General features: G+C 72.1%; 47 protein-coding genes. 18 read left to right on the forward strand and 29 right to left on the reverse strand.

Annotated elements, in window-relative coordinates:
* Positions 1-83: 83 nt before the first annotated feature.
* The 6 genes from ACWC21_RS04275 to ACWC21_RS04300 are packed head-to-tail and all read left to right on the forward strand — an operon-like array spanning position 84 to position 6693.
* Positions 84-1199: an ADP-ribosylglycohydrolase family protein gene (locus ACWC21_RS04275; protein WP_450878282.1), complete on the forward strand. Its 1116-nt coding sequence runs from the start codon at positions 84-86 to the stop codon at positions 1197-1199.
* Positions 1200-1207: 8 nt separating this feature from the next.
* Entirely contained in the window at positions 1208-2383 is a 1176-nt protein-coding gene (locus tag ACWC21_RS04280) for an ADP-ribosylglycohydrolase family protein (protein ID WP_450877963.1), read from the forward strand.
* A complete protein-coding gene (locus ACWC21_RS04285; protein WP_450877965.1) occupies positions 2371-3744 on the forward strand; it encodes an ADP-ribosylglycohydrolase family protein in 1374 nt (457 codons plus the stop codon). The genes ACWC21_RS04280 and ACWC21_RS04285 overlap by 13 nt, the downstream gene beginning before the upstream one ends.
* Entirely contained in the window at positions 3741-4634 is an 894-nt protein-coding gene (gene rbsK / locus ACWC21_RS04290; RefSeq protein WP_450877967.1) for a ribokinase, read from the forward strand. Before ACWC21_RS04285 ends, rbsK begins: the two co-directional genes overlap by 4 nt.
* Positions 4635-4690: 56 nt before the next feature.
* Complete coding sequence (locus ACWC21_RS04295; protein WP_450877969.1) at positions 4691-5884, forward strand: CaiB/BaiF CoA transferase family protein; 1194 nt, start codon at positions 4691-4693, stop codon at positions 5882-5884.
* The gene (locus ACWC21_RS04300) at positions 5881-6693 is read left to right on the forward strand and encodes an HpcH/HpaI aldolase/citrate lyase family protein (RefSeq protein ID WP_450877971.1); all 813 of its coding nucleotides are present in this window, start codon (positions 5881-5883) and stop codon (positions 6691-6693) included. The genes ACWC21_RS04295 and ACWC21_RS04300 overlap by 4 nt, the downstream gene beginning before the upstream one ends.
* Positions 6694-6746: 53 nt before the next feature.
* On the opposite strand, the gene lgt is transcribed toward ACWC21_RS04300, so the two are convergent.
* The 11 genes from lgt to hisI form a co-directional block, all read right to left on the reverse strand.
* Entirely contained in the window at positions 6747-7766 is a 1020-nt protein-coding gene (lgt, locus tag ACWC21_RS04305) for a prolipoprotein diacylglyceryl transferase (RefSeq protein ID WP_450877973.1), read from the reverse strand.
* A gap of 95 nt (positions 7767-7861) precedes the next feature.
* Entirely contained in the window at positions 7862-8641 is a 780-nt protein-coding gene (locus ACWC21_RS04310) for a DsbA family protein (RefSeq protein ID WP_450877975.1), read from the reverse strand.
* 118 nt (positions 8642-8759) lie between these two features.
* Positions 8760-9578, reverse strand: coding sequence for a tryptophan synthase subunit alpha (gene trpA / locus ACWC21_RS04315; RefSeq protein WP_450877977.1), 819 nt, complete (start codon positions 9576-9578; stop codon positions 8760-8762).
* The gene (gene trpB / locus ACWC21_RS04320) at positions 9575-10858 is read right to left on the reverse strand and encodes a tryptophan synthase subunit beta (RefSeq protein WP_450877979.1); all 1284 of its coding nucleotides are present in this window, start codon (positions 10856-10858) and stop codon (positions 9575-9577) included. Before trpB ends, trpA begins: the two co-directional genes overlap by 4 nt.
* A gap of 58 nt (positions 10859-10916) precedes the next feature.
* A complete protein-coding gene (gene trpM / locus ACWC21_RS04325; RefSeq protein ID WP_450877981.1) occupies positions 10917-11159 on the reverse strand; it encodes a tryptophan biosynthesis modulator TrpM in 243 nt (80 codons plus the stop codon).
* A 21-nt stretch (positions 11160-11180) separates the two neighbouring features.
* On the reverse strand, positions 11181-11990 hold the full coding sequence (gene trpC / locus ACWC21_RS04330) for an indole-3-glycerol phosphate synthase TrpC (protein WP_450877983.1): 810 nt from the start codon (positions 11988-11990) through the stop codon (positions 11181-11183).
* 133 nt (positions 11991-12123) lie between these two features.
* Positions 12124-12531: a DUF2752 domain-containing protein gene (locus ACWC21_RS04335; protein WP_450877985.1), complete on the reverse strand. Its 408-nt coding sequence runs from the start codon at positions 12529-12531 to the stop codon at positions 12124-12126.
* An 89-nt stretch (positions 12532-12620) separates the two neighbouring features.
* Positions 12621-12875, reverse strand: a complete 255-nt coding sequence (locus ACWC21_RS04340) for an HGxxPAAW family protein (protein WP_450877987.1) — start codon at positions 12873-12875, stop codon at positions 12621-12623.
* A gap of 163 nt (positions 12876-13038) precedes the next feature.
* Complete coding sequence (locus ACWC21_RS04345; protein ID WP_450877989.1) at positions 13039-13680, reverse strand: TIGR02234 family membrane protein; 642 nt, start codon at positions 13678-13680, stop codon at positions 13039-13041.
* 61 nt (positions 13681-13741) lie between these two features.
* Positions 13742-15232, reverse strand: a complete 1491-nt coding sequence (locus tag ACWC21_RS04350; protein WP_450877991.1) for an anthranilate synthase component I — start codon at positions 15230-15232, stop codon at positions 13742-13744.
* Between the two features lie 11 nt (positions 15233-15243).
* The gene (gene hisI, locus ACWC21_RS04355; protein ID WP_450877992.1) at positions 15244-15645 is read right to left on the reverse strand and encodes a phosphoribosyl-AMP cyclohydrolase; all 402 of its coding nucleotides are present in this window, start codon (positions 15643-15645) and stop codon (positions 15244-15246) included.
* A gap of 82 nt (positions 15646-15727) precedes the next feature.
* Between hisI and ACWC21_RS04360 the strand changes: the two genes are divergently transcribed.
* Both ACWC21_RS04360 and ACWC21_RS04365 read left to right on the forward strand, forming a co-directional pair.
* Positions 15728-16363 (forward strand): TIGR03085 family metal-binding protein, encoded by a 636-nt coding sequence (locus ACWC21_RS04360; protein ID WP_450877994.1) that lies wholly within the window; start codon positions 15728-15730, stop codon positions 16361-16363.
* A 29-nt stretch (positions 16364-16392) separates the two neighbouring features.
* Positions 16393-16791, forward strand: a complete 399-nt coding sequence (locus ACWC21_RS04365) for a VOC family protein (RefSeq protein ID WP_450877996.1) — start codon at positions 16393-16395, stop codon at positions 16789-16791.
* Positions 16792-16795: 4 nt separating this feature from the next.
* Here ACWC21_RS04365 and ACWC21_RS04370 read toward each other — a convergent pair whose 3' ends face one another.
* From ACWC21_RS04370 to hisD, 10 genes are all read right to left on the reverse strand, one after another.
* The gene (locus ACWC21_RS04370; protein WP_450877998.1) at positions 16796-18043 is read right to left on the reverse strand and encodes an MFS transporter; all 1248 of its coding nucleotides are present in this window, start codon (positions 18041-18043) and stop codon (positions 16796-16798) included.
* Positions 18044-18055: 12 nt separating this feature from the next.
* The gene (locus ACWC21_RS04375) at positions 18056-18643 is read right to left on the reverse strand and encodes an ArsR/SmtB family transcription factor (protein ID WP_450878000.1); all 588 of its coding nucleotides are present in this window, start codon (positions 18641-18643) and stop codon (positions 18056-18058) included.
* Positions 18644-18765: 122 nt separating this feature from the next.
* The gene (hisF, locus tag ACWC21_RS04380) at positions 18766-19521 is read right to left on the reverse strand and encodes an imidazole glycerol phosphate synthase subunit HisF (RefSeq protein WP_450878002.1); all 756 of its coding nucleotides are present in this window, start codon (positions 19519-19521) and stop codon (positions 18766-18768) included.
* A complete protein-coding gene (locus ACWC21_RS04385; protein WP_450878004.1) occupies positions 19518-19916 on the reverse strand; it encodes a RidA family protein in 399 nt (132 codons plus the stop codon). Before ACWC21_RS04385 ends, hisF begins: the two co-directional genes overlap by 4 nt.
* Positions 19913-20638 carry a bifunctional 1-(5-phosphoribosyl)-5-((5-phosphoribosylamino)methylideneamino)imidazole-4-carboxamide isomerase/phosphoribosylanthranilate isomerase PriA gene (gene priA, locus ACWC21_RS04390; RefSeq protein WP_388788672.1) on the reverse strand — a complete coding sequence of 242 codons (726 nt, stop codon included), beginning with the start codon at positions 20636-20638 and terminating at the stop codon, positions 19913-19915. Before priA ends, ACWC21_RS04385 begins: the two co-directional genes overlap by 4 nt.
* A gap of 4 nt (positions 20639-20642) precedes the next feature.
* Positions 20643-21284, reverse strand: a complete 642-nt coding sequence (gene hisH, locus ACWC21_RS04395; protein ID WP_450878006.1) for an imidazole glycerol phosphate synthase subunit HisH — start codon at positions 21282-21284, stop codon at positions 20643-20645.
* On the reverse strand, positions 21284-21448 hold the full coding sequence (locus ACWC21_RS04400) for a hypothetical protein (protein ID WP_361810975.1): 165 nt from the start codon (positions 21446-21448) through the stop codon (positions 21284-21286). Before ACWC21_RS04400 ends, hisH begins: the two co-directional genes overlap by 1 nt.
* 4 nt (positions 21449-21452) lie before the next feature.
* Positions 21453-22055: an imidazoleglycerol-phosphate dehydratase HisB gene (gene hisB / locus ACWC21_RS04405; protein WP_361437324.1), complete on the reverse strand. Its 603-nt coding sequence runs from the start codon at positions 22053-22055 to the stop codon at positions 21453-21455.
* A complete protein-coding gene (locus tag ACWC21_RS04410) occupies positions 22052-23164 on the reverse strand; it encodes a histidinol-phosphate transaminase (protein ID WP_450878009.1) in 1113 nt (370 codons plus the stop codon). Before ACWC21_RS04410 ends, hisB begins: the two co-directional genes overlap by 4 nt.
* The gene (gene hisD / locus ACWC21_RS04415; RefSeq protein ID WP_450878011.1) at positions 23161-24486 is read right to left on the reverse strand and encodes a histidinol dehydrogenase; all 1326 of its coding nucleotides are present in this window, start codon (positions 24484-24486) and stop codon (positions 23161-23163) included. Before hisD ends, ACWC21_RS04410 begins: the two co-directional genes overlap by 4 nt.
* Positions 24487-24664: 178 nt before the next feature.
* On the opposite strand from hisD, the gene ACWC21_RS04420 reads away from it, so the two are divergent.
* The 4 genes from ACWC21_RS04420 to ybaK all read left to right on the forward strand — a co-directional run bounded on the left by ACWC21_RS04420 (position 24665) and on the right by ybaK (position 28707).
* On the forward strand, positions 24665-26242 hold the full coding sequence (locus ACWC21_RS04420; protein ID WP_450878013.1) for an oxidoreductase: 1578 nt from the start codon (positions 24665-24667) through the stop codon (positions 26240-26242).
* A gap of 167 nt (positions 26243-26409) precedes the next feature.
* The gene (locus tag ACWC21_RS04425; RefSeq protein WP_450878015.1) at positions 26410-27435 is read left to right on the forward strand and encodes a hypothetical protein; all 1026 of its coding nucleotides are present in this window, start codon (positions 26410-26412) and stop codon (positions 27433-27435) included.
* Between the two features lie 11 nt (positions 27436-27446).
* The gene (locus ACWC21_RS04430) at positions 27447-28187 is read left to right on the forward strand and encodes an LON peptidase substrate-binding domain-containing protein (protein ID WP_450878017.1); all 741 of its coding nucleotides are present in this window, start codon (positions 27447-27449) and stop codon (positions 28185-28187) included.
* Positions 28188-28203: 16 nt separating this feature from the next.
* Entirely contained in the window at positions 28204-28707 is a 504-nt protein-coding gene (gene ybaK, locus ACWC21_RS04435; RefSeq protein WP_450878019.1) for a Cys-tRNA(Pro) deacylase, read from the forward strand.
* A gap of 244 nt (positions 28708-28951) precedes the next feature.
* On the opposite strand, the gene ACWC21_RS04440 is transcribed toward ybaK, so the two are convergent.
* The 4 genes from ACWC21_RS04440 to ACWC21_RS04455 all read right to left on the reverse strand — a co-directional run bounded on the left by ACWC21_RS04440 (position 28952) and on the right by ACWC21_RS04455 (position 32887).
* A complete protein-coding gene (locus tag ACWC21_RS04440; protein ID WP_450878021.1) occupies positions 28952-29629 on the reverse strand; it encodes an AAA family ATPase in 678 nt (225 codons plus the stop codon).
* 34 nt (positions 29630-29663) lie between these two features.
* Positions 29664-30485, reverse strand: a complete 822-nt coding sequence (locus ACWC21_RS04445; RefSeq protein ID WP_450878023.1) for an ABC transporter permease — start codon at positions 30483-30485, stop codon at positions 29664-29666.
* Between the two features lie 74 nt (positions 30486-30559).
* Complete coding sequence (locus tag ACWC21_RS04450; RefSeq protein ID WP_450878284.1) at positions 30560-31534, reverse strand: ABC transporter ATP-binding protein; 975 nt, start codon at positions 31532-31534, stop codon at positions 30560-30562.
* A 135-nt stretch (positions 31535-31669) separates the two neighbouring features.
* Positions 31670-32887, reverse strand: coding sequence for an NYN domain-containing protein (locus tag ACWC21_RS04455; RefSeq protein ID WP_450878025.1), 1218 nt, complete (start codon positions 32885-32887; stop codon positions 31670-31672).
* Positions 32888-33112: 225 nt separating this feature from the next.
* On the opposite strand from ACWC21_RS04455, the gene ACWC21_RS04460 reads away from it, so the two are divergent.
* A complete protein-coding gene (locus ACWC21_RS04460) occupies positions 33113-33286 on the forward strand; it encodes a hypothetical protein (RefSeq protein ID WP_450878027.1) in 174 nt (57 codons plus the stop codon).
* Positions 33287-33400: 114 nt separating this feature from the next.
* Here ACWC21_RS04460 and dnaE read toward each other — a convergent pair whose 3' ends face one another.
* Positions 33401-36940, reverse strand: coding sequence for a DNA polymerase III subunit alpha (gene dnaE, locus ACWC21_RS04465; RefSeq protein ID WP_450878029.1), 3540 nt, complete (start codon positions 36938-36940; stop codon positions 33401-33403).
* A gap of 244 nt (positions 36941-37184) precedes the next feature.
* On the opposite strand from dnaE, the gene ACWC21_RS04470 reads away from it, so the two are divergent.
* From ACWC21_RS04470 to ACWC21_RS04485, 4 genes are all read left to right on the forward strand, one after another.
* Positions 37185-38510 (forward strand): DUF2252 domain-containing protein, encoded by a 1326-nt coding sequence (locus ACWC21_RS04470; protein ID WP_450878031.1) that lies wholly within the window; start codon positions 37185-37187, stop codon positions 38508-38510.
* A 66-nt stretch (positions 38511-38576) separates the two neighbouring features.
* Positions 38577-39266, forward strand: coding sequence for a hypothetical protein (locus ACWC21_RS04475; protein WP_450878033.1), 690 nt, complete (start codon positions 38577-38579; stop codon positions 39264-39266).
* Between the two features lie 78 nt (positions 39267-39344).
* A complete protein-coding gene (locus ACWC21_RS04480; protein ID WP_450878035.1) occupies positions 39345-40169 on the forward strand; it encodes a thioredoxin domain-containing protein in 825 nt (274 codons plus the stop codon).
* Between the two features lie 75 nt (positions 40170-40244).
* The gene (locus tag ACWC21_RS04485) at positions 40245-41915 is read left to right on the forward strand and encodes an alkaline phosphatase D family protein (RefSeq protein WP_450878037.1); all 1671 of its coding nucleotides are present in this window, start codon (positions 40245-40247) and stop codon (positions 41913-41915) included.
* 7 nt (positions 41916-41922) lie between these two features.
* On the opposite strand, the gene ACWC21_RS04490 is transcribed toward ACWC21_RS04485, so the two are convergent.
* Positions 41923-42492, reverse strand: a complete 570-nt coding sequence (locus ACWC21_RS04490; protein WP_450878039.1) for a dienelactone hydrolase family protein — start codon at positions 42490-42492, stop codon at positions 41923-41925.
* A gap of 128 nt (positions 42493-42620) precedes the next feature.
* On the opposite strand from ACWC21_RS04490, the gene ACWC21_RS04495 reads away from it, so the two are divergent.
* A complete protein-coding gene (locus tag ACWC21_RS04495) occupies positions 42621-43730 on the forward strand; it encodes a mechanosensitive ion channel family protein (RefSeq protein ID WP_450878041.1) in 1110 nt (369 codons plus the stop codon).
* A gap of 56 nt (positions 43731-43786) precedes the next feature.
* Here the strand turns inward: ACWC21_RS04495 and ACWC21_RS04500 are convergent, their stop codons facing one another.
* Entirely contained in the window at positions 43787-45373 is a 1587-nt protein-coding gene (locus tag ACWC21_RS04500; protein ID WP_450878043.1) for a Na+/H+ antiporter, read from the reverse strand.
* A gap of 62 nt (positions 45374-45435) precedes the next feature.
* A partial coding sequence (locus ACWC21_RS04505) for an RluA family pseudouridine synthase (RefSeq protein ID WP_450878045.1) occupies positions 45436-45887 on the reverse strand: 452 nt, incomplete at its 5' end.

Here is a 45887-nt window from a genome sequence, read left to right on the forward strand (position 1 = left end):
CCGCCGAACGTGCCGCGCCCACCCGGCGGCAATCCCCCGCCGACCACCACGGATACCGGCGCCCCGGACAGCGAGGTACGGCCATGACCCGCCGCATCGAGGGACTGCTGCTCGGGCTCGCCGCCGGGGACGCCGCGGGGTGGCCTGCCGCTCGGCACCGGGCGGCGCGGATGCCCGAGTGGACCCGGCGGCTCACCCGGGAGCTGGACACCTTCGCCGAGGAGAACGCGACGACCACCCTCCCGGTGCCGATCGCGCTGAACCAGCCCCCGGAACCGCTGCGGCTCGGCCCCTCCGACGACGCCGAGTGGGCGGCGTTCGCGGCGGAGGCGGTGTTGCGCGCCGGGGACGACAGCGCGCTCGGGGACCTGAGCCGGGACCGCCGGATGCGCGCCGCCATCGACCTGACCTGGACCGCCGTCGCCTCCGAGGTGGCGGCCGCCGCCGAACGCGCCCCAGAGGTCGAGTCGGCGGTACTGCCCCTGCGCGCCCGCATCTCGGTCCGCGCCGGGCTCGGCAACCTCGCCACCGGGCTGCGCCCGCCCGCCACCGGCCACGACAACCCGCACTACTTCGACGACGCGGCCTGTGTACGGGCCTGCGTCCTCGCCGTGGCGCACCCGGGCGACCCCCGCCGCGCCGCCGACCTGGCCGAGTTCGACGCCCGCTACACCCAGGACGGCGACGGCGTGCACGGTGCGCGGGCGATGGCCGCCGCCGTGGCACTGGCGCTGTCCGGGGCCCGGGCCGGAGCCTGCGTGACCGCGGCCCTCGACCAGCTGCCCGCGGAGACGGAGATCGGCCGCAACGCCCGCCACGCGCTGGCCCTCGTCGAGGACACCGACACCGCCTTCGGGCTGGTCCCGCTCCTCGAGCACCAGATCGTCGACCACGTCTACAGCTACGGCATCGCCGCCGCCGAGACCGTCCCGGTCGCCCTGGCCCTGGCCATCGCCGCGGACGGCCGGATCGGCGAGGCGGTGCCCGCCGCGGCCTGTCTGTCCCGGGTGGCCGACTCCGCCCCCGCCCTGGCCGGGGCCCTGACCGGCGCGCTGGGCGGCGGCGGGGCGATCCCGCAGGCCTGGCGGGACGCCTGCCGCACGCTGTCCGGTTGTGCGCTCCCCCGTCTCAGCGGCACCGACCTGGTGGAACTCGCCGGACTCCTGGAAGCCGCACAACGGGGCCGACCAGGAGGATGATTCGGGGCATGACGCCCAAAGGAGAAGAATGCGGCGGTCCCGGGCTGGACGAGCGGATCACCGGGGCGCTGGTCGGAGCCGCCGTCGGTGACGCCCTCGGCGGCCCCGTCGAGGGCTACTCCCCCGACCGGATCGCCGAGCGGCACGGCGGCCGCGTCCAGGGCATCGTCGGCCCGTGGAACGGCGACGCCTGGCGCACCGCCCGCCCGATCGCGCCGTACCACAAGGGCGACGGGCACGTCACCGACGACACCCTGATGACCCACGCCCTGGTGCGGGTGTACACGCGGGTCCGCGACCACCTCGACGCGTACGCGATCGCCGACCACCTGGTCCCCGACCTGATGACGAACCCGCGCTGGATCCCGGAACTGGAGGCGGAGGCGCTTCCGCTGCAACGGATCTTCCTGGCGGAGAAGTGGCTGGTGGCCAGGCTGGCCTACGGTCATGTCGACCCGCGGGAGGCGGGCACGGGCAACATCGTCAACTGCGGCGCGGCGATGTACATGGCGCCCGTCGGCCTGGTCAACGCGGCCAACCCGGCGGGCGCTTACGCCGAGGCGCTGGACGTCGCCGGCGCCCACCAGTCGTCCTACGGCCGCGAGGCCGCCGGGGTCTTCGCGGCGGCGGTGGCGGCGGCGGCCACGCCGGACGCGACCCCGGAGTCGGTGGTCGCCGCGTGTCTGGGCCTGGCGAAGGACGGCACCCGGGAGGCGATCGACCGGGTCTGCGAAGTGGCGTCGCACCACCGCGACTTCGAGTCGGCCCTGACACCGCTCCGGGAGGCTGTCGCCCCCTACGACACGGTGGGCCCCGACTATCGTTCCCCCTCCCTCGCCGCCCGCCGCCCCTCCCGCCTGCACTCCATCGAGGAACTCCCCGTCGCGCTCGGCATGCTGGTCGTCTCCGGCGGCGACTGCCGGCAGGCGGTGCTGGGCTCGGTGAACTACGGCCGGGACTGCGACTCCATCGCCACGATGGCGGGCGCCCTCGCCGGCGCCCTCGGCTCACCGGTCCCGGAGGACTGGTCGAAGGCGGTGGCCGAGGCGAGCCGCCTGGACCTGTGGGAGCCGGCGCGCGCACTGACCGAGGTGACCCGGGAGGTCTTCGCCCGGGACGTGCGCCGCCGCCGCTCCCACGAGGCGGCCTTCGACCGGCTCGGGGGCAGCGGATGCTCCGCCTGACCTGGGTCCAGCCGGAGGACCTCCTCGGCCACGAACTGCACCAGGCCCGCCAGGACGGCCGCGAGCCGTCGGCGGTGGCGGCACGCTGGCGGGCCGCGGGCGGCGGCGAGGCCCCGGCACGGGCCGGCGCGTCGCCCAGGCCCGCCTCGCGGTATCTGCGGCTGCTCGCGCAGGACCTGCTGGACGAACTCGCCGACCTCCCCAGCAGGCTCACCGAGCGGGAACCGACCGACCTGGCCGGGATCAGGGCCGCCTGTCCGGCCTGGCCCGCCCGCACGCCCGCGCCGGCCCCCGCTCAGCCCGCCCTGGAAGCCGCCTGGCTGGGCCGGGCCGCCGGCTGCCTGCTGGGCAAGCCGGTGGAGAAGCTCCCCCTGGAGGGGATCCGCGAACTGGCCCGGTCCACCGGCAACTGGCCCCTGAACACCTGGTTCACCGCCCGCGGGGTCCCCTCCGAGCTGACGGAGAAGTACCCCTGGAACCGCCGCTCGGCGACCACGTCCCTCGCCGAGAACATCGACGGGATGCCCGAGGACGACGACCTCAACTACCCCCTCCTCAACCTGCTGCTGCTCCAGCGCCACGGCAGGGCCTTCACCACCACGGACGTGGCGGGACTCTGGCTGGACGAACTCCCGCCCGGCCGCACCTTCACCGCCGAACGCCTCGCCCTGCGCAACCTGCTCAGCGGTATCGAGCCCCCGCACACCGCCCGCCACCGCAACCCCTTCCGCGAGTGGATCGGCGCCCTGATCCGCGCCGACGTCCACGGCTGGACCAACCCGGGCGACCCGGCCGCCGCTGCCGAACAGGCCCACCGCGACGCCACCCTCACCCACACCGCCAACGGCGTCTACGCGGCGATGTTCACCGCCGCCGCCATCGCCACCGCCGCCACCGGCACCCACGACGTCCACGCCTGCCTGCGGACCGCCCGCACCGTGGTCCCGCCCCGCTCCCGCCTGGCCGAGGCGATCGACCACGCCGTGCGGCTCGCCCGCACCCACGAGGACTTCGACGAGGTCGTGGACGAACTCCACGCCACCCACTCCGCCACCTACCACTGGGTCCACGCCATCCCCAACACCGCCCTGATCACCGCCGCCCTCACCCACGCCGACGGCGACTTCACCGGCTCCGTCTGCAGGGCGGTGTCGGGTGGCTGGGACACGGATTCCAACGGCGCGACCACGGGCAGCATCGCCGGTCTCCTCGCCGGCTCCCCCGCGGCGCTCCCGGGCCGCTGGACGGCCCCGTTGAAGAACCGCCTCGCCACATCCGTCACCGGATTCGACGGCACCGGCTTCGACTCCCTGGCCCGCCTCACCCACTCGCTCACCCACCCGGAGGTGACCCGCCCATGACCCACATCGCCGTACTCGGCAGCACCAACATGGACCTGGTCGCGTACGTCGAGAAGGCCCCGCAGCGCGGGGAGACCGTCACGGGACGGGAGTTCCGTACGGTCCCCGGCGGCAAGGGCGCCAACCAGGCGATCGCCGCGGCCCGCGCCGGCGCCACGGTCTCGATGATCGGCGCGGTCGGCAACGACGCGTTCGGCACCCGGCTGCGCTCCACGCTCGAGCACTCGGGCGTGGACACCGACAGCCTGCGCACGGTCGAGGGCCCGTCCGGCACCGCGCACATCGTGGTGGACGACGAGGGCGGCAACGCGATCGTCGTGATCCCCGGCGCGAACGGCACCGTCGACCACCTGACCCCTGGTGACGAGGGCGTCATCGCGTCCGCCGACGCGCTGCTGCTCCAGTTGGAGATCCCGCTGCAGGGCGTGCTCGCCGCCGCGGAGGCGGCCCGCAGGCACGGCGTCCGTACCGTGCTGACCCCGGCGCCCGCCCGGCCGCTCCCGTCCGGGCTCCTCGCCGCCACGGACCTGCTGGTGCCCAACGAGTACGAGGCGACCGCGCTCACCGGCCGCACCGACCCGCTGGACGCGGCCGCCGCCCTGCTCGACCAGGTCCCGGAGGTGGTGGTCACCCTGGGCGCGGCGGGCAGCGTGTACCTGGCCCGGGGCGTCGAGCCGCTCGTGGTGCCCGCGCCCCGGGTGACCGCCGTGGACTCCACCGGCGCCGGCGACACCTTCGTCGGTGCCCTCGCGGTGGCCCTGGCCGAGGAGCGGCCGGTGCGGGAGGCGCTGGCCTGGGCTGCCGCGGCGGCGGCGATCTCCGTCCAGCGGGCCGGGGCGTCGGTGTCGATGCCGTACCGGCCGGAGATCGAGGCGCGGTACTCCGCATGAGTACCGACCGCATGAGTACCGACCGCCTGAGCACCACCCACGTGAGTAGCGACCGCATGAGCACCGGCCAACCGCTGAGCGGCCTGCGCGTCCTCGACCTCGCCACCCTCTTCGCCGGTCCCCTGGCCGCCACTCTGCTCGGCGACTTCGGCGCCGAGGTCGTCAAGGTCGAGCATCCGGCGAAACCCGACCCCTCCCGCGGACACGGCCCCGCCAAGCACGGCGTGGGACTGTGGTGGAAGCTGCTCGGCCGCAACAAGCGCACCATCACGCTGGACCTGTCCAAGCCCGGCGGCCGGGCCACGCTGCTCCGCCTGGCCGCCACCGCCGACGTCGTGATCGAGAACTTCCGCCCCGGCACCCTGGAGAAGTGGGACCTGGGCTGGGAGGAGCTGTCCGCCGTCAATCCGCGGCTGGTCCTCACCCGGGTCACCGCCTTCGGGCAGTTCGGCCCGTACGCCCACCGGCCGGGCTTCGGCACGCTCGCCGAGGCGATGAGCGGCTTCGCCGCGATCACCGGGGAGCCGGACGCCCCGCCGACGCTCCCGCCGTTCGGCCTCGCCGACTCCATCGCCGCCCTGGCGACGGCGTACGCCGTCATGACCGCGCTCGCGGCGCGCGAGCGCACCGGCGCGGGCCAGGTCGTCGACATGGCGATCATCGAACCGATCCTGACCGTCCTCGGCCCGCAGCCCACCTGGTACGACCAGCTGGGATACGTGCAGCGGCGCACCGGCAACCGATCCGCCAACAACGCCCCGCGCAACACCTACCGCACGGCCGACGGCTCCTGGGTGGCCGTGTCCACGTCCGCCCAGTCGGTCGCCGAACGGGTGATGCGCCTGGTGGGCAGGCCGGAACTGGTCGACGAACCGTGGTTCGCGACGGGCGCCGACCGGGCCGCGCACGCCGACGTCCTGGACGAGGCGGTCGGCGGCTGGATCGCCCTGCGGGACCGCACCGAGGTCCTGGCGGCCTTCGAGAAGGCGGAGGCCGCGATCGCCGAGATCAAGGACGTACGGGGTGTGCTGGCCGACCCGCAGTACCAGGCCCTCGACACCGTCACCACCGTCGACGACCCGGAGCTCGGCCCGCTGCGCATGCAGAACGTCCTGTTCCGTCTGTCCGCCACGCCCGGCGCGATCCGCTGGGCGGGCCGCCCGCACGGCGCGGACACCGATGCCGTGCTGACCGAGCTGGGACTGTCGGCGCGGGAGCTGCGCGCACTGCGTGAGGAGGGCGCGCTGTGACCGACTTGCCCCTGACCTGGCTGTACGCCCCCGGTGACCGGCCGCACGTGGTCGCCAAGGCGCTGGTTTCCGGCGCCGACGTCGTGGTGGTCGACCTGGAGGACGCGGTCGCCCCGGGCCGCAAGGGGTACGCCCGCGCCGCCACGGCGGAGCTGCTCGGCGAACCGCAGCCGGTGCCGGTGCACGTCCGGGTCAACGCCCTGGACGGGCCGTGGGCGGCGGCCGACGTCCGGGCGGTGGCCCCGCTGCCGGGCGTGGCGGGGTTGCGCCTGCCGAAGGTCACCTCGGCGCGGGACGTGGCCGACGTGGCGGAGGAAACCGGGCTGCCCCTGTTCGCCCTGCTGGAGAGCGCACTGGCCATCGAGCGGGCCCATGCCGTCGCCGCCGCCCACCCCTTGCTGCGAGGCATCGCCCTGGGCGAGGCGGACCTCCGGGCCGACCTGGGGGTACGTGACGACGCGGGTCTGGACTGGTGCCGCTCGCGGGTGGTCGTGGCCGCGCGCGCGGCCGGCCTTCCTCCGCCGACCCAGTCGGTGCATCCCGACATCCGCGACCTGGAGGGCCTGGCCGCCTCCTGCGCCCGTGGCCGGGCCCTGGGCTTCCTCGGCCGGGCCGCGATCCACCCTCGGCAGCTTCCGGTGATCGAGCGGGCGTATCTGCCCACGCGGGCGGAGATCGAGCAGGCGGAGACGATCGTCAAGGCGGCGGCGTCGGGCCAGGGCGCGCTGGCCCTTCCGGACGGCCGCTTCGTCGACGCGGCGGTGGTGGCGGCGGCCCAGCGGACGCTGGCACTGGCGGACCGGTCCTGAAACGCGCCGAGGGCGCCCCGATCGGGGCGCCCTCGGCGTCGTACCGCCGGGTGTCAGCTCTTCTTGCCGGCCGACTCGGTCTCGTCCTTCGCCTCCGCGGCATCCGGCCCGGCCTTGCTCTCGGGCCCGGCGTCCACGGCATCCGGCTCGGTCCCGGCGTCGGCCTTGTCCTCGGTCCTGTCCTCGGCCTTGGCCCCGCTCTCGTCGTCCGCCTCGGCCTCGGTCTCGGTCTCGGTCTCGCCCTCGGCCGGGCCGTCGGCACCCGGTTCCACCACGGCTTCCCGTCCCGGCCGCTTCTTCGCCGACAGCACCATGTAGACCACCGCGAGCAGGAACACGATCATCGCGGTCCAGTCGTTGAGCCGGAGGCCCAGGATGTGGTGGGCGTCGTCGACCCGCATGTACTCGATCCAGCCGCGGCCCACGCAGTACGCGGCGACGTACAGCGCGAACGCCCGGCCGTGGCCCAGTTCGAAGCGGCGGTCGGCCCAGATGACCAGGAAGCCGACGCCGATGCACCACAGGGACTCGTACAGGAAGGTCGGGTGGTAGTACCCCGGCACCCGGCCGCCCTCGGAGGAGGTGATGTGCAGTGCCCACGGAACGTGCGTCTCGCGCCCGTAGAGTTCCTGGTTGAACCAGTTGCCCCAGCGGCCGCAGGCCTGCGCGAAGGCGATGCCGGGGGCGATCGCGTCGGCGTACGCGGGCAGCGGGATGCCCCGGCGCCGGCAGCCGATCCACGCACCGAGCGCACCGAGTGCGATGGCGCCCCAGATGCCGAGGCCGCCTTGCCACACCTTGAAGGCGTCCACCCAGTCACGGCCCGCGCTGAAGTACAGCTCGTAGTCCGTGATCACGTGGTAGAGCCGGCCGCCGACCAGGCCGAAGGGCACCGCCCAGACCGCGATGTCGGCCACCGTGCCGGCCCGCCCGCCGCGGGCGACCCAGCGCTTGTTGCCGAGCCAGACGGCAACGAAGACGCCGATGATGATGCAGAAGGCATAGCCGCGCAGCGGAATGGGACCGAGGTGGATCACCCCGCGCGACGGGCTGGGAATGTAGGCAAGTTCCATGGCAGGGTCGACGCTACCGTGCCGGGCCGGGCACACGACGGGCAGCCCGGCTACGGGTCGGTAACGGGGGCGTGAGAAACGCTTACCCCGGCCGGCTACCCCTTGGCGGCGTCCTCCACCATCTGCTTGAGCTTGGCCGGGGTCATCGTCCGGTCCTCGTAGATGTTCTTCCCGCCCAGCAGCACGGTGGGCGTGCCGGTGAAGCCGCCCGTCTGGAAGGCCTTGTTGGACTTCACCACCCAGCTGGTGTGCGTGCCGTCGTCGACGCACCTGCGGAAGGCCGCCGTGCCCAGGCCGGGGACCTTGCCGGCCAGGGCGACCAGCTTGGCGTCGTCGCCGTAGGCGTCGTCGGTTTCCTTGGGCTGGTTCTTGTAGAGCACGTCGTGGTAGTCGCGGAACTTCCCGGCGTCCTGGGCGCAGGCCGCGGCATTGGCCGCACGGAGGGAGCCGCTGCCTCGCAGGTTGCCGTCGATCAGCGTCACGAGGTGGTACTCGATTCTGAGCTTGCCGGAGTCGGTCAGCTCATGGAGCGTCGGGCGGTACACCGTCTCGAAGGCCTGGCAGGCCGGGCAGCGGAAGTCCTCCCAGACCGTGAGCGTCGACTTGGCGCCGTCCTTGCCGACCGGGATGGCGAGGCTGTCCTTGCCCTGGGCTCCCGAGGGTGCCACCACCGGGCCCGCCGCCTTCTCGCCGCCCTTGTGCTTGCCCGCGTTGGCGGCGATCACGCCGATCACCGCCGCGAGGCCCAGGACGCAGGCGACACTCGCGCCGACGATCAGCGCCCGCCGTCGCCTCTCCGCGGACTTCTGCTTCTCGCGCTCGACCGCCAGCCGCTCCCGGGCGGTGCGCTTTTCCTCACGGTTCTTCTCGCTCACACCCCCAGAACGAACCGGGGAGGCGCAGCGCGCCTCCCCGGTCCCAGGTCCACCCGTTCGAGTGACCGAATGATCCCTGACTGTTCCGTGCTGTTCCGTGCTGTTGCGTACTGCCCCGTTACGCCTGTCGGCGTACGCCCTTCGCCAGCTCGCCGGCGAGCTCGCGGACGGCCTCGACGCCGGCCGCGTGGTCCGGTGCGTCCAGCATCCGCTTGACGAACGCGGAGCCGACGATCACGCCGTCGGCGAATCCGGCGACCTCGGCGGCCTGGGCCGCGTCGGAGACGCCGAGCCCGACGCAGACGGGCAGGTCGGTGCCGGTGGCCCGGGTCCGCTCCACCAGGTCCTGCGCCTGGGCGCCGACCGACTCACGGGTGCCGGTGACACCCATCAGGGAGGCCGCGTAGACGAAGCCGCTGCCCGCCTCGGTGATCCTGGCGAGCCGCTCGTCCTTGCTGCTCGGGGCCACCACGAAGACGGTCGCGAGGCCGTGCTTCTCGGCGTGCTCCCGCCACAGCGCGGACTCCTGCACGGGCAGGTCGGGCAGGATGCAGCCCGCGCCGCCCGCCTCGGCGAGCTCGGCGGTGAAGCGCTCGACGCCGTAGCGGTCGATCGGGTTCCAGTACGTCATGACGAGTACCGGCTTCCCGGTGGCCGCGTGGGCCTCCCGGACGGTGCGCATCACGTCCGCGATCCTGACCCCGCCGCGCAGGGCGATGTCGTCGGCGGTCTGGATGACCGGGCCGTCGAGTACGGGGTCGCTGTGCGGCAGACCCACCTCGACGACGTCCGCGCCGCCGTCGAGGACGGCCTTGATCGCCTCGATGCCGCCGTCCACGGTCGGGAACCCGGCGGGGAGGTAGGCGATGAGGGCGGAGCGGCCCTCGGCCTTGGCGGCCGCGAGGGTGTCCGTCAGCAGCCGGATGTTGCCGCTCACTTGGCGTCCCCCTCGATCTCGGCGGTGTCGGCCGCGTCGGCGGCGACCTCGGCGTCGGTGTCGTACAGGCCGAAGTAGCGGGCGGCCGTGTCCATGTCCTTGTCGCCGCGTCCGGACAGGTTGACGACGATCAGCCCGTCCCTGCCCAGCTCCTTGCCCACCTCCAGGGCGCCGGCGAGCGCGTGGGCGCTCTCGATCGCCGGGATGATGCCCTCGGTCCGCGACAGCAGCCGCAGGGCCTGCATCGCCGCGTCGTCGGTGACCGCGCGGTACTCGCCCCGGCCGCTGTCCTTGAGGTAGGAGTGCTCGGGTCCGATGCCCGGGTAGTCCAGACCGGCCGAGATGGAGTACGGCTCGGTGATCTGGCCTTCGTCGTCCTGCAGGACGTACGAGCGGGAGCCGTGCAGGATGCCGGGCTCGCCCGCGGTGAGGGTGGCCGCGTGCTCGCCCGTGTCGATGCCGTGGCCGGCGGGTTCGCAGCCGATGAGCCGCACGCTCTCGTCCGGGATGAACGCGTGGAAGAGGCCGATGGCGTTGGAGCCGCCGCCGACGCAGGCGATCGCGGCATCGGGGAGGCGGCCGGCGCGCTCCAGGAGCTGGCGGCGGGCCTCGACGCCGATGACCCGGTGGAAGTCGCGGACCATCGCCGGGAAGGGGTGCGGGCCGGCGACCGTGCCGAAGAGGTAGTGGGTGCGGTCGACGTTGGCCACCCAGTCGCGGAAGGCCTCGTTGATGGCGTCCTTCAGGGTGCGGCTGCCGGACTTCACGGCGACGACCTCGGCGCCGAGCATGCGCATGCGGGCCACGTTGAGGGCTTGCCGCTGGGTGTCGATCTCACCCATGTAGATGGTGCACTCGAGGCCGAACAGCGCGCAGGCGGTGGCCGTGGCGACGCCGTGCTGGCCGGCGCCGGTCTCGGCGATGACGCGGGTCTTGCCCATGCGCCTGGTGAGCAGGGCCTGGCCGAGCACGTTGTTGATCTTGTGGGAGCCGGTGTGGTTGAGGTCCTCGCGCTTCAGGAACACACGGGCGCCACCGGCGTGCTCCGCGAAGCGGGGCACCTCGGTGAGGGAGCTGGGGCGGCCGGTGTAGTTCACCAGCAGGTCGTCGAGCTCCCGGGCGAACTCGGGGTCGTGCTTGGCCTTGTCGTACTCGACGGCCACCTCGTCGACGGCGGCGACGAGGGCCTCCGGGATGAACTTGCCGCCGAAGGCCCCGAAGTAGCCTTCGGGGCTGGGGACTTGACCCTCCGGGTCGGGGATGAAGAAGTCGCTGGGCATGCGTGTACCTCACGGTGAGTCTGTGGAATGCACTAGTCGCCGTGGGGGGCGGGGCTTGTCAGTCGGCCGCGGGCCGAGTGTGGCTTGTCGCGCCCGCGCGGCGGTAGCCGCAGGTCAAACACAGTCCCGCGCCCCTATCGGGGCGCTGCCATCGCCGCCCGTTCACCTGCCCGGGTTCGTCACCGATGACGTATCGGACGCGACGGCCGTGGACACGCCTGGCGGGGGCTCGGCAGCCCCTCGGCCGGCAGCCGCGCGCCAGGCGGGCGTGGCGGTCCACGGTGGTCACGGTGAGAGTCATCGGGTGTCAGCCTACCGGGAATCAGCCCCGGCCGTGCCGCAGTGCCGGGTGCTCACCCGCGGCCACCAGGTCGGCGACGGCGCTCTTCGGGTCGCGGCCGGTCACCAGGGACTCGCCGACGAGGACCGCGTCGGCGCCCGCGTTGGCGTAGGCGATCAGGTCGTGCGGGCCGCGGACACCGGACTCGGCGATCTTGACGATGTGGTCCGGGATCTCGGGCGCGACGCGTTCGAACGTCCCGCGGTCGACCTCCAGCGTCTTGAGGTTGCGCGCGTTGACGCCGATCACCTTGGCGCCCGCGTCCACCGCGCGCTCCACCTCGTCCTCGTCGTGCACCTCGACGAGCGGGGTGAGGCCGATGGAGACGGCGCGCTCGATCAGCGACTCCAGGGCCGGCTGTTCGAGGGCGGCCACGATCAGCAGCGCGAGGTCGGCGCCGTACGCGCGCGCCTCCCACAGCTGGTACGACGTGACGATGAAGTCCTTGCGCAGGACCGGGATGTCCACCCGGGACCGGACGGCCTCCAGGTCGGCCAGCGAGCCGCCGAAGCGGCGCTGCTCGGTGAGGACCGAGATGACGGCCGCGCCGCCCGCCTCGTAGTCCGCGGCGAGCCCGGCCGGGTCGGCGATCGCGGCCAGCGCACCCTTGGACGGGCTGGAACGCTTGACCTCGCAGATGACCTTGACGCCCTCGCCGCGCAGTGCGGCGACGCCGTCCTTGGCAGCGGGAGCCTTCGCCGCGCGCTCCTTGAGCTCGTCGAGGCTGACGCGCGCCTGCCGCTCCGCGAGGTCGGCACGGACTCCGTCGATGATCTCGTCGAGCACACTCACGCGAGCGGCCCCCTTCCAGACGGTTCTTCCAGACGGATGAAAAGCCCTTGAAAAGGCATGGTCACTGCGATGGTAGCCGGAGCGGGGCCAAGGCCTCGCATCCGGTCCCAGTACCTGGACGTTCACCCGTGCGTCAAGGGTGGAGCCAGCCCCCGAACGGCAGGTTCCGGACCACGGTGAAGAGCAGCAGCAGCACTCCGGCGGTCCACAGGTGCGCCGGCGAGGGGTCGATCCGGAACGGCCGGCCGCGTGCCGTGCGGACCGCCCAGACGGTCCACAGCACGGCGAAGCCCAGGTAGCCGGCCACGGCCGGCGCGTTGTCGTGGAGCGCGGTGAGGAGGTCCCCGTGGACGAGGGCGTGCGCGCTGCGCAGCCCGCCGCAGCCGGGGCAGTACAGGCCGGTGCAGCGCAGCAGGGGACAGACCGGGTAGTGGCCGGGCCGGTTGGGGTCGACGGCCCCGACGTACGCGAAGGCCGCGGCGACGGCCGCGAGGATCCCGGCGGGCACGGCCAGCCGTCTGCAGGCGTTCACGCTTCGCATTCTGCCCCGTACGGGCCGCACGCGCGCGTGAGGGGCGGACGGCGCCTCACCGGTGCCGTCCGCCCCTCACAACGCGCGGGCGAAGAAGCTCAGCTCTCGGCGCTCGCCGGCTCGCGGGTCGCGGCCGCGGCGTGGGCCACCCCGTGGCTCTCCTTCGGCTGGCCGAGGCCCATGGCGCGCATGATGGCGCCCACGACACCACCGAGGGCCACGATCACCATGCCGGCCCAGAAGCCCAGCGGCTGTGCCATCACCATGAAGGCGCCCGCGACGCAGAAACCGATGAAGGCGATGATGACACCGGTCCAGGCGGCCGGGGTGTGACCGTGGCTGCTGCCCGCCATTGCTTGCTCCTCGTGGTGGTGTGCGTGTCGCACGTGCCGTACATGTCCGGGCCCGGCCGTGTCCGGGGCGGACGCTCACCGTCCATTGTCCCGTACGCGTGGACGTGCCGTGAGCGGGGGTCGCCGGTGACGGGCGTCTCTTTCGCCACATCGGGGGAGGGCGTCACGCGCCGGTGGGGTCCTCGCCGCGGTCCAGGGCCTTCCAGAGCTCCTCGGGGCGCTCGGGGTCGACGGTCCGCGCGGTGCGGCGCGGGCGGGGTGTGCCGTCGCGCTCGTAGCGTCCGGACATGGCGGGCCACAGCCGGCCGTAGCGCAGGGCGAGGAGACCGGCGAGCAGCAGGAGGGCGCCGCCGACCGCCGCCACGTACGGCCAGCCGGTGTGGGTGAGCGCGGCCACGGTGGCGGAGGTGTCGCCGGTGGTCTCGGCCGCCTTCTCGTCGAGCGCCGAGCTGTCGGTGGCGCCGATCAGGGCCGCGGCGACGGTACCGGCGCCGGAGAGCGCGAGGAGCCCGGCGACCAGGAAGCGGCCGGCCCTGCGGACGGCGAAGACGGCGACGAGCGCGGCGAGGCCCACTATGGCGAGGGCCGCGGGGACGCCCGTGACGTCGCTGCCCTTGGCGGTCAGCGGGAAGGCGCCGCCGGCCACCGTAGCGGTGCCCTCCGACCAGCGCTGCCGGGTGGAGAGCAGCGCAACGGCCGCGCCGAGCGCGCCGCACAGCAGGGCGACGGCGAGGCTCCGGCGGCCGGACCGCGCGGACACGGGCGCCTGGGAACGGGGGTTGGGTACAGCAGTCACGTACTCCACTATCCCCCGGACCCCGGGCGAACCGTCACCCGGGGTTCACGTGAGGAACGTGATAAACGCCCTACTTGCCCAGCCGGTTGGCGGTGTGCACCGCCCGCAGCACCGCGGCTGCCTTGTTGCGGCACTCCTGGTCCTCGGCGGCCGGGTCGGAGTCGGCGACGATGCCGGCGCCGGCCTGGACGTAGGCGGTGCCGTCGCGCAGCAGGGCCGTGCGGATGGCGATCGCGGTGTCGGAGTCGCCGGCGAAGTCGAGGTAGCCGACGCAGCCGCCGTACAGGCCGCGGCGGGACGGTTCGAGCTCGTCGATGATCTGCATCGCGCGGGGCTTCGGCGCTCCGGAGAGGGTGCCGGCCGGGAAGCAGGCGGTGAGCACGTCGAAGGCGGTGCGGTCCTCGGCCACGCGGCCGGTCACCGTGGAGACGATGTGCATCACGTGCGAGTACCGCTCGACGGACATGAAGTCGACGACCTCGACGGAGCCGGGCTCGCAGACCCGGCCGAGGTCGTTGCGGCCGAGGTCGACGAGCATGAGGTGCTCGGCGCGCTCCTTGGGGTCGGCGAGCAGTTCGTCGGCGAGGGCCTGGTCCTCCTGCGGGGTGGCGCCGCGGTGCCGGGTGCCGGCGATGGGGTGGACCATGGCCCGTCCGTCCTCCACCTTCACCAGCGCCTCGGGGGACGAGCCGACGACGTCGAACCCGTCGAAGCGGAACAGGTACATGTAGGGGGACGGGTTCGTCGCCCTGAGCACCCGGTACACGTCCAGCGCGCTCGCCGTGCACGGCGTCTCGAACCGCTGCGACGGCACGACCTGGAAGGCCTCGCCCGCCCGGATGCGTTCCTTGATGTCGTCGACGGCCCGCCGGAAGTCGGGGCCGCCCCACAGGGCGGTGTACTCGGGCAGTTCGGAGGGCGGGAGCACGGCGGGCGGCTGGGCGACCGCGCGGGTCAGGTCCGCCTCCATCGCGTCCAGGCGGGCCACGGCGTCCGCGTACGCCTCGTCGACGCCCGTCTCCAGGTCGTTGTGGTTGATCGCGTTGGCGATCAGCAGGACGGAGCCCTCCCAGTGGTCCATGACCGCGAGATCGCTGGTCAGGAGCATGGTCAGCTCGGGGAGCCGCAGGTCGTCCCGCTCGCCGGGGCCGATCTTCTCCAGGCGGCGGACGATGTCGTAGCCGAGGTAGCCCACCATGCCGCCGGTGAAGGGCGGCAGACCGAGGTCGTGGGCGAGGTCACGGGGGGTGTGCAGGGCCTCGATGGTGGCGCGCAGGGTGGCGAGCGGGTCGCCGCCGGTGGGAACGCCGACGGGCGGGGTGCCCAGCCAGTGGGCCTGGCCGTCGCGCTCGGTCAGCGTGGCGGAGGACCGGACGCCCACGAAGGAGTACCGGGACCACGAGCGGCCGTTCTCCGCGGACTCCAGCAGGAAGGTGCCGGGGCGCTCGGCGGCGAGCTTGCGGTAGAGCGCGACCGGGGTGTCGCCGTCGGCGAGGAGCTTGCGGGTGACCGGGATGACGCGGCGGTCGGCGGCGAGCTTGTGGAAGGTCTCGAGGTCCATGGCGGCAGACCTTACTGATCCGGGGTCCGGACACCGGAATCGGCGTCCTCGAGCAGTACGTCGGCGTCGAAGCAGGTGCGGGCGCCGGTGTGGCAGGCGGCGCCGACCTGGTCGACCTTGACCAGCACGGTGTCGGCGTCGCAGTCCAGGGCGACGGACTTGACCCACTGGAAGTGGCCGGAGGTGTCGCCCTTGACCCAGTACTCCTGGCGGCTGCGGGACCAGTACGTGCAGCGGCCGGTGGTGAGCGTGCGGTGCAGCGCCTCGTCGTCCATCCAGCCGAGCATGAGCACCTCGCCGGTGTCGAACTGCTGGGCGATGGCGGGCAGGAGTCCGTCGGCGCTGCGCCTGAGGCGCGCGGCGATCTCGGGGTCGAGGCTGCTGGGCCCGGGAGTGCCGGTCGTACTGGTCATGGGTGCCATTGTGCCGGGCGGCACGGGCAGGGCCGGTCCAGGTCCACTGCGCGGACGGGGTGGGGGGTCGTAGGCTGACGGTATGTCGACCTTCGCCAAGCGTGAACGTCTCCTGCTCGCCGACCTCTTGGAAACGACCGGTCCGGACGCCCCGACCCTCTGCGAGGGCTGGCGGACCCGGGACCTGGCCGCGCACGTGGTGGTGCGCGAACGACGCCCCGACGCGGCCGGCGGCACGCTGATCAAGCCGCTCGCTCCCCGGCTGGAGAAGGTGATGGCGGAGTACGCCGCGAAGCCGTACGAGGAGCTGATCCAGCTGATCCGTACGGGCCCGCCGCGTTTCTCGCCCTTCCAGCTCAAGCAGATCGACGAGGCGGCCAACACCGTCGAGTTCTACGTGCACACGGAGGACGTCCGCCGGGCCCAGGCCGACTGGGGTACGCGCGAGCTGGACCCGGTCTTCCAGGACGCCCTGTGGTCCCGCCTGGAACGCACTGCCCGCCTGATGGGCCGGGGTGTGCCGACGGGCCTGGTGCTGCGCCGGCCGGACGGCCAGACGGCGGTCGCCCACCGGGGCACGCCGGTGGTGACGGTCACCGGTGAGCCGTCCGAGCTGCTGCTGTTCGCCTTCGGCCGGCAGAGCGCCGCCAAGGTGGACCTGGACGGCGACGAGGAAGCGATCACGCGGCTGCACGAGTCGAAGCAGCTCGGCATCTGAGAAGCAGCTCGACAGCTGAGGGGCCTGCCATGATCAAGGTTGCGATGACCGGCGTGTACGTCGACGACGTGCCGAAGGCCCACGCCTTCTACACGGACGTGCTCGGCTTCGAGACCCGCACCCACCTGGACCTCGGCGGCGGCACCCTGTTCGTGACGGTGGGCGCCCCCGGCGGGGCCCAGCCGGATCTGCAGTTGCTGCTGGAGCCGGGGGCGGGCCCCATCGCGGAGCCGTACCGCCGGGCCCTGTACGAGGCGGGGATCCCGGCCATCGTCTTCTCGGTGGACGACATCGCGGCGGAGTACGAGCGGCTGCGCGGGCTCGGGGTGCGCTTCACCCACGAGCCGCAGGAGCAGGGCCCGGTGATCGCCGCGGTGCTGGACGACACCGTGGGCAACCTGGTGCAGCTGGCCCAGCCGAAGGGGTGATGCGTCAGCGCGGCAGTTCGGCGCGGCGCAGCCCCGGTACGCACAGGGCGACGACCCCGCCGAGGCCGCACACGGCGGCGCTGGCGGCGTACACCGGCCCGAGTCCCCATGCGCCGATCGCGGCGGCGGAGAACGGCATGCTCAGCGGGGTCAGACCGAGGCTGACCAGGCTGGAGACCGCGGTGACCCGGCCCAGGAAGGCGGGGTCGGCCTGGGTCTGGAGCAGGGCGCCGCACATCGCACCGCTGAGTCCGGCCAGCAGCCCGATGAGCAGGGCGGTCCCGACGGCAGCGGCGAGGCCGGGGACGAAGGCGAGGACGCCGATCGCGGCGGAGCCCGCGAGGATCGAGACCGCGGCGACCAGCCCGGCCCGGGGCAGCCGCCCCCGGACGGTCAGCAGCAGCGAGACCGCGCCCGCGCCGACACCGAACCCGGCGAGTACCCAGCCCATCCCGGAGGCGCCCCAGCCGCGCCGGTCGGCCAGCAGGGTCAGGCCGACGTTGAGCGGGCCGACGAAGCCGAGGTCGCCGAGGGCGATGACGATCACCAGCGGGGCGAGGACGCGGTGGCCGCGGATGTAGCGCAGGCCGGCCACGAGGTCGCTCCGGGCGGTGCCGCGCGGGGCGTCGTCGGCGGGCAGTTCCCGCATCCGTACGGAGACCAGCAGCGGCACCGACACGGCGATCAGCAGCCCGGCGAGCCCGAACGCGGCCGCCGCGCCGCCGACCGCCACGCCGAGGCCGCCGAGCGGGGCGCCGACGACGCTCGCGAAGCGGATCGCGAGGCCGCGCATGCCCTGGACCCGGGCGAGCTGGTCCTTGCCGGTGATCCGCGCGGGGAGGGCGCCCACGGCGGGCACGAACACGGCGTCGACGGTGCCGAAGACCAGCGCCAGCAGGGCCAGCGGCCACAGGCCCGGGCTGGTGAGGAACAGCAGGGCGGCCACCGCGAGCACGGCCGCGCAGCGCACCGCGTCGCTGCCGATGACGACCCGGCGCGGCCCCAGCCGGTCGGCGATCACACCGCCGCCCAGCATCAGCACGGCCCGCGGTAAGGCGCTCACCGACATGACGATTCCGGCCTGCGCGGGTGTCCCGGCCTGCACGGCGGCCCAGGACAGGGCGAGGTAGTAGACGTTGTCCCCGAGCATCGAGGAGCCGTACGCCCCGAGCCAGCGCAGGACGTTGGGGTCGCGGTGGGCGGGGCGGCCCGGGGCATGCCCCTCTACGGGTATCGCGGTCGCGGTGGTCACGGTGGAGGCCTCTCAGATGCGGAAGGGGAAGCCGTACATGTAGAGGGCGACGTGTTCGCGCCCCTCGGTCTCGCCCGCGGCCTCGGCGGCGCGGCCCTGCTCGTCGTACTTGCGCAGGAGCGACAGCATCTCCTGCTTGAACGCGGTGAGTTCCGCGGGTGTCATCCGCATCAGGGACTCGTTGTCCATGGACGCGGCGTTCCACTCGGGGTTCCAGGTGGGGCGCTCGTCGAGGTAGCGGCGGTAGCGGTCGGCTCGCTGGTCGTGGAAGAGGCGGCTGGCCGCCAGATGGGCCGCGGCCTTCGCCGGTTCGCCGCGGAAGTCCTCGTCGCGGATGCTCACTCCGTCCGACGAGGGTCGCCACCAGCGTTCCCGGCCGTCCTCGGTCTGTGCTTCGGCCTCCTCGATCAGCCCGTGCTCGGCGAGCTTGCGCAGGTGGTAGCTGACCAGGGAGACGGCCTCGTCCACCTGCTCGGCGAGCTGCGACGCCGTCGCGACCCGTGCGATGCACAGCAGCCGGTACAGGTTGACCCGCAGCGGGTGCGCCAGGGCCTTCAGCGTCCCGACATCGGTGATCCGCTGGTTCTCGTTGCTGACCATGCCCCCAGCGTAGATAGGAAAGGAAAGTTGCACAACTTATATTGCGCAACTTTTCTTTCCTGTCTCGCCGTGAAAAGGCCCCGGCTGCCGGAAGGCAACCGGGGCCGAGACTCGGCGCGGCGTCACCGGACCGGGTGACCGGCCTCCCGCAGCGCCTGCTTCACCTCGCCGATCCGCAGGTCGCCGAAGTGGAAGACGGAGGCGGCGAGCACGGCGTCCGCGCCGGCGGCGACCGCCGGGGCGAAGTCCGCGAGCTTGCCCGCGCCGCCCGAGGCGATCACCGGGACGGTCACGTGTTTGCGGACCTGCGTGATCATCTCCAGGTCGTAGCCGTCCTTCGTGCCGTCCGCGTCCATCGAGTTCAGCAGGATCTCGCCCGCGCCGAGCTCGGCGGCCCGGTGCGCCCACTCGACGGCGTCGATGCCGGTGCCCCTGCGGCCGCCGTGGGTGGTCACCTCGAAGGTGCCTTCCGGGGTACGGCGCGCGTCCACCGACAGGACCAGCACCTGTCGGCCGAAGCGCTCGGCGATCTCCCGGATCAGGTCCGGTCGGGCGATCGCCGCGGTGTTCACCCCCACCTTGTCGGCGCCCGCCCGCAGCAGCCTGTCCACGTCCTCGGCCGTGCGGACGCCACCGCCCACGGTCAGCGGGATGAACACCTGCTCGGCGGTGCGGCGCACCACGTCGTACGTCGTCTCGCGGTTGCCCGAGGAGGCGGTGATGTCCAGGAACGTCAGCTCGTCGGCGCCCTCGGCGTCGTACACCTTGGCCATCTCGACGGGGTCACCCGCGTCCCGCAGGTTCTGGAAGTTGACGCCCTTGACGACCCGGCCGTTGTCCACGTCCAGGCAGGGGATGACTCGGACGGCGAGGGTCATGCTCCGGACACTCCTCGGAACGCCTCCACCTCGACCTCGACGACCAGGCTGGGGTCGACGAAGCCGGAGACGATGATCATCGATGCGGCGGGCCGGACGGAGTCGAACAGCTCCTTGTGGGCGCGTCCGACGTCCTCCACGTCCCGGGCGTGGGTGAGGTACATGCGCGTCCGGACGACGTCGTCGCGGCCGAGGCCCACCTGGCCCAGCGCCGCGAGCGCGACGTTGAAGGCGTTGACCGTCTGCTCGTACGGTCCGCCTCCGGCGATCTCGCCGTCCACTATCGATGTGCAACCGGAGACCAGCACCAGCCCGTTCGGCAGCTCCACCGCCCGGGAGTAGCCGAAGGTCTCCTCCCAGGGCGCGCCGGTCGTGACACGTCGTACATCGCTCACTGGGCTACCGCCTCCAAGGCCTCTTCAAGGGTGAACGCCTTCGCGTACAGCGCCTTCCCGACGATGGCGCCCTCGACACCGAGCGGTACCAGCTCGGCGATGGCCCGCAGGTCGTCGAGCGACGACACGCCACCGGAGGCCACGACCGGGCGATCGGTCGCGGCGCACACGTTCCTCAGCAGCTCCAGGTTGGGGCCCTGCAGCGTGCCGTCCTTGGCGATGTCGGTGACGACGTACCGCGCGCAGCCCTCCTTGTCGAGCCGCGCCAGCGTCTCGTACAGGTCGCCGCCGTCGCGGGTCCAGCCGCGGCCGCGCAGGGTCGTGCCGCGGACGTCCAGACCGACCGCGATCTTGTCACCGTGCTCGGCGATGACCTTGGCGACCCACTCCGGGGTCTCCAGGGCGGCGGTACCGAGGTTCACCCGGGTGCAGCCGGTGGCGAGCGCGGCGGCCAGGGAGGCGTCGTCGCGGATGCCGCCGGACAGCTCCACCTTGATGTCCATGGCCTGGGCGACCCCGGCGATCAGCTCCCGGTTGTCGCCGGTGCCGAACGCGGCGTCCAGGTCGACCAGATGCAGCCATTCGGCGCCCGAGCGCTGCCAGGCGAGGGCGGCCTCCAGGGGGGAGCCGTAGGAGGTCTCCGTGCCGGACTCGCCGTGCACGAGGCGGACGGCCTGGCCGTCGCGGACGTCGACGGCGGGGAGGAGTTCGAGCTTGGCCATGTCTCTACAGGGTTCCGATCCAGTTGGTGAGCAGCTGGGCTCCGGCGTCGCCGGACTTCTCGGGGTGGAACTGCGTGGCCCACAGGGCGCCGTTCTCCACGGCGGCCACGAAGGGCTTGCCGTGCGTCGCCCAGGTGACCTTCGGCGGGTGCAGCACCGGGTTGTGGGTCTCGAGACTCCAGTCGTGGACGGCGTAGGAGTGCACGAAGTAGAAACGGGCGTCCGCGTCCAGGCCGGCGAACAGCTCGGAGTCGGCGGGCGCGTCCACGGTGTTCCAGCCCATGTGGGGCACGACGTCGGCCTGCAGCGGCTCGACCGAGCCGGGCCACTCGTCGAGGCCCTCGGACTCGACGCCGTGCTCGATGCCGCGCGCGAACAGGATCTGCATACCGACGCAGATGCCCATGACGGGCCGCCCGCCGGACAGCCTGCGGTCGACGACCCAGTCGCCGCGGGCCTCACGCAGGCCCTTCATACAGGCGGCGAAGGCGCCGACGCCCGGCACCAGCAGGCCGTCGGCGTTCATCGCCTCGTCGAAGTCGCGCGTGATCTCGACGTCGGCTCCCGCGCGCGCGAGGGCGCGTTCGGCGGAGCGGACGTTGCCGAAGCCGTAGTCGAAGACCACGACCTTCCTCGGCGCGCTCATCAGTTCCACACCTCCAGCCGCATGACGCCGGCGACCAGGCACATCGCCGCGGCGATGGAGAGCAGCACGATCAGGCTCTTCGGCATCTGCTGCTTGACGAAGGAGTAGATGCCGCCGACCAGGAAGAGGCCGACGACGATCAGTACGGTGGACAGACCGTTCATGGGGCTACAGCGCACCCTTCGTGGAGGGGAGGATGCCGGCCGCGCGCGGGTCACGCTCGCTGGCGTAGCGCAGCGCCCGGGCCAGCGCCTTGAACTGGCACTCCACGATGTGGTGGGCGTTGCGCCCGTAGGGCACGTGCACGTGCAGGGCGATCTGGGCCTGGGCGACGAACGACTCCAGGATGTGCCGGGTCATCGTGGTGTCGTACTCGCCGATCATCGGCGCCATCTTCTCGGGCTCGGTGTGCACGAGGTAGGGCCGGCCGGACAGGTCGACGGTGACCTGGGCGAGGGACTCGTCCAGCGGGACCGTGCAGTTGCCGAAGCGGTAGATGCCCACCTTGTCGCCGAGGGCCTGCTTGAAGGCGGCGCCCAGCGCGAGGGCGGTGTCCTCGATGGTGTGGTGGGAGTCGATGTGCAGGTCGCCGTCGGTCTTCACGGTCAGGTCGAACAGACCGTGCCGGCCGAGCTGGTCGAGCATGTGGTCGTAGAAGCCGACGCCGGTGGCGATGTCGGTCTTCCCGGTGCCGTCGAGGTCTATCTCGACGAGGACCGAGGTCTCCTTCGTGGTGCGCTCGATCCTTCCGACACGCGCCTCGCGAGTCATGCGTTCTGTTCCTTCCTCAGCTGACGGACCGCGTCGAGGAACGCGTCGTTCTCGGCCGGGGTGCCGGCGGTCACCCGCAACCACCCCGGTACGCCGTTGTCCCGTACCAGGACGCCCCGGTCGAGGATCTTCCGCCAGGCCGCGTGGGCGTCCTCGAACCGCCCGAACTGCACGAAGTTCGCGTCGGACGTGGTGACCTCGTAGCCGATGGACTTCAGCTCGCTCACCAGCCGGTCCCGTTCGGACTTCAGCTGCTCGACGTACTTCAGGAGGGTGTCCGTGTGTTCCAGGGCGGCCAGGGCGGTCGCCTGGGTGACGGCCGACAGGTGGTACGGCAGCCGTACGAGCTGGACGGCGTCCACGACCGCCGGGTGCGCGGCGAGGTAGCCGAGGCGCAGGCCGGCGGCCCCGAACGCCTTGGACATGGTCCGCGAGACGACGAGATTCGGCCGACCTTCGAGCAGCGGCAGCAGCGAACGGCCGTGGCTGAACTCGATGTACGCCTCGTCCACCACGACCATGGACGGCTTGGCCTCCTGGGCCGCCTCGTACAGGGCGAGCACCGTCTCGGGCGGGACCGCGTTGCCGGTGGGGTTGTTGGGTGTGGTGATGAAGACGACGTCGGGCCGGTCCTCTGCGATGGCGCGCTCGGCCGCTGCCAGGTCGATGGTGAAGTCGTCGTTGCGGGGGCCGGAGATCCAGCCGGTACCCGTGCCGCGGGAGATCAGCGCGTGCATCGAGTACGACGGCTCGAAGCCGATCGCCGTACGTCCGGGCCCGCCGAAGGTCTGCAGCAGCTGCTGGATGACCTCGTTGGAGCCGTTGGCGGCCCAGACGTTGGCCGGGCCCACCTCGTGGCCGGTCGTGTCGGTCAGGTACTTCGCGAGCTGGGTGCGCAGCTCGACGGCGTCCCGGTCGGGGTAGCGGTTGAGGTTCCGGGCGGCCTCGCGCACCCGCTCGGTGATCCGCTCGACCAGCGGCTCGGGCAGCGGGTAGGGGTTCTCGTTCGTGTTCAGCCGTACGGGCACGTCCAGCTGGGGCGCGCCGTAGGGGGACTTGCCGCGCAGCTCGTCCCGTACGGGGAGATCGTCGATCTTTACGTCGCTCACTTGCTCTCGGGTACCTTCCAGCCGAACCTGGCCTTGATCGCCGCGCCGTGCGCGGGCAGGTCCTCCGCCTCCGCCAGCGTCACCACGTGGTGCGCGACCTCGGCCAGGGCGTCCTTCGTGTAGTCGACGACGTGGACGCCGCGCAGGAAGGACTGGACGGACAGGCCGGAGGAGTGGCAGGCGCAGCCGCCGGTGGGCAGGACGTGGTTGGATCCGGCCGCGTAGTCGCCCAGCGAGACGGGCGCCCAGGGGCCGACGAAGATCGCGCCCGCGTTCTTCACCCGGTCGGCGACGGCGGTGGCGTCGGCCGTCTGGATCTCCAGGTGCTCGGCACCGTAGGCGTCGACCACCCGCAGGCCCTCGTCGATGCCGTCGACCAGCACGATCGCCGACTGCCTGCCCTTGAGGGCGGGCACGATCCGGTCGTCGACGTGCCGGGTGGCCGCGACCTGCGGTTCGAGTTCCTTCTCCACCGCGTCGGCCAGTTCGGTGGAGTCGGTGACCAGTACGGCCGCCGCGAGCGGGTCGTGTTCGGCCTGGCTGATCAGGTCGGCGGCGACGTGCACCGGGTCGGCGGTGGAGTCCGCGAGGACCGCGATCTCGGTCGGGCCCGCCTCCGCGTCGATGCCGATCTTGCCGGTGAAGTAGCGCTTGGCGGCGGCGACCCAGATGTTGCCGGGCCCGGTGACCATGTTGGCGGGCGGGCAGGACTCGGTGCCGTACGCGAACATCGCGACGGCCGTGGCGCCACCGGCCGCGTACACCTCGTCGACGCCGAGCAGCGCGCAGGCGGCGAGGATCGTCGGGTGCGGCAGGCCGTCGAACTCGGCCTGGGCGGGGGACGCGAGGGCGATCGAGCCGACGCCGGCCTCCTGCGCGGGCACGACGTTCATGATCACGGAGGACGGGTAGACCGACCGGCCGCCGGGTGCGTACAGCCCGACGCGCTCGACCGGCACCCACTTCTCGGTCACTGTGCCGCCGGGTACGACCTGGGTCGTGTGGGACGTACGGCGCTGTTCGCGGTGCACGAGGCGGGCCCGCCGGATGGACTCCTCCAGAGCCGCGCGCACGGCCGGGTCGAGCTGTTCCAGCGCGTCGGCGAGCGCCCGCGCCGGGACCCGTACGGACCGAAGCCGGACCCCGTCGAACTTCTCGGCGAAGTCGATCAGCGCCGCGTCGCCCCGATGATGCACGGCTTCGCAGATCGGACGCACCTTCTCGAGGGCGGCCGCTACGTCGAAGTCGGCTCGGGGCAGCAGGTCGCGCAGGGCGGGTCCCTCGGGAAGGGCGTCGCCGCGCAGATCGATTCGGGAGATCACGTCCTCAATTCTCTCAGACCGGCGTCGGCGGGCGTCCGCACGTATCAATGGCTGATACAGAACGTGGCCGGAACCCGGAAGATCCTGCTCACCTCTGGCGTTCGGGGCGTCACTGTGCGGGCATGAACGGCTGTACGAGCGGGTTGACCCACGGGTAGCTGAGGGGGGAGGGGACAGGGTGACCGAGGGGGAGGACCTCCGGGCGGGGGACCTGCCGGACGATCTGACCGCCACCGAGGCCGGGATGTGGCAGGCGTTCCGCAACGGCAGCGTGTACGACCTGAGCAGCGGGGACGCCGTCGTGGACGACCCGCACGGCGGGCACCCCTGGGGACCCGAGCGGACCGTGCGGGCGCGCATCGTGTGCTGGCTGCTGCTGGACGGCCCGCCCGCGCTGGCCGGCCGTGTGTCGTCGCTGAAGCTGTCGGGCGTGCGGATCAGCGGGACCCTGGACCTGGCGGGCGGCACGGTGGTGCCGTACGTGGAGCTCAAGGGCTGCCGTTTCGACCGGGAGGTCCTGCTGCCCGAGGCCCGTTTCACCACCCTGCGCATGGTGGACTGCTCGGTCCCCCGGCTGGAGGCCGCCCGGGTGCACACCGAGGGCGACCTGCACCTGCCCCGCTGCCGTTTCCTCGGCGGTGTCCGGCTCACCGACGCGCACATCGGCACTGACCTGATGCTCAACCAGGCGATCGTGCACCGGGACCGCCTCGGCCGCTCGATCGCCGCCGACGGCATGACCGTGGGCCAGGACCTCCAGGCCGAACTGCTGGAGTCGCACGGTGAGCTGAGCCTGCGCAGCGCCAAGGTCGGCGTCTCGCTGAGCCTGCGCGGCGCGAAGCTGTCCAACCCGTACGCGCGGCTGGCCCTGAACGCCCCCCAGCTGACCGTCGAACGCACCCTCTACCTGACCCCGGCCGGGGTGGGCAGCCCGCTGCTGAGCGGCATCACCCCCGCGCGCGGCACGCGGATCCAGCGCTTCGAGTGCCAGGGCGGGGTGCGCTTCGACGACGGGCGGTTCGGGGACGCGGTCGACCTGGAACGCGCCCGGTTCGTCTTCACCGACGAGCAGGAGCTGTCGCTGCGCCGGGTGCAGACGCCCGAGCTGCGCTTCCTCGGCGAACGGCCGCAGCGCGGCAAGGTGGTGCTGTCGGGGGCGCGGGTGGTCAACCTGGTGGACCGGGCGGCGAGCTGGCCGGGGCCGGGGAGCCTGCACATGGGCGGTTTCGCTTACGAGAGCCTGGTGCCGCAGGGACCGTTCCCGCTGACCGAGCGCCTGGACTGGGTGGCGGCGGCGACCGCCGAGTACAACCCGGAGCCGTACGAGCGGCTGGCCGCCGTGCTGCGCGGGGCGGGGGAGGACGAGGACGCCCGGGAGGTACTGCTCGCCAAGCAGCGCCGGCGCCGCGAGACCCTGCCGCCGGCCGCCAAGCTCTGGGGGTACGCGCAGGACTGGACGGTCGCCTACGGGTACCGGCCGGGCCGCGCGGCCGTGTGGATGGCGGTGCTGTGGGCGGCGGGCACGCTCGCCTTCGCGCACGCCGGGCATCCGCCGACGAACCCCGACGGCCACCCGGCGTGGAGTCCGGCCCTGTTCGTCCTGGACCTGCTGCTGCCGGTCATCGACCTCGGCCAGGTGGGCCAGTGGCAGCTGCGCGGCGGCTGGCAGTGGCTGGCGGCGGTGATGGTGCTGCTGGGCTGGGTCCTGGCGACGACGGTGGCGGCGGGGGCGACGCGGCTGCTGCGGCGGGGGTGACAGGGGCTCGGCGGGCTCGGCGGGTGGTCTGGGGCCGGCCGCCACCTTGGCAGGTACCCATCAGTAGTTGAACGGTAATCAACTTTTACCGGCCCTTGACCGGGCCGCGTACAACTTTCATCCACCTTGCCCCAGGGTCTGGCGCAGCGCCGACCAGCGGTCTTTCAATGGTCGGCACCATGGCTCTGCTCCCCACGTTCATCCGCCCCACCCGGATGAAGATGCCCCCCTCGCACCCGGCCGGACCGCCCGCCGCGGACGAGGTGCTGCTCGACGCGCCCGACGACCGCCTCGGCCCTGCCCTCGTCGCGGCCGGAAGAGGCGAGTACCGCGCCGCCGCCGAGCTGCTGGCCGCCACCCGCGCGGCCGCCGAGTGGGAGAACCGGGACCGGTACGCACGGCGCCTGGCCGCCTTCGCCCGCTCGCGCTCCGAGTGGTTCCAGGAGTGGCGCGGGGCCGCCCCCGACGATCCCGACACGCTGCTGATGACGGCCCAGCTGGCGGTGGACCGCGCCTGGCCGTCGCCGGGCCGGGCCGAGCTGCTGCGCGAGGTGAGCCCGCTGATCACGGCCGCCGCCAAGGGCGACGACCGCGATCCGGTGCCCTGGCGGATCGCCCTGGACCACGCGCGCGGCACCCGTGCCGGGCACCGGTACTTCGAAGAGCTGTGGGAGGCGGCCGTCCGCCGCGCCCCGCACCACTACGGCTGCCATGTGGCGGCCCTGCGGTACCTGGCGGCCTCCTGGCACGGCTCCCACCTCGAGTGCTTCGACTTCGCCGACCTCGCTGCACAGGACGCCCCGGCGGACTCGCTCGTCCAGGCGCTGCCCGCACGGGCGGCCTTCGCCTATCTCACCGACGGCTGCGGGCCCGAGGTCCCGCGCGCCCGGCTGGACGCGGCGGCCGACCGGGCGATCGCGCTCTCCGGACGGTTCCCGGCGGCCGACCCCTGGCCCGCCGAGGTCCGCAACAAGCTGACGTACGTACTCGTACGGCTGGACCGCTGGGACGACGCCCGCACCCAGTTGCGCCTGATCGGCCCGTACGCCACCTCGTTCCCCTGGGACCGGGTCTCCGACGACCCGCTCGGCCACTTCCTGCGGCTGCGCGAGGAACTCCTGACGGGACTGATCCCAGCGCCACTGCGACCGCGAAGCGAGCACCCCGGACACGTCCGTGCCGGTGACCATTAGGCTGGGGCGCCGTGACCACCGTCCGTCTCCCCCTCTTCCCGTTGAACTCGGTACTGTTCCCGGGCCTGGTGCTTCCTCTCAACGTCTTCGAGGAGCGCTACCGCGCCATGATGCGCGAGCTGCTGAAGACGCCCGAGGAAGAGCCGCGCCGGTTCGCCGTCGTGGCGATCCGCGACGGCCACGAGGTCGCGCCGAGCGAACCCGGCATGCCGGATCCGACGTCCCTGCTCGAACGCGGGGCCACCGCGGGATTCGGCGCCGATCCCTTGCGTGCGCTGCACGGCGTGGGCTGTGTCGCGGACGCGGCGACCGTACGGGAGCGGGCCGACGGCACGTTCGAGGTACTGGCGACCGGGACGACCCGGGTCCGGCTGCTGTCCGTGGACGCGTCGGGGCCCTTCCTGACGGCCGAGCTGGAGGAGCTGGCCGAGGAACCGGGCGACGAGGCCGGTGCACTGGCCGAGGGCGTCCTGCGGGCGTTCCGCCAGTACCAGAAGCGGCTGGCGGGCGCCCGGGAGCGCTCACTGACCACGGGAGCGGACCTGCCGGACGAGCCCACCGTCGTCTCCTTCCTGGTGGCGGCGGCGATGATGCTCGACACCCCGGCCAAGCAGCGGCTGCTCCAGGCGCCGGACACCGCGTCCCGGCTGCGCGACGAGCTGAAACTCCTTCGCGCGGAGACCGCGATCATCCGTAATCTGCCGTCGTTGCCGGCGGCCGAGCTGACGCGCGGCCCGACGAGTCTGAACTGAGGCCTCTCGATCCCCGATGGCGAAGAAAACCAGGAAACAGCAGCAGTCCGGCGGCACACCGGCGACGGTGGCCCTGACGGCGGCCGGCGTGGACTACACGGTGCACGCCTATGACCACGACCCGTCCCACCCCTCGTACGGGGAGGAGGCGGCCGAGGCGATGGGCCTCTCCCCCGAGCGCGTCTTCAAGACCCTGGTCGCGGACGTCGACGGCACCCTCACGGTGGCCGTGGTCCCGGTGGCGGGCTCCCTGGATCTGAAGGCCCTGGCGGCGGCGGTGGGCGGCAAACGGGCCGCGATGGCGGACCCGGTGCTGGCGGAACGCACCACGGGTTATGTCCGCGGGGGCATCTCCCCGCTGGGCCAGCGCAAGAAGCTGCCGACCGTTCTCGACGACTCGGCTGCCGCCCATGCCACGATCTGCGTCTCGGCGGGCCGCCGGGGGCTGGAGGTCGAGCTGCGCCCGGGCGATCTTGCCGAGCTCACGGAGGCGGTACTGGCCCCCATCGGCCGCGTCTGACCTCGGGGGTCTGGGGGCTCGCTCCCACCACCCGTCTCGCCCGAACTGGAAAGCACGGGCTTCCTCTCAGCCCGGCCGCGACCTGTCAGCGCCGGTCGGCATGCTCAGCCCGTCCGGCGCTTGAGGACGAGGCCCGTTCAGGGCCGAAGGGGGGTCTGGGGGCGCAGCCCCCAGCGGGGTCGAAGGGGCGGAGCCCCTGAGGACGGGAGGGGTAAGGGCGGCGGGGGCGAAAAAAGCCCGGCGGTCAGCCCTGCGCGGACGGCGCCCCGTACGGCCCCTGCTGGTGGGGGCCCTCCTGGTACGGATCCGGATCCCGCGGCCCGAACAGCGCCATCAGCCCCAGATGGACCAGCAGCGCGGCCAGCGACCACGCCAGCAACGCCCCCTTCGCCCCGAGCTTCAGCGGAGCCGAGAACGTCACCCCCTTGCCCACGGCCTTGGCATGGGCGAGGACGTCCTTCTCCGGCCCGAGCCACACCCCGAGCCGCCACGCCAGCAACGACCCGAGCACACCGCCGACGGCCAGCCCGACCACCAGCGGCACGCCCCCGCGCCGCCGCAGCAGGAAGACGACGACCGCGCTGACCGTCCCGAAGGCCAGCGCCAGCAGCGTGAACGTTCCGTCGACGCCGATCGCCTCCTCCCCCTCGGTGTCCTTGAGGTAGACGATCCAGCTGCCCTTGTCGTCCACGGTACCGATCAACGGCACGTGCGGCGCCAGCCACCACCACAGCAGCCCGAGCAGCACCCCGCCGAGCGCCAGAGCCACCGTGACGACGGCGGCATCCCGCACTTCGGTCTTCATCCCGGGGCCGTCCTGTCCATAGGCTGCCCCCGCGGCACCGGAAGGCTGCGGCCCTTGCCGGCCCTGGTGCGAGGACGGTTCGTGCGGCGGCGGAGGCGGAGTCAGTGGTGCGGTCACCCTGACATCGTGCCAGGTCGCCCTGTGCCGCGCGTCACCGGACGGCGGCCCGGCGGTACGCCCAGGTCGCCACGGCCAGCGACACCACCCCGACCCCGGCGCACACGCCCAGGTCACCGGCGACGAACGCCCAGTCCGGGCGCGCCGCGAAGGTCCGCGCGTAGGCCTCCACCCCGTAGGTGGACGGCAGCAGATCCCGGGCCAGCCGGATGATCTCCGGCATCCGGTCGGGCGGCAGCACACCCAGCAGCAGCGCCGCCGACATGCCCAGCTGCCCCAGCAGCGTGGCCAGTTCCGGCCGGGGCGCGAGCAGACCGCAGGCCGCGCCGAGCCCGGAGAGCGCCGCGCCCGCGAGCGGGATCACCGTGAGGAGGATCCACAGGTTGCCCAGCGGCAGCCCGAACAGCACGCAGCCGAAGACGGCGGTCACCAGGGTCCCGGGCACGGTGAAGGAGGCGTACGCCCCCGCCGCCCCCAGCACCACCGCCGCCGGCGGTACCGGCAGCGTGGCGTAGTGGTCGAGGCCGCCACCGGCCCGCAGCTGCCCGAAGTACTGCGCCAGCAGGTTCAGCGCGACGAACGCGACGACGACGACCGACGACCCGGCCACCACGGACTGGGCCTCGCCGCGGCTGTCCACCACCCCGCGCATCATGATCATGATGCCGACGGACTGGAAGGTCGCCACGAACAGCAGCGGCATCCGCGCCACCCGGGCGCGGGACAGTTGTGCGCGGTAGACGGCGGCCAGCGACGGCCACAGCCGCGCGGGCGGCGCCAGCTCGGCCTCGCCCCTCGCCGCCCCCGGCACGGACACGGCGCTCCCCGAGGGAGACTGCGCGGATACGGCACTCACGTCGAGCTGCTCCTCTTCCCTGCGGCGGCCGAGCCGACCCTCGCCGGACCGTACGGATGCGGCACCCCGCGTGCTCACGCCTTCACCAGACCCTGCCGCGCGGCACCGCCCAGCGCCAGGTACACGTCCTCCAGGCTGGGGGTGGCCAGCGTGAAGTCGTCCAGGGCGGCGAAGGCGGCCCCGCCGGTGACCGTGGCGACGGCCGCGCGGGCCTCCTCCGGTGCGAGCCGCAGCGTCCAGCGGCGCCCGGCCTCCACGGCCCGCTCGCGCAGCACGGCGACCTCCGGCACCTCCAGGGGGGCCTGGTCCCGCCACACCAGCTCCACCCGCACCTCGCCGGACACCCGCTCCTTGAGCCCGGTGGGGGTGTCGCAGGCGATGACCCGGCCCCGGTCCAGGACGGCGACCCGGTCGAGGACGGTCTCGGCCTCGATGACGTTGTGGGTGACGAGCAGCACGGTCGTGCCCCGGTCGGCCCGCCGCCGGTCGACGGCCCCCCACACCGCACGCCGTGCCACCGGGTCCATGCCGGTGGTCGGCTCGTCGAGCACCAGCAGCGGGCGGTCCCCGACCAGGGCCGCGGCGAAGCAGGCGAGTCGCCGTTGCCCGCCGGAGAGCTTCTTCAGCGCCCGCCCGGCGATCGGCGTGAGCCCCAGCTCCTCCAGCACGGCGTCCCGTTCGGCGCGCGCCCGGGTGACGTCCAGACCGCGCAGGCGTCCGGTGGTCTCCACGGCGAGGGAGACGGTCAGCTCGTCCAGGGCGGTCGACTCCTGGCCGAGGTAGGCGAGGATGCGCGCGGCCCGCTCCGGGTGGCGCACGATGTCGTGGCCGAGCAGTTCCACGCTGCCGGCGTCCGGCCGCAGCAGCCCGGTGAGCTGCCGTACGAGGGTGGACTTGCCGGCGCCGTTGGGTCCCAGCAGCCCGAAGATCTCGCCGCGGCGGACGTCGAGCGCCACGTCGTCGGTGGCCCGGACCTCCGGGGCGCCCGGCACGCCGCGCCGCCGCCGCACGGCCGGATAGGTCTTCGTCAGCCCGCGCACGGTGCACACCACGTCACCGGGATGCCGAAGTGCCTGTGCCACGCGCGTACTCACAAGGGACGAGAGTACGCCGTCGGGGGCCTTTACTCGTCTTTGGGGCGCCTGAGGCCCCGGCCCCCCGCGGCGGGGACGGTCCCCGGCGGTTCACTCCCCCGCGGGCGCGTGCTCCGCGGCCGAGGGCACGTCGATCTCCCGCCAGAAACCCGCCCGGATGGCGTACCGGTCGTGTTCGTCGATCTGGTCGTCCTTGTGGGCGAGGAGACCGAAGCGGGCCGCGTAGCGCAGTAGCTCGCCGTCGATGCGGTGCGGGATGCGCGGGTACATCCCGGACAGTTTCTGCAGGTGGCTCTGGTCGCCCAGGCGGGAGATCCACCTCCGGGCGAAGACCTGGCCGACCTCGAACGGGTCCCCGCCGACCGTGGTGATGTCCTCCTCGCGGTCGGCCCAGCGCTGCTCGGCCGTGGTCAGCTGGGCCAGCGTCGGCATGGAGGCCGCTTCCGGCGGTTCGGACACCACACCGGGCCGGTCCACCCAGCCCTTGTCGGAGGACCAGCGCAGGGTGGCCGTGGTGGGGTGCTGCACGGCCTGGGCGCCGGGGGCGCGCAGTGCGGCGAGGTCCTTGGGGGTGGGGACGCCCTTGGCCGTGGGCACCCGCTCCTGGGCGCCGTTCTGCTGGTCGCGGGCGGCGGGCGCGTGCTCCTCCTCGGCGGGCCGCTCGGCCGCCGAGGTCAGCGCGGACTCGGGCAGCGGCGCGGAGAGGATCGCGGCGATCTCCGGACGGGGCGCGGGGGGCGGCGCGCAGACGCCGGTGAGTTCCTTGGCCCGTACCGCCCGGGTGATCCAGGCGCGGTCCAGCACCCGCCGCTCGTCCGCCTCGGCGACCAGGTCCTCGGACTGGTTGTAGTCGCCGTCGGCGGCCTGCACGGCCCACAGGTGGACGGCCACGCCGTGCTCCTTGGCGGCCATCATGCCCGGCAGCAGATCGCCGTCGCCGGTGACCAGCACGACGTCGGAGCAGGCCCGGTTGCGGGCCAGCTCGGTGAGCTCGGCGTGCATGGCGGCGTCCACGCCCTTCTGGGCCCAGCGTCCGTCGCTGCGGGTCAGCGCACCGAGCCGGACGGTGACCCGGGGCATCACGCGCAGCCGGCGGTGTTCCGGCTGGGGGACGCGGTCCGGGGCGCCGTCGAACCAGTAGATGCGGAGCAGTGGACGCTCGGTGTCGGCCTCCGCGCGCTCGCGCAGCGCCTGGATCAGGGCGGCGTGATCGACGGTGATCCGGGACCGTGAGGGCTCTCCGGCGAGGAGGCTGGCGGCGGCCCCCAGCAAGTACCCGGCGTCCACCAGGACGATGCAGCGGTCCACGCGACTCACCCTCTTCCCGGGAGGTTTGTGCTTGCGGCTTGCTTCGAGTCTGCCCGACCGCGCGGGCGTTAACGGCCCGAACTCGATCTTCGGCGTGGCGTTTCGGGGACGTGCGCTCCGACAAGCCTGTCACAGACGGTAATTATCCGGAATGCGTTCATTGTCAGCCTATGTGAATCTGATGGCGGCCCTGGCCCCTAGACCCCCTTCAGGAGGCAGATCACCATGGCCAAGAACAAGAACAACCGCAAGCAGGCCGGCCCGAAGAACCGTTCCTCGCAGGCCGATCAGCCGCAGGAGCACACGCAGCGCCCCCCGGCGGAGGCGCACGAGCCCGAGATGGCGGGCGGCCCGGCGGATGTTGCCCGTAAGCAGCACAAGCGCTTCGGCCACAACTGAGACCGTCGCGCGGGCCTTTGAGCCCTGGCATGGACGAGGGGCGTGTCCGGTCACGGACACGCCCCTCGTTCACGCCGGCTGCCGGGCCGCGCACCCGGGATCCGGTCGGGTCGCTCAGCCCGCCAGGCAGGACGGTCCGAGCAGCACCTTCAGGTCGCCGAAGAGCGCCGGGTCCGGCTTCACACGGTGCCGGTCGAGGCGCAGGACGGTGGTCTTGCGCGGACCCTGGAGCTTGATGCGGACCTCGCTGTCGCCCTTGTGGTGGCTGAGGATCTCGCCGAGGCGGCTGACCATGGGCGGGGTGACCCGCGTGGCCGGGATGGTGAGGATCACGGGCGCGTTGGTGCCGGCGTTGGACAGGTCGGGGACCGCCAGCTCCATCGCGACCAGCCGCGGCACGTCCTCGCGCTTGTCGAGGCGGCCCTTGACGAAGACGACCGCGTCCTCGACGAGTTGGGTCGACACGAGCTGGTACGTCGCCGGGAAGAACATGCACTCGATGGAACCGGCGAGGTCCTCCACGGTGGCGATGGCCCAGGCGTTGCCCTGCTTGGTCATCTTGCGCTGCAGGCCCGAGATGATGCCGCCGATGGTGACGACCGCGCCGTCCGCGTGCTCGCCGCCGGTGAGCTGGGCGATGCCCGCGTCCGCCTTGTCGGACAGCACGTGCTCCAGGCCGAAGAGCGGATGGTCGGAGACGTACAGACCGAGCATCTCACGCTCCTGGGCGAGCAGATAGGTCTTGTCCCACTCGTCGTCGGTGAACTGCACGTCGAGTCCGAAGCCGGGTTCGCTGCTGGTCTCCTCGCCCATGCCGCCGAAGAGGTCGAACTGGCCCTCGGCCTCCTTGCGCTTGACCGCGACCACGTTGTCGATCATCGGCTCGTACTGGGCGGTGAGGCCCTTGCGGGTGTGCCCCATGGCGTCGAAGGCGCCGGCCTTGATCAGCGATTCCGTGGTCCGCTTGTTGCAGACCACCGCCTCGACCTTGTCGAGGTAGTCGGGGAAGGAGATGTACTTCCCCTTGGCCTTGCGGCACCTGATGATCGCCTCGACGACGTTGGTGCCGACGTTGCGGACGGCGGACAGGCCGAAGAGGATCACGTCGTCGCCCTGGGCGGCGAAGTTGGACATCGACTCGTTGACGTCCGGCGGGAGCACCTTGATGCCCATGCGGCGGCACTCGTTGAGGTAGACGGCCGACTTGTCCTTGTCGTCCTTGACGGAGGTCAGCAGCGCCGCCATGTACTCGGCGGGGTAGTTCGCCTTGAGGTAGGCGGTCCAGTACGAGACCAGGCCGTAGGCGGCGGAGTGCGCCTTGTTGAAGGCGTATCCGGCGAACGGGACCAGCACGTCCCAGAGCGCCTGGATGGCCTCGTCGCTGTAGCCCTTCTCGCGGGCGCCCTTCTGGAACAGGACGAAGTTCTTCGCCAGTTCCTCGGGCTTCTTCTTGCCCATCACACGGCGGAGGATGTCGGCCTCGCCGAGCGAGTAGCCGGCGATGATCTGGGCGGCCTTCTGCACCTGCTCCTGGTAGACGATCAGGCCGTAGGTGACGTCCAGGACCTCCCTGAGAGGCTCCTCCAGCTCCTTGTGGATCGGGGTGATCTCCTGGAGCTTGTTCTTGCGCAGCGCGTAGTTGGTGTGCGAGTCCATGCCCATCGGGCCGGGACGGTAGAGCGCGGAGACGGCGGAGATGTCCTCGAAGTTGTCGGGCTTCATCAGCCGCAGCAGCGAGCGCATGGGTCCGCCGTCGAACTGGAAGACGCCGAGGGTGTCGCCGCGCTGGAGCAGTTCGAAGGTCTTGGGGTCGTCCAGCGGGAGGCTCAGCAGCTCCAGGTCGACGCCCTTGTTGGACTTCACCATCTTGACGGCGTCGTCCATGATCGTCAGGTTGCGCAGGCCGAGGAAGTCCATCTTCAGCAGGCCGAGCGACTCGCAGCTCGGGTAGTCCCACTGTGTGATGGTCACGCCGTCGGTGTGCCGGACCCAGACGGGCACGTGCTCGGTGATGGTCTCACTGGACATGATCACGCCGGCGGCGTGCACACCCATCTGCCGGACCAGTCCCTCGACGCCCTTGGCGGTGTCGATGACCTTCTTGACGTCGGGCTCGTTCTCGTACATCCCGCGCACCTCGCCCGCCTCCGAGTAGCGGGGGTGCGAGGGGTCGGTGATGCCGTTGAGGTCGATGCCCTTGCCGAGGACGTCCGCGGGCATCGCCTTGGTGATGCGGTCGCCCATCGCGTACGGGTAACCCAGCACGCGCGCGGAGTCCTTGATGGCGTTCTTGGCCTTGATCTTGCCGTAGGTGCCGATCATGGCGACCTTGTCGGCGCCGTACTTCTCGGTCACGTACCGGATGACCTCGACGCGCCGGCGCTCGTCGAAGTCGATGTCGACGTCGGGCATGGAGACGCGCTCGGGGTTGAGGAAGCGCTCGAAGATCAGGCCGTGCGGGATCGGGTCGAGGTCGGTGATGCCCATGGCGTAGGCGACGATCGAACCGGCCGCGGAGCCCCGGCCCGGGCCCACCGCGATGCCGTTGTTCTTGGCCCACATGATGAAGTCGGCGACGACGAGGAAGTACCCCGGGAACCCCATCTGGATGATGACGTCCATCTCGTACTCGACCTGCTTCTGCCGGTCCTCGGGGACACCGCCGGGGAAGCGGCGCTCCATCCCGCGGCGGACCTCCTCCTTGAACCAGGTGACCTCGGTGTAGCCCTCCGGGATGTCGAACTTCGGCATGAGGTTCTTGGCCTCGAACATGCCGGTGGTGTCGACCATCTCGGCGACGAGGAGCGTGTTGGCGCAGCCCTCCTGCCAGGCGTCCGAGGAGTCGATGGCGTACATCTCGTCCGTGGACTTCAGGTAGTAGCCGGTGCCGTCGAACTTGAAGCGGTCCGGGTCGGAGAGGTTCTTGCCGGTCTGGATGCACAGCAGGGCGTCGTGCGCCCCCGCCTCGTGCGCGTACGTGTAGTGGGAGTCGTTGGTGACCAGCGGCGGGATGCCGAGCTTCTTCCCGATCTCCAGGAGGCCGTCGCGGACCCGGTGCTCGATGTCGATGCCGTGGTCCATCAGCTCCAGGAAGTAGCGGTCCTTGCCGAAGATGTCCTGGTAGTCGGCGGCGGCCTTGAGAGCCTCGTCGAAGTGTCCCAGGCGCAGCCTGGTCTGCACCTCGCCGGAGGGGCAGCCGGTGGAGGCGACGATCCCCTCGGACCACTGGGAGATGGTCTCCTTGTCCATCCGGGGCCACTTCTGCAGCCAGCCCTCGGCGTACGCGTCGGAGGAGAGCCGGAAGAGGTTGTGCAGGCCCGTGCTGTTCACCGCCCACATCGTCTTGTGGGTGTAACCGCCGGAACCGGAGACGTCGTCCCTCTTCTGGTGCGGCTGGCCCCACTGGATCTTGCGCTTGTTGCGCCGCGACTCGGGGGCGACATACGCCTCGATGCCGATGATCGGGGTGACTCCGGCCTTCTTCGCGGAGTGGAAGAAGTCGTACGCCCCGTGGAGGTTGCCGTGGTCGGACATGGCGATGTGCGTCATGCCCATCTCGTTGCAGGCGTTGAACATGTCCTTGAGCCGCGCGGCACCGTCCAGCAGTGAGTACTGGGTGTGGACGTGCAGGTGCGTGAAGGGCGGCTTTGACACGGTTCGGGCCTCCAAGGAGAACGGGCGTCGACAGACTTCCGACCGGCTGTGGACCGACTTCGGACAGTCTGGGGGACAGCGTCGAAGTCTATGCCTCGGGAATGACATTCGAGTGGATGCCGTGGCGCGAAGCGTCTCCTTGAGGGGTGGTGGCCGGGCGACGGGTGGGCACCCACGCGTACCTTCATGCGTTGGAGACGGCAGACGCCGTCGGACACATTCATGCACCAGGAGGCACCCAGCGATGTCGGTTCCCCAGCTCAACGGCGAGCAGCGCGGCGAGGAGATCCTCGCCGTCTTCGACACCGCCTTCGGCGAGCTCCTGGCCGCCGACCCGGCCGCGTTCCGCGTGAAGTTCCGGAAGATGGCGGCCTCGGCCTTCGCCTTCTACCGGGGCACGGCGGCCCTCTTCTACCACGACCTGGACGCGGAGAAGCGCGGCGGCCCGTACCTGGACGAGCGCACCTCGCGCGTGTGGATCCACGGCGACCTGCACGCGGAGAACTTCGGCACGTACATGGACTCGAACGGCCGGCTGATCTTCAACGTCAACGACTTCGACGAGGCCTACGTCGGCCCGTTCACCTGGGACCTGAAGCGTTTCTCCGCCTCCATCGCCCTGATCGGGTACGCGAAGGCGCTCAGCGACGAGCAGATCACCGAGCTGGTCGGGATCTACGCGGCCGCCTACCGCGAGCGCATCCACGCCCTGGCGACCGGCGCCAAGAGCGACGAGGTGCCGCCCTTCACGCTGGACACCGCGCAGGGCGCCCTGCTGGACGCGCTGCGCGACGCCCGCTCCCTCACCCGTTTCGCGCTGCTGGACTCGATGACCGAGATCCGGGACTTCGAGCGCCGCTTCGCCCCGGGCGGCGGCTCCATCGAGCTGGACGCGGCCACCCGCTACAAGGTCCTGGCGGCCTTCGACGGCTACCTGGAGACGCTGCCGGAGACCTCCCTGGCCCGCCCGGACTCCTACCGGGTGAAGGACGTCGTCGGGCGGCGCGGCATCGGTATCGGGTCGGCCGGGCTCCCGTCGTACAACATCCTCCTGGAGGGCCACAGCGACGCCCTGGAGAACGACGTCGTGATCTACATCAAGCAGGCCCAGACCCCGGCCGTGTCCCGGCACGTCACCGACCCGGCGATCCGGGACTACTTCCAGCACGAGGGCCACCGCACGGTGATCTCCCAGCGCGCCCTCCAGGCGCACGCCGACCCCTGGCTGGGCTGGACGGAGCTGGACGGGGCGGGCCAGCTGGTCGCCGAGGTGTCCCCGTACGCGGTCGACCTGGACTGGGGCGACATCGACGACCCGGAGGAGATCGCGGCAGTCGTCGCCGACCTGGGCCGGGCCACCGCCACCATGCACGCGGCGGCCGACGACACCTCCGGCGAGTCCCTGGTGCCGTTCTCCACCGAGCGGGCCATCGACGCGGCGATCGCGGCCGACGAGGACGGCTTCGCCGAGCTGCTGACCGACTTCGCGCACGGCTACGGCGCACGCGCGCGTGCCGACCACCAGATCTTCGTCGACCTGTTCCGCAACGGCCGGATCCCCGGCCTCTGACCGGTCGGCCGCCCACAGGGCCCCTTAGGGGTCTTTTACAGCAGGACGTGTCACACTCTCCACACCATGGGCATATCCGGGACGCAGCTCAGAGCCGTACGCGCGGCGCTGTTCACGGCACTGGTCGTGACACTCAGCACCGCGTCGCACGTGCTGCTGTCCAGGGTCCCGCTGCCGGCGAACACGGTGGCCGCGGTCGCGGTCGCCGTGTTCCTCCTCGCGTACGCCCTCGCGGGCCGCGAACGCGGCTTCGGCGGGATCGCCGCCCTGCTGGTACCGCTCGAGCTGGCCGCCGACACCGTGTTCACCACCGGCCAGCACGTCTGCTACGGCCCCGTGGGCGGCCCGGTCGCGGGGCCGCTGCGCTCGGTCGGCTGGGACGTGCTGTGCGGCGGCGGCCAGGTCGGCACGCCCCTGGCACGGGTCACCGGCACGGACACCGACCGGCTCGCCGCGCTGCTCGCCCACGCCGATCCGGCGACCGCCTGGCTGCTGCTCGCCGCGCACGTCGGCGTGGGCCTGCTGGCCGCCGCCTGGCTGCGCCGGGGCGAACGGGCACTGGCGCAGCTGGTGCGCGCGGCGGCGGCGACGACGTTCCGGCCGCTGCTGCTGGCGGTGGCCGCGGTGGCCGTCCGGCCGGCTTCGGCGGTGCGGCGCGCGCGGATCCCGCGCCCTCGCCCGGTGACGGCCCGGGACCTGATCCTCACGCACTCCCTGGGACGGCGCGGACCGCCGTACTCGCTCGCGTTCGCCTGAACCCCGGTCGAGTACCAGCAGACCCCCCACACGTATCCCGCGTACGACATGTGCGCGTCCCACACGGAGATCACCAACATGAGCAAGCGGAACAGTGCAGCAGCGAAGACGGCGGCCCGGGAGCGGCTGCGTCAGGAGCGTGAGCGTCAGGCCAAGCGGGACAAGGCCAAGCGGCAGGCCATCGTGGCCGGCTCGGTCGTGGCCGTGCTGGCGGCGGCCGGCGGCATAGGCTACGCCGTCGTCCAGGCCAACAAGCCCGCCTACTGGGAGGGCCTGAAGGACGCCAAGGTCGTCGCCCCGGCCAACACCACGGGCGCGAAGGGCACCACCGTCGTCATCGGCAAGAGCACCGCCAAGAAGACCCTGAAGGTCTACGAGGACCCGCGCTGCCCCGTCTGCGCCCAGTTCGAGCAGACCGTCGGCTCGACGGTGACCAAGGACATCGCCGACGGCAAGTTCCAGATCCAGTACATCGGCGGCACGTTCATCGACAACCATGACAACGGCCAGGGCTCCAAGAACGCGCTGAGCGCGATGGGCGCCGCGCTGAACGTCAGCACGGACGCGTTCCTCCAGTACAAGTCCGCCCTGTACTCGACGAAGTGGCACCCGGACGAGACGACCGACAAGTTCAAGGACGACGCCTACCTCATCAAGGTCGCCGACACGGTGCCCGCACTGAAGGACAACACCGCGTTCCAGAACGCGGTGAAGAAGGGCACCTACGACGCCTGGGCGGTGGCCATGTCGAAGACCTTCGACGACAACAAGGACGGTGTCACCGGCACCCCGAGCTTCGTGATGAACGGCAAGAAGCTCACCGTCGACGGCAAGCCCAACGGCAACCCGCCGATGTCGGTGGCGGATTTCAACCGCCTGGTGGACGCGGCCCTCAAGGCCTAGCCACCGCGTGAAGGGCGGGCGAACTTTCCGCGTTCGCCTGCCCTCTTCGCGTACTGGTCAGTAACCTGAACGGCCGTGACCAGTCGATACAGATCCCCCATAACGTCCGAGGGCGTCAACACCCTCTCCCCGAGCCGCCGTACGGTCGTCAAGGCCGCGGCGGCCACCGCTGTCCTGGCCGGCCCGCTCACCGCCGCCCTGCCCGCGCGGGCCGCCGCGGACGCGCCCGCCTTCCTGCACGGCGTCGCCTCCGGTGACCCGCTGCCCGACGGCATCCTGCTGTGGACCCGGGTGACGCCCAGCGCTGAGGCGGTACCCGGCTCCGGGCTCGGCCCGGACACCGAGGTGAGCTGGGTGGTGGCGAAGGACAAGACGTTCAGCACCGTCGTCGCCAAGGGGTCGACCACCGCGTCGGCCGCCTCCGACCACACGGTCAAGGCCGACATCCGCGGCCTGGAGCCCGCCACCGACTACTGGTTCCGCTTCTCGGCCGGCGGCACCGACTCCCCGGCGGCGCGCACCCGCACCGCACCGGCTGCGGACGCGAGCGTGGCCGGCCTGCGCTTCGGTGTGGTCTCCTGCGCCAACTGGGAGGGCGGTTACTTCTCCGCGTACCGCCACCTCGCGGCCCGTGGCGACCTGGACGCCTGGCTGCATCTCGGCGACTACATCTACGAGTACGGCACCGGTGAGTACGCCGCGCGCGGAACCGTCGTACGGCCGCACGCCCCCACCCACGAGATCCTCACGCTCGCCGACTACCGCACCCGGCACGGCAGGTACAAGACGGACCCGGACCTGCAGGCCCTGCACGCCAAGGCCCCGGTCATCGCGATCTGGGACGACCACGAGTTCGCCAACGACGCCTGGTCGGGCGGCGCCGAGAACCACACCGAGGGAGCCGAGGGGACCTGGGCGGCCCGTCAGGCGGCCGCCAGGCAGGCCTACTTCGAGTGGATGCCGGTGCGCCCGGCGATCGCCGGCACGACCTACCGCCGGCTGCGCTTCGGCAAGCTCGCCGACCTCTCGCTGCTGGACCTGAGGTCCTTCCGCTCCCAGCAGGTCAAGGTCGGCAACGGCTCCGTGGACGACCCGGACCGCACGATCACCGGTCGCGCGCAACTGGACTGGCTCAAGGCCGGGCTGAAGGCGTCCGACACCCGGTGGCGGCTCGTCGGCAACTCGGTGATGATCTCACCGTTCGCCATCGGCTCCCTCTCCGCCGACCTGTTCAAGCCGCTCGCCAAGCTGCTCGGGCTGCCGCAGGACGGCCTCGGCCTCAACACCGACCAGTGGGACGGCTACACCGACGACCGGCGCGAGCTGCTGGCCCACCTGCGCTCCAACGCCATCGGCAACACCGTCTTCCTGACCGGTGACATCCACATGGCGTGGGCCAACGACGTGCCGGTGGACGCCGGGACCTATCCGCTGTCCGCGTCGGCGGCCACCGAGTTCGTCGTCACCTCGGTCACCTCGGACAATCTCGACGACATCGTGAAGGTCCCCGAGGGCACCGTCTCCGCCGTCGCCGCGCCGGTCATCAGGGCCGCCAACCGGCACGTCCACTGGGTCGACACCGACCGCCACGGCTACGGCGTGCTGGACATCACCGCGGACCGCACCCAGATGGACTACTACGTGCTGTCCGACCGTACGGACGTGAACGCCACCGCCACCTGGGAGCGCTCGTACCGCACGCGCAGCGGCACACAGCGGGTCGAGCGGACCTACGACCCGGTGTAGCCGCCCGCTAGAGCGACTCGAGGAAACCGAGCGCCACCCGCCAGGTGGCCTCGGCGGCCTCCTCGTCGTAGTCCGGCAGGTCGGGGTCGGTGTAGAGGTGACCGGCCCCGGCGTACCGGTACACCTCGACGTCGGCACCGGCCCTGCCCATCTGCAGATACCAGGCGCTCAGCCAGTCGTCCGTCTCGAACGGGTCCGGCTCGGCCACGTGCAACTGCACCGGCAGCTCGTACACGGAGACGTTCGGCGCCAGGTCCGAGGTGCCGTGCAGGAGCAGCAGCCCGCGCGCCTTCTCGTCGCCGAGCGCGAGGGTCTGGGCGATGGAGGCGCCGAGCGAGAACCCCGCGTACACGAGCCCCCGGTCGGAGTACGGCGCGGCGGCCAGGACGGCCCGCTTGAGCAACTCGTCCTTGCCGACCTCGTCGTTGAAGGCCATGCCCTCCTCGACCGTGTCGAACGTACGCCCCTCGAAGAGGTCCGGCGTCCACACCTCGTGCCCGGCGGCACGCAGCCGGTCCGCGACCTGGCGCACCGCGGGCCTGAGGCCATAGGTCGAGTGAAAGAGCATGATGTTCATGAGGCCATGGTGCCAGCCGCGTACGACAGTGGCGTTCCGTAATCGGTCCGTGACCGCTTGGCGTCCTACCCAGGACGCGGTCGAAGTCACATGTTCATGTCCGCCGACGGCCGGTTACGTTCGGAGGCATGGAGAACGTACTCCGCCCCCTGATCGTGATCGGCAGCTCGCTGGTCCTGACCCTGGCCATCGGCTGGGCCACGGACCGGCTGCTGCGCAAGGCCGACGAACGAGACAGTGACACCCCGCTGTGGGGACTCCTGCGCCGCGGGCGCATCCCCTACCAGCTCGTGCTGTGCACGGCCCTGCTCAGAGGGTCGTACGACCAGGCACAACTGCTGCCGGCGCACCAGACCGCCATCGGCCGGGTGCTGACGCTGGTGCTGATCGGGTCCGCCGCCTGGCTGGTGATCCGGATCGCGGCGGCCATCGTCGAGACGTCCTACAGCCGGTACGCCCGCGCCCACCGGGATGTGGCCAGGGTGCGCCGGGTACGCACCCAGGTCGAGCTGATCATGCGGGTGGTCTCGGCGATCGTGATCGTGGTGGCCGCCGCCTCGATGCTGCTGACGTTCCCGGCGATGCGCGCGGCCGGAGCCTCCCTGCTGGCCTCCGCCGGCATCCTCGGCATCGTCGCCGGTGTCGCCGCCCAGTCCACGCTGAGCAACATGTTCGCCGGGCTGCAGATCGCCTTCGGCGACATGGTGCGGATCGGGGACACGGTGGTCGTGAACGGTGAGTGGGGCACGGTCGAGGAGATCACGCTGACCTTCCTGACGGTCAAGACCTGGGACGAGCGCCGGATCACCATGCCCGTGTCGTATTTCACGGCGAACCCGTTCGAGAACTGGTCGCGCGGCACCCCGCAGATGACCGGCATCGTCTACTGGCAGCTCGACCACAGCGCGCCCATCGAGGCGATGCGCGAGAAGCTGCGGGACATCCTCCGCAAGTGCGACGCCTGGGACGGCCGCGCCCACGGCCTGGTGGTCACCGACTCGACGCCCACCACGATCCAGGTCCGCGCCCTGATGACCGCCAAGGACGCCGACGACATCTGGACGGCGCGGGTCACGGTCCGCGAGGAGATGATCAGCTGGCTGCGCGAGGAGCATCCGTATGCCCTGCCCCGCGTCAACACGGCCGGTGCGGTGCCGCCGCCGGACAGCCCTCGTATCCCGTCCCAGGACGGCGCTCACCACCGCGCCTACGAGCAGCCGGGGACGCGCCGGGGCTGACGACCTCGCACGGCCCACCGCGGCCCCTGCCGGACACCGTCCGGCAGGGGCCGCCGTCATCGCAGGCTGCGCACGTCCAGATGCCGGAGCACCCGGTCCACGATCTCCGGATCCGCCCCGGGCTCGTTCCGCGCGGCCATCACCTCGTGCCGGGCGGCGCTCAGCATCTCCCCCTGTATGCGCCGCACCCGTTTCAGCCGGCGCACCCGCTTCTCGTGCGCCTCCCGCCGCTCGTCCTCCCCCACATCGGGGCTGATCCGCAGCCCGATGTCGAACGCACGCCGGGCCATCTGCTCGGACAGCTCCTCCGGCAGTTCCTCGACCGCCTCGATCTCCTTCAGCCGCCGCTTCGCCGCCTTCGCCGCCCGTACGGCCAGCTCCTTCTCGATCTCCTTCTCCCGCTCCGTGTCCGCCCGCACCCGCAGCCGCTTCACCAGCCACGGCAGGGTCAGTCCCTGCAGCACCAGCGTCGCCATGATCACCCCGAAGGCGATGAACACGATCTCGTCCCGGTCGGGGAAGGCCGACCCGTCGTCGGTCGTGAGCGGCACCGCCAGCGCCAGCGCCACCGACGCCACGCCCCGCATCCCGGCCCACCACATGACGACGGTCTCCCGCCAGCCCACCGGGATCTCCTCGTCGTAGTCCCGCCTGGCGTGCAGCCGTTTGGTCAGCCAGGTCGCCGGCAGCAGCCACAGCAGGCGTACGACGACCACCACGACCACGATCGCGGCCGCCCAGCCGAGCAGCTCCCCCCAGCGGCCGGACGCCGTCCTGATGGCGTTGTGCAGCTCCAGGCCGATCAGCCCGAACGCCACCCCGGTGACGAGCGTGTCGACGATGTCCCAGAAGGTGTGCCCGGCGAGACGGGTCATCACGTCGTCCGGGTCGGAGGCGTACTCGGCGAGGAAGAGTGCCGTGGTGAGCACCGCGAGCACCCCCGACCCGTGCAGTTCCTCCGCGAGCACGTACGAGGCGTACGGGACCAGCAGCGTCAGCCCGATCTGCAGGGTGGCGTCCCCCAAGATGTCCATCAGCCGGTTCGCGCCCCAGCCGAGCGCCAGCCCGACGGCGACCGCGACCACCGCGGACAGCACGAGGTCCAGTCCGGCCCGCCACGGCGAGAAGCTGCCGCTGACCACGGCGGCGATCGCCACGTGGTAGAGCACGATGGCCGTGACGTCGTTGAACAGGCCCTCGCCCTCCAGGATCGACACCAGGCGGCGCGGCAGCCCGAGCTGTCCCGCGACGGCGGTCGCGGCGACCGGGTCGGGCGGGGCGACCAGCGCGCCCAGCGCGACGGCGGCGGCGATCGGCAGTCCCGGCACGATCGCGGAGGCGACGGCCGCCACGCACACCGTGGTGACGAACACCAGGGCGACGGCGAGCAGGAAGATCGGCCGTATGTTGGCGGTGAACTGCCGCCAGGACGTTCGCCGCACCGCCGCGTACAGCAGCGGCGGCAGCAGCGCGGGCAGGATCAGGTCCGGTGGGATGTTCACGTTCGGCACGAAGTCCGACACCGCGAGCGCGATCCCGAGCAGCGTCATCAGCACCGGCGCCGGCAGGCCGAACCGGTCCCCCACCGGCACGCTCACCAGGGCCCCGAGCAACAGCACGAACAACAGGGCCAACTGGTCCACGGCCCACGCTCCGGGAGATCGACGTCAGACGGCTGGTCTCAAGCGTGCCATGTACCCGCCGCTCATCCGTAGGTCTCCTCACGGACCTGGTCGAGGGCGTTCTGCAGGTCATCCGGGTAGTCGCACTCGAACTCCACCCACTGGCCGTCCCCGGGGTGTTCGAAGCCGAGGCGTACCGCGTGCAGCCACTGGCGGGTCAGGTGGAGCCGTTTGGCGAGCGTGGGGTCGGCCCCGTAGGTCAGGTCGCCGACGCACGGGTGGCGGTGGGCGGCCATGTGGACGCGGATCTGGTGGGTGCGCCCGGTCTCCAGCTTCACGTCGAGCAGGGAGGCGGCGCGGAAGGCCTCGATGAGGTCGTAGTGGGTGACCGAGGGCTTGCCGTCCGCGGTGACGGCCCACTTGTAGTCGTGCTGGGGGTGCCGGCCGATGGGGGCGTCGATGGTGCCGCTGGTCGGGTCCGGGTGGCCCTGGACGAGCGTGTGGTAGCGCTTGTCGACCGTGCGCTCCTTGAACT

This window comes from Streptomyces sp. NPDC001348, from assembly GCF_053597535.1.

Bases quoted from the DNA above. Each gene is read 5' to 3' on its own strand.
- ACWC21_RS04460 (WP_450878027.1), top strand. From the start codon at position 33,113: ATGGCCAAGAACAAGAACAACCGCAAGCAGGCCGGCCCGAAGAACCGT.
- hisF (WP_450878002.1), bottom strand. From the start codon at position 19,521: ATGACCCTCGCCGTCCGAGTCATCCCCTGCCTGGACGTGGACAACGGC.
- rbsK (WP_450877967.1), top strand. From the start codon at position 3,741: ATGACCCACATCGCCGTACTCGGCAGCACCAACATGGACCTGGTCGCG.
- hisB (WP_361437324.1), bottom strand. From the start codon at position 22,055: ATGACTCGCGAGGCGCGTGTCGGAAGGATCGAGCGCACCACGAAGGAG.
- ACWC21_RS04495 (WP_450878041.1), top strand. From the start codon at position 42,621: ATGGAGAACGTACTCCGCCCCCTGATCGTGATCGGCAGCTCGCTGGTC.
- ACWC21_RS04375 (WP_450878000.1), bottom strand. From the start codon at position 18,643: ATGGTCAGCAACGAGAACCAGCGGATCACCGATGTCGGGACGCTGAAG.
- ACWC21_RS04475 (WP_450878033.1), top strand. From the start codon at position 38,577: ATGGGCATATCCGGGACGCAGCTCAGAGCCGTACGCGCGGCGCTGTTC.
- hisI (WP_450877992.1), bottom strand. From the start codon at position 15,645: ATGACCAGTACGACCGGCACTCCCGGGCCCAGCAGCCTCGACCCCGAG.
- ACWC21_RS04285 (WP_450877965.1), top strand. From the start codon at position 2,371: ATGCTCCGCCTGACCTGGGTCCAGCCGGAGGACCTCCTCGGCCACGAA.
- hisH (WP_450878006.1), bottom strand. From the start codon at position 21,284: ATGAGCGCGCCGAGGAAGGTCGTGGTCTTCGACTACGGCTTCGGCAAC.
- ACWC21_RS04335 (WP_450877985.1), bottom strand. From the start codon at position 12,531: ATGCGAAGCGTGAACGCCTGCAGACGGCTGGCCGTGCCCGCCGGGATC.
- trpB (WP_450877979.1), bottom strand. From the start codon at position 10,858: ATGCCCAGCGACTTCTTCATCCCCGACCCGGAGGGTCAAGTCCCCAGC.
- ACWC21_RS04365 (WP_450877996.1), top strand. From the start codon at position 16,393: ATGATCAAGGTTGCGATGACCGGCGTGTACGTCGACGACGTGCCGAAG.
- ACWC21_RS04280 (WP_450877963.1), top strand. From the start codon at position 1,208: ATGACGCCCAAAGGAGAAGAATGCGGCGGTCCCGGGCTGGACGAGCGG.
- ACWC21_RS04295 (WP_450877969.1), top strand. From the start codon at position 4,691: ATGAGCACCGGCCAACCGCTGAGCGGCCTGCGCGTCCTCGACCTCGCC.
- ACWC21_RS04425 (WP_450878015.1), top strand. From the start codon at position 26,410: ATGGTCGGCACCATGGCTCTGCTCCCCACGTTCATCCGCCCCACCCGG.
- ACWC21_RS04340 (WP_450877987.1), bottom strand. From the start codon at position 12,875: ATGGCGGGCAGCAGCCACGGTCACACCCCGGCCGCCTGGACCGGTGTC.
- ACWC21_RS04490 (WP_450878039.1), bottom strand. From the start codon at position 42,492: ATGAACATCATGCTCTTTCACTCGACCTATGGCCTCAGGCCCGCGGTG.
- ACWC21_RS04275 (WP_450878282.1), top strand. From the start codon at position 84: ATGACCCGCCGCATCGAGGGACTGCTGCTCGGGCTCGCCGCCGGGGAC.
- ybaK (WP_450878019.1), top strand. From the start codon at position 28,204: ATGGCGAAGAAAACCAGGAAACAGCAGCAGTCCGGCGGCACACCGGCG.
- trpM (WP_450877981.1), bottom strand. From the start codon at position 11,159: ATGACTCTCACCGTGACCACCGTGGACCGCCACGCCCGCCTGGCGCGC.
- ACWC21_RS04360 (WP_450877994.1), top strand. From the start codon at position 15,728: ATGTCGACCTTCGCCAAGCGTGAACGTCTCCTGCTCGCCGACCTCTTG.
- ACWC21_RS04350 (WP_450877991.1), bottom strand. From the start codon at position 15,232: ATGGACCTCGAGACCTTCCACAAGCTCGCCGCCGACCGCCGCGTCATC.
- lgt (WP_450877973.1), bottom strand. From the start codon at position 7,766: ATGGAACTTGCCTACATTCCCAGCCCGTCGCGCGGGGTGATCCACCTC.
- ACWC21_RS04400 (WP_361810975.1), bottom strand. From the start codon at position 21,448: ATGAACGGTCTGTCCACCGTACTGATCGTCGTCGGCCTCTTCCTGGTC.
- ACWC21_RS04480 (WP_450878035.1), top strand. From the start codon at position 39,345: ATGAGCAAGCGGAACAGTGCAGCAGCGAAGACGGCGGCCCGGGAGCGG.
- priA (WP_388788672.1), bottom strand. From the start codon at position 20,638: ATGGCCAAGCTCGAACTCCTCCCCGCCGTCGACGTCCGCGACGGCCAG.
- ACWC21_RS04470 (WP_450878031.1), top strand. From the start codon at position 37,185: ATGTCGGTTCCCCAGCTCAACGGCGAGCAGCGCGGCGAGGAGATCCTC.